Annotated in this window: 51 protein-coding genes, 1 pseudogene and 1 riboswitch (2 of these 53 running past the window's edge); of the genes and pseudogenes, 39 read left to right on the top strand and 13 right to left on the bottom strand. The window is 41.5% G+C overall.

Annotated elements, in window-relative coordinates; translation table 11 throughout:
• Nucleotides 1-839, bottom strand: partial view of an acetyl-CoA C-acetyltransferase gene (locus tag BK575_RS15685; RefSeq protein WP_078411400.1) — the 5' portion only. It extends 349 nt beyond the left edge of the window; the window shows 839 of its 1188 coding nt (coding positions 1-839); the start codon lies at nucleotides 837-839; its stop codon lies off the left edge, out of view.
• A 381-nt stretch (nucleotides 840-1220) separates the two neighbouring features.
• Between BK575_RS15685 and BK575_RS29655 the strand changes: the two genes are divergently transcribed.
• The 26 genes from BK575_RS29655 (at nucleotide 1221) to BK575_RS15560 (ending at nucleotide 29820) form a co-directional block, all read left to right on the top strand.
• On the top strand, nucleotides 1221-1403 hold the full coding sequence (locus BK575_RS29655; RefSeq protein ID WP_456238398.1) for a PaaD-like zinc ribbon domain-containing protein: 183 nt from the start codon (nucleotides 1221-1223) through the stop codon (nucleotides 1401-1403).
• A gap of 7 nt (nucleotides 1404-1410) precedes the next feature.
• Entirely contained in the window at nucleotides 1411-2268 is an 858-nt protein-coding gene (locus BK575_RS15680) for a 3-hydroxyacyl-CoA dehydrogenase NAD-binding domain-containing protein (RefSeq protein ID WP_078411398.1), read from the top strand.
• The gene (locus tag BK575_RS15675) at nucleotides 2258-2992 is read left to right on the top strand and encodes a 3-hydroxyacyl-CoA dehydrogenase family protein (protein ID WP_078414821.1); all 735 of its coding nucleotides are present in this window, start codon (nucleotides 2258-2260) and stop codon (nucleotides 2990-2992) included. The genes BK575_RS15680 and BK575_RS15675 overlap by 11 nt, the downstream gene beginning before the upstream one ends.
• Before the next feature lie 13 nt (nucleotides 2993-3005).
• Nucleotides 3006-4205, top strand: coding sequence for a thiolase family protein (locus BK575_RS15670; RefSeq protein WP_078411396.1), 1200 nt, complete (start codon nucleotides 3006-3008; stop codon nucleotides 4203-4205).
• A 14-nt stretch (nucleotides 4206-4219) separates the two neighbouring features.
• The gene (locus BK575_RS15665; protein ID WP_078411394.1) at nucleotides 4220-5695 is read left to right on the top strand and encodes an aldehyde dehydrogenase family protein; all 1476 of its coding nucleotides are present in this window, start codon (nucleotides 4220-4222) and stop codon (nucleotides 5693-5695) included.
• Nucleotides 5696-5826: 131 nt separating this feature from the next.
• Nucleotides 5827-6624 (top strand): enoyl-CoA hydratase/isomerase family protein, encoded by a 798-nt coding sequence (locus BK575_RS15660; protein ID WP_078414820.1) that lies wholly within the window; start codon nucleotides 5827-5829, stop codon nucleotides 6622-6624.
• Between the two features lie 558 nt (nucleotides 6625-7182).
• Nucleotides 7183-8058 carry a PaaX family transcriptional regulator gene (locus BK575_RS15655; protein WP_078411392.1) on the top strand — a complete coding sequence of 292 codons (876 nt, stop codon included), beginning with the start codon at nucleotides 7183-7185 and terminating at the stop codon, nucleotides 8056-8058.
• An 82-nt stretch (nucleotides 8059-8140) separates the two neighbouring features.
• Complete coding sequence (locus BK575_RS15650) at nucleotides 8141-8914, top strand: enoyl-CoA hydratase/isomerase family protein (RefSeq protein WP_078411390.1); 774 nt, start codon at nucleotides 8141-8143, stop codon at nucleotides 8912-8914.
• A 10-nt stretch (nucleotides 8915-8924) separates the two neighbouring features.
• Nucleotides 8925-9911 carry an MBL fold metallo-hydrolase gene (locus tag BK575_RS15645; protein ID WP_235867492.1) on the top strand — a complete coding sequence of 329 codons (987 nt, stop codon included), beginning with the start codon at nucleotides 8925-8927 and terminating at the stop codon, nucleotides 9909-9911.
• Between the two features lie 540 nt (nucleotides 9912-10451).
• Entirely contained in the window at nucleotides 10452-11387 is a 936-nt protein-coding gene (locus BK575_RS15640) for a Phenylacetic acid catabolic protein (RefSeq protein WP_078411388.1), read from the top strand.
• Nucleotides 11387-11713, top strand: a complete 327-nt coding sequence (locus BK575_RS15635) for a metal-sulfur cluster assembly factor (RefSeq protein WP_078411386.1) — start codon at nucleotides 11387-11389, stop codon at nucleotides 11711-11713. Before BK575_RS15640 ends, BK575_RS15635 begins: the two co-directional genes overlap by 1 nt.
• Nucleotides 11710-11940: a hypothetical protein gene (locus BK575_RS15630; RefSeq protein WP_078411384.1), complete on the top strand. Its 231-nt coding sequence runs from the start codon at nucleotides 11710-11712 to the stop codon at nucleotides 11938-11940. Before BK575_RS15635 ends, BK575_RS15630 begins: the two co-directional genes overlap by 4 nt.
• Before the next feature lie 5 nt (nucleotides 11941-11945).
• Nucleotides 11946-12590: a Phenylacetic acid catabolic protein gene (locus BK575_RS15625; RefSeq protein ID WP_078414818.1), complete on the top strand. Its 645-nt coding sequence runs from the start codon at nucleotides 11946-11948 to the stop codon at nucleotides 12588-12590.
• 9 nt (nucleotides 12591-12599) lie between these two features.
• The gene (locus BK575_RS15620; protein ID WP_078411382.1) at nucleotides 12600-13376 is read left to right on the top strand and encodes an enoyl-CoA hydratase-related protein; all 777 of its coding nucleotides are present in this window, start codon (nucleotides 12600-12602) and stop codon (nucleotides 13374-13376) included.
• Between the two features lie 265 nt (nucleotides 13377-13641).
• The gene (locus BK575_RS15615) at nucleotides 13642-14442 is read left to right on the top strand and encodes an enoyl-CoA hydratase/isomerase family protein (RefSeq protein ID WP_078411380.1); all 801 of its coding nucleotides are present in this window, start codon (nucleotides 13642-13644) and stop codon (nucleotides 14440-14442) included.
• A 209-nt stretch (nucleotides 14443-14651) separates the two neighbouring features.
• Complete coding sequence (locus BK575_RS15610) at nucleotides 14652-15452, top strand: enoyl-CoA hydratase/isomerase family protein (RefSeq protein WP_078411378.1); 801 nt, start codon at nucleotides 14652-14654, stop codon at nucleotides 15450-15452.
• A gap of 313 nt (nucleotides 15453-15765) precedes the next feature.
• Nucleotides 15766-17355 carry a benzoate-CoA ligase family protein gene (locus tag BK575_RS15605; RefSeq protein ID WP_078411376.1) on the top strand — a complete coding sequence of 530 codons (1590 nt, stop codon included), beginning with the start codon at nucleotides 15766-15768 and terminating at the stop codon, nucleotides 17353-17355.
• A 120-nt stretch (nucleotides 17356-17475) separates the two neighbouring features.
• Nucleotides 17476-17925: an acyl-CoA thioesterase gene (locus BK575_RS15600; protein ID WP_078411374.1), complete on the top strand. Its 450-nt coding sequence runs from the start codon at nucleotides 17476-17478 to the stop codon at nucleotides 17923-17925.
• Nucleotides 17926-18653: 728 nt separating this feature from the next.
• Entirely contained in the window at nucleotides 18654-20441 is a 1788-nt protein-coding gene (locus BK575_RS15595) for an adenine deaminase C-terminal domain-containing protein (protein ID WP_078411372.1), read from the top strand.
• Nucleotides 20442-20775: 334 nt separating this feature from the next.
• Nucleotides 20776-21666 (top strand): phenylacetic acid degradation operon negative regulatory protein PaaX, encoded by an 891-nt coding sequence (gene paaX, locus BK575_RS15590; protein ID WP_169907839.1) that lies wholly within the window; start codon nucleotides 20776-20778, stop codon nucleotides 21664-21666.
• Between the two features lie 607 nt (nucleotides 21667-22273).
• Nucleotides 22274-22669 carry a thioesterase family protein gene (locus BK575_RS15585; protein ID WP_078411370.1) on the top strand — a complete coding sequence of 132 codons (396 nt, stop codon included), beginning with the start codon at nucleotides 22274-22276 and terminating at the stop codon, nucleotides 22667-22669.
• A gap of 67 nt (nucleotides 22670-22736) precedes the next feature.
• Complete coding sequence (locus BK575_RS15580) at nucleotides 22737-23876, top strand: Leu/Phe/Val dehydrogenase (protein WP_078411368.1); 1140 nt, start codon at nucleotides 22737-22739, stop codon at nucleotides 23874-23876.
• A gap of 508 nt (nucleotides 23877-24384) precedes the next feature.
• Nucleotides 24385-25452 carry a pyruvate dehydrogenase (acetyl-transferring) E1 component subunit alpha gene (gene pdhA, locus BK575_RS15575; RefSeq protein WP_078414816.1) on the top strand — a complete coding sequence of 356 codons (1068 nt, stop codon included), beginning with the start codon at nucleotides 24385-24387 and terminating at the stop codon, nucleotides 25450-25452.
• Nucleotides 25452-26474 carry an alpha-ketoacid dehydrogenase subunit beta gene (locus tag BK575_RS15570; protein ID WP_407984349.1) on the top strand — a complete coding sequence of 341 codons (1023 nt, stop codon included), beginning with the start codon at nucleotides 25452-25454 and terminating at the stop codon, nucleotides 26472-26474. Before pdhA ends, BK575_RS15570 begins: the two co-directional genes overlap by 1 nt.
• Before the next feature lie 11 nt (nucleotides 26475-26485).
• Nucleotides 26486-27790: a dihydrolipoamide acetyltransferase family protein gene (locus BK575_RS15565; protein WP_078411366.1), complete on the top strand. Its 1305-nt coding sequence runs from the start codon at nucleotides 26486-26488 to the stop codon at nucleotides 27788-27790.
• 653 nt (nucleotides 27791-28443) lie between these two features.
• A complete protein-coding gene (locus BK575_RS15560; RefSeq protein ID WP_078411364.1) occupies nucleotides 28444-29820 on the top strand; it encodes an amino acid permease in 1377 nt (458 codons plus the stop codon).
• Between the two features lie 100 nt (nucleotides 29821-29920).
• Here the strand turns inward: BK575_RS15560 and BK575_RS15555 are convergent, their stop codons facing one another.
• Nucleotides 29921-32227, bottom strand: a complete 2307-nt coding sequence (locus BK575_RS15555) for a glycoside hydrolase family 2 protein (RefSeq protein WP_078411362.1) — start codon at nucleotides 32225-32227, stop codon at nucleotides 29921-29923.
• A gap of 251 nt (nucleotides 32228-32478) precedes the next feature.
• Here BK575_RS15555 and BK575_RS15550 point away from each other — a divergent pair, with 251 nt between their 5' ends.
• The 6 genes and pseudogenes from BK575_RS15550 to BK575_RS15525 all read left to right on the top strand — a co-directional run bounded on the left by BK575_RS15550 (nucleotide 32479) and on the right by BK575_RS15525 (nucleotide 38557).
• Nucleotides 32479-33711: a helix-turn-helix domain-containing protein gene (locus BK575_RS15550; RefSeq protein ID WP_078411360.1), complete on the top strand. Its 1233-nt coding sequence runs from the start codon at nucleotides 32479-32481 to the stop codon at nucleotides 33709-33711.
• Nucleotides 33712-33830: 119 nt separating this feature from the next.
• Nucleotides 33831-34394 (top strand): helix-turn-helix domain-containing protein, encoded by a 564-nt coding sequence (locus tag BK575_RS15545; RefSeq protein WP_078411358.1) that lies wholly within the window; start codon nucleotides 33831-33833, stop codon nucleotides 34392-34394.
• Between the two features lie 31 nt (nucleotides 34395-34425).
• A pseudogene (locus tag BK575_RS15540) lies at nucleotides 34426-34881 on the top strand (IS630 family transposase); the annotation flags it as partial.
• Between the two features lie 85 nt (nucleotides 34882-34966).
• On the top strand, nucleotides 34967-35407 hold the full coding sequence (locus BK575_RS15535) for a MarR family winged helix-turn-helix transcriptional regulator (RefSeq protein WP_078411356.1): 441 nt from the start codon (nucleotides 34967-34969) through the stop codon (nucleotides 35405-35407).
• 91 nt (nucleotides 35408-35498) lie between these two features.
• Nucleotides 35499-36533, top strand: coding sequence for a DUF3231 family protein (locus tag BK575_RS15530; RefSeq protein WP_078414814.1), 1035 nt, complete (start codon nucleotides 35499-35501; stop codon nucleotides 36531-36533).
• Nucleotides 36534-37153: 620 nt separating this feature from the next.
• Entirely contained in the window at nucleotides 37154-38557 is a 1404-nt protein-coding gene (locus BK575_RS15525) for an MFS transporter (RefSeq protein ID WP_078411354.1), read from the top strand.
• 138 nt (nucleotides 38558-38695) lie between these two features.
• Here the strand turns inward: BK575_RS15525 and BK575_RS15520 are convergent, their stop codons facing one another.
• From BK575_RS15520 to BK575_RS15495, 6 genes are all read right to left on the bottom strand, one after another.
• Nucleotides 38696-40498 (bottom strand): carbon starvation CstA family protein, encoded by a 1803-nt coding sequence (locus BK575_RS15520; RefSeq protein WP_078411352.1) that lies wholly within the window; start codon nucleotides 40496-40498, stop codon nucleotides 38696-38698.
• 224 nt (nucleotides 40499-40722) lie between these two features.
• Nucleotides 40723-41469: a LytR/AlgR family response regulator transcription factor gene (locus BK575_RS15515; RefSeq protein WP_078411350.1), complete on the bottom strand. Its 747-nt coding sequence runs from the start codon at nucleotides 41467-41469 to the stop codon at nucleotides 40723-40725.
• Nucleotides 41444-43225 (bottom strand): sensor histidine kinase, encoded by a 1782-nt coding sequence (locus tag BK575_RS15510; RefSeq protein WP_078411348.1) that lies wholly within the window; start codon nucleotides 43223-43225, stop codon nucleotides 41444-41446. Before BK575_RS15510 ends, BK575_RS15515 begins: the two co-directional genes overlap by 26 nt.
• Nucleotides 43226-43586: 361 nt before the next feature.
• Nucleotides 43587-44039, bottom strand: coding sequence for a hypothetical protein (locus BK575_RS15505; RefSeq protein ID WP_078411346.1), 453 nt, complete (start codon nucleotides 44037-44039; stop codon nucleotides 43587-43589).
• 313 nt (nucleotides 44040-44352) lie between these two features.
• Nucleotides 44353-44487: a hypothetical protein gene (locus BK575_RS29405; protein ID WP_268877739.1), complete on the bottom strand. Its 135-nt coding sequence runs from the start codon at nucleotides 44485-44487 to the stop codon at nucleotides 44353-44355.
• A gap of 98 nt (nucleotides 44488-44585) precedes the next feature.
• Entirely contained in the window at nucleotides 44586-45143 is a 558-nt protein-coding gene (locus tag BK575_RS15495) for a DUF3231 family protein (protein ID WP_078411342.1), read from the bottom strand.
• 184 nt (nucleotides 45144-45327) lie between these two features.
• Nucleotides 45328-45537: riboswitch (cobalamin riboswitch) on the top strand.
• Between the two features lie 291 nt (nucleotides 45538-45828).
• Between BK575_RS15495 and BK575_RS15490 the strand changes: the two genes are divergently transcribed.
• Nucleotides 45829-46689, top strand: a complete 861-nt coding sequence (locus tag BK575_RS15490) for a class I SAM-dependent methyltransferase (RefSeq protein WP_235867395.1) — start codon at nucleotides 45829-45831, stop codon at nucleotides 46687-46689.
• A gap of 67 nt (nucleotides 46690-46756) precedes the next feature.
• Here the strand turns inward: BK575_RS15490 and BK575_RS15485 are convergent, their stop codons facing one another.
• Together BK575_RS15485 and BK575_RS15480 are read right to left on the bottom strand one after the other, a co-directional pair.
• Nucleotides 46757-47767, bottom strand: coding sequence for a DUF3231 family protein (locus BK575_RS15485; protein ID WP_078411340.1), 1011 nt, complete (start codon nucleotides 47765-47767; stop codon nucleotides 46757-46759).
• Between the two features lie 313 nt (nucleotides 47768-48080).
• Nucleotides 48081-48983 (bottom strand): aldo/keto reductase, encoded by a 903-nt coding sequence (locus BK575_RS15480; RefSeq protein WP_078411338.1) that lies wholly within the window; start codon nucleotides 48981-48983, stop codon nucleotides 48081-48083.
• A 238-nt stretch (nucleotides 48984-49221) separates the two neighbouring features.
• Here BK575_RS15480 and nagA point away from each other — a divergent pair, with 238 nt between their 5' ends.
• The 5 genes from nagA to nagE are packed head-to-tail and all read left to right on the top strand — an operon-like array spanning nucleotide 49222 to nucleotide 54185.
• The gene (nagA, locus tag BK575_RS15475; protein ID WP_078411336.1) at nucleotides 49222-50403 is read left to right on the top strand and encodes an N-acetylglucosamine-6-phosphate deacetylase; all 1182 of its coding nucleotides are present in this window, start codon (nucleotides 49222-49224) and stop codon (nucleotides 50401-50403) included.
• Nucleotides 50404-50405: 2 nt separating this feature from the next.
• Nucleotides 50406-51164: a glucosamine-6-phosphate deaminase gene (gene nagB / locus BK575_RS15470; RefSeq protein WP_078411334.1), complete on the top strand. Its 759-nt coding sequence runs from the start codon at nucleotides 50406-50408 to the stop codon at nucleotides 51162-51164.
• Nucleotides 51157-51888 (top strand): GntR family transcriptional regulator, encoded by a 732-nt coding sequence (locus BK575_RS15465; RefSeq protein WP_328589513.1) that lies wholly within the window; start codon nucleotides 51157-51159, stop codon nucleotides 51886-51888. The genes nagB and BK575_RS15465 overlap by 8 nt, the downstream gene beginning before the upstream one ends.
• Complete coding sequence (murQ, locus tag BK575_RS15460) at nucleotides 51888-52796, top strand: N-acetylmuramic acid 6-phosphate etherase (RefSeq protein WP_078411332.1); 909 nt, start codon at nucleotides 51888-51890, stop codon at nucleotides 52794-52796. The genes BK575_RS15465 and murQ overlap by 1 nt, the downstream gene beginning before the upstream one ends.
• Nucleotides 52797-52820: 24 nt before the next feature.
• A complete protein-coding gene (gene nagE / locus BK575_RS15455) occupies nucleotides 52821-54185 on the top strand; it encodes an N-acetylglucosamine-specific PTS transporter subunit IIBC (protein WP_078411330.1) in 1365 nt (454 codons plus the stop codon).
• Nucleotides 54186-54243: 58 nt separating this feature from the next.
• On the opposite strand, the gene BK575_RS15450 is transcribed toward nagE, so the two are convergent.
• Genes BK575_RS15450 through BK575_RS15440 form a run of 3 tightly spaced genes read right to left on the bottom strand, consistent with a single transcriptional unit; the run spans nucleotide 54244 to nucleotide 57259 of the window.
• Complete coding sequence (locus tag BK575_RS15450) at nucleotides 54244-55128, bottom strand: YitT family protein (RefSeq protein WP_078411328.1); 885 nt, start codon at nucleotides 55126-55128, stop codon at nucleotides 54244-54246.
• Between the two features lie 38 nt (nucleotides 55129-55166).
• Nucleotides 55167-56684, bottom strand: a complete 1518-nt coding sequence (locus BK575_RS15445) for a potassium/proton antiporter (protein ID WP_078411326.1) — start codon at nucleotides 56682-56684, stop codon at nucleotides 55167-55169.
• A 17-nt stretch (nucleotides 56685-56701) separates the two neighbouring features.
• Nucleotides 56702-57259: a tyrosine-type recombinase/integrase gene (locus tag BK575_RS15440; protein WP_078411324.1), complete on the bottom strand. Its 558-nt coding sequence runs from the start codon at nucleotides 57257-57259 to the stop codon at nucleotides 56702-56704.
• 198 nt (nucleotides 57260-57457) lie between these two features.
• Here BK575_RS15440 and BK575_RS15435 point away from each other — a divergent pair, with 198 nt between their 5' ends.
• Nucleotides 57458-57671: the 5' portion of a DinB family protein gene (locus BK575_RS15435; RefSeq protein ID WP_169907837.1), read on the top strand. Its footprint extends 200 nt past the window's final position; 214 of the gene's 414 nt are visible here — the first part of the coding sequence; the start codon lies at nucleotides 57458-57460; its stop codon lies off the right edge, out of view.

Below are 57671 nucleotides of genomic sequence, written 5' to 3'. Positions count from 1 at the left end.
GCTTTAATTACAGCTAGAGGTTTTAATCCCAATTCCTCTGCTTTTTCTCTGCTCATGATAAGTACACAAGCGGCACCATCGTTAATTCCGGAAGAGTTTGCAGCTGTGACAGAACCTTCCTTTTTGAAGGCTGGTTTTAGTTTACCTAGATTTTCCCATGTCACATCTTTCCTTGGGAATTCGTCTGTCGCGAATGACTCCGTTTTCCCTCCTCGTTTTTCAATAAGAACAGGGATGATCTCTTCAGCGAATTTTCCTTGTTCTATGGCTATTTGAGCTTTTTGATGGCTCCAGGCGGAAAACTTATCTAGTTCTTCACGGGAGATGTCGTATTTAGCGCATAAATTTTCTGCAGTAATCCCCATATGATAATCATTAAAAGCACACCATAAACCGTCATGAATCAATCCGTCTATTACTTTTTCATCTCCCATATGGAAACCGTTCCGGGCATTTTTAAGAATGTAAGGGGCTTGGCTCATATTTTCCATTCCGCCTGCCAGGATGATATCCGCTTCCTCTGTAAGAATTGATTGGGCAGCAAGGTGGACTGCTTTTAGTCCGGAACCACAAACCTTATTAATAGTCGTGGAAGGGACGAAATAGGGCAGACCAGCCTTTACGGCGGCTTGACGGGCTGGATTTTGTCCAACCCCAGCTTGGAGAACGTTTCCCATAATCACTTCATCTACTTGATCTGCTTCTAATCCGACTTTTTCCAATGCACCTTTTAATACAACTGCACCTAAATCGGGGGCTGGGATACCAGCCAGGGAACCATTGAAATTTCCAATGGCTGTACGAACTGCACTAACGATTACAGCCTCTCTTTTACTCACATTTCTTACCTCCTGTTTACTATTCCTTTTTAATAGTTTAGAACATTACTAAGATGTAATTGTATTATATAATAAATACGACCGATAAATAAACATAATTATTTAAAAAATACGTCCGTAAAAAATAAATGCTATAAAATTAAATCTTTATGAGTGGATGAAAAGAGTTGAAATGAGATAAACCTTTATATATCAAGGTTATTTTTAATTTTATAAAAAAATAAATCTTTAATTTTAATTTAAATATTCTGTTATTTATTATTTTTATTGTATTGACATGTTTGGTGATCACGAATTAATATTATGTTAAATTAACGATAATTAATAAAACGTAATAAATATTAAAAACTGAATTCTATACAGACCAAAACAGAAAGAGGGGTGTTCGGATTGAATAGCAAGCAATCGGCGATTCATTGTTCGTTTTGCGATTCAACAAATGTAAATCTCTTATCTCCATTCGGAACCGCACAGTTAGTTTCTCAACATTACTGCAACAGTTGTCACAGCGTGTTTGAGTATATTAGATGGCAAAATCCCGAGGATGAACAAAAGGAGGTGTAGCTAAGAAATGTCAATTACTACAGTAGGTGTGGTAGGTTCCGGCACAATGGGTGCCGGCATTGCACAGGTGGTTGCCCAAAGCGGTTTTCATGTTCTGCTATTTGATATGAATGAAGAAATTGTCAGTCGATCATTAAGCGGAATAATGGGCCGTCTTGAGAGATTGGTAGAAAAAGGAAAGTTATCAAAAAATGAATTAGAAGAAATCAGAAAACGAATTCAGACAAGTACTCACTTATGTGAGCTGAAAAGCTGTCACCTTGTTATTGAGGCGGCTTCAGAAAAAATAGGGATTAAAAAGGAGATTTTTCAGAAGCTTGACGAGCATTGTTCTGCGGAAACCATTTTAGTGACAAATACTTCTTCCTTTTCCATAACAGAAATTGCGAGTATTACACGCCGGCCGGAAAGAGTCGCTGGTATGCACTTCTTCAATCCCGTCCCTTTAATGCCGCTTGTCGAGGTGATTAGGGGAGTGGAAACCGCTGATGAAATCATTGAAAATCTTGTCCAATTTGCTTCTGGACTTCAGAAAGTACCCGTTACCTGTGAAGATACACCAGGATTTATTGTGAACAGGGTGGCCCGTCCTTATTATAATGAAGCATTAAAAATTTACGGCGAGCGTTTAGCGGCTTTTGACCAAATTGATCGCATCATGAAAAAGGCTGGTAAGTTCAAGATGGGTCCTTTCGAGCTGCAAGATTTAATTGGCATAGATATTAATTTCTCTACGACTGAATCCGTCTATCAAGGTTTCTTTGGAGAAGGCAGGTTTCGTCCTCACTTTTATCAACAGCGAATGATGCAGTCAGGAAAGTTAGGAAGAAAGGTTGGTGCAGGTTATTACCATTATGAAAACTAAAACGAAGCTAAAAGGAATGGTTGCAGGCCAAGGCACATTAAAGGAATCTATTGCGGCCGGGCTGCAGAAAAGCGGATTGGAGATTGTTCCGGTAGAACGAGTAGAAAACATCGATTTTGTCATAGAAACTACGAATCTTGATATTAATCAAAAAAAGAAGAATCTTCAGGAGATTGAACAGGTTATTGCCGATGATGTTCTCATTCTCAGTACATGTCTCGGGGTAACAGCAACTGAATGCGCTTCATGGCTAAAATGTCCGGAACGCTTAGTAGGATTTGCCTCGTTTGCTCCCTGGCAGGATGCAGAGTTAATTGAAATAGCGCCGGCTCTTCAGACAGATTCTCTTTATTTGGATCAGGCTCGGCAATTTCTTCAGCCGCTCGGTAAAGAAGTTGAAATCGTTGAAGATGGAGTGGGATTGGTTTATCCGAGGATTTTGTCATTGATTATTAATGAAGCCGTATTTTCCCTGACTGAAGGAGTAGCTAGTGCCGAAGACATTGACACGGCGATGATGAAAGGAACGAACTATCCGATGGGCCCTCTTGCCTGGGCGGATGAAGTTGGAATTGATGATGTGTATGCAGTTTTAGCGGGGCTTTACAAAGACTTTGGGGAAGAACGCTACCGGCCTGCTCCGAAATTGCGGAAGATGGTTTATGCCGGCTGGTTAGGAAGAAAATCCGGCAAGGGTTTTTATAACTACGAGATTGAGAAGTGAGGAGGAAGATAGAATGAGAGAAGCAGTCATTATCGACGCTGTTCGAACACCCATTGGAAAGTTCAATGGGGCTTTAAAAAATGTGCGTCCTGATGATTTAGGGGCACATGTCCTTCGGGAATTATTGAAAAGAAACCCGATAGATCCTTCTGTTGTAGAAGATGTCATTTTTGGTTGTGCAAATCAAGGCGGTGAGGATAACCGTAACGTAGCACGCATGTCCGTGTTATTGGCCGGTATGCCGGAAACGGTGCCCGGCGTCACGGTCAATCGTCTTTGTGCATCTGGATTGGAAGCGCTTATCCATGCGTATTCATCGATAAAAGCGGATATTGGAGACGTGTTTATTGCAGGGGGAACGGAAAGCATGACACGTGCACCTTATGTCATGATGAAGCCTCAGCTTGGTGGCATGCGTGAGAAGCCGGCTTTAGAGGATACGACTATTGGCTGGCGTTTAGTCAATCCTGCTTTGGCTAAGCAGTATCCGCCCATTAGTTTAGGAGAAACGGCTGAAAATGTTGCCGTTCGGTACGGAATTTCAAGGGAAGAACAAGATGAACTGGCACTGCTTAGTCAAAATAAAGCCCATCAAGCAATTGCAAGTGGCCGGTTTAAGGATGAACTGGTTCCTGTCAGCATCCCTCAGCGTAAAGGAGATGCAATTATGTTTGATACAGACGAGCATCCGCGTCCAGAAACAACGCTTGAAGTCCTTTCTAAGTTGAAGCCTGCTTTTGTTGAGGGAGGAACTGTAACGGCGGGGAATTCATCAGGGATTAATGATGGAGCATCGGCACTGTTAATTATGGAGAAGCACCAAGCCGAGGATTTGGGTTTAAAACCGATGGCCCGGATCGTCACTTCAGCTGTTTCCGGAGTTCATCCATCCTATATGGGGATTGGACCAATTCCAGCTGTGCAAAAAGCCTTGCAGAGGGCGGGATTATCTGTGGGTCAATTGGATTTAATTGAAATTAATGAAGCCTTTGCTTCTCAAGGGCTGGCCTGTATTAAAGAGCTTGGCTTTGACATGGACAAAGTGAATGTAAATGGTGGGGCAATCGCTTTAGGTCATCCATTAGGCTGCAGCGGTGCCCGTATTATGACCACGCTTGTTCATGAAATGAAACGAAGAGATTGCCGTTATGGACTTGCCACGATGTGTGTCGGAGTCGGACAAGGGATTGCCACAATCATTGAAAAATTATAAGGGGGATAAATACGATGAAAAATCATTATCAATTATTTATTAATGGTCAATATGTGGACAGCAGCAACGGAGAAGTTTTTGAAACACATAATCCTGCTACGGGCGAAGTGATCGCGACGATTGCAAAGGGAACGAAAGAAGATGTAGACAAAGCGGTAGAAGCAGCCCGTAATGCGTTTGAGTCAGGTAAATGGCCGAAGTATACAGGAGCTAGAAGAGCGCGTCTATTAAATAAAATTGCCGATATCATGAGAGCCCGATTTGAAGACTTGATTAAGGCAGAGGTGCTCAATAGCGGGAAGACTGTAGATGCCGCAAAGGGTCAAATCAATCAGGCAATTGAGGACTTTGAATTTTATGCTGCAGCTGCCGTTACATTAGGCGGGGAAACCAAACCTGTGCCGAATGGTTTCTTTAACTATACCGTCAAAGAGCCTGTTGGGGTATGCGGACAGATTATCCCGTGGAACTATCCTTTGATGATGGCGGCGTGGAAAATCGCTCCCGCTTTAGCCGCTGGATGTACGGTTGTATTAAAACCGGCCAGTTATACTCCAATCACTGCTTATATGTTGGCGGAGATTTGTCATGAGGCTGGTGTGCCTGAAGGGGTCGTTAACGTTATTACAGGAAGCGGCTCAGAAATTGGTCCTTATATGACAGAACACCCGGGAATTGATAAAGTCGCATTTACCGGGGAGACAGAGACCGGGAAAGATATTATGACACGCGCTTCTGGCACTTTAAAGCGGATCACATTAGAGCTGGGCGGAAAATCACCGAACATCGTATTTGATGATTGCGATATAGATGGTGCGGTAGATGGTTCCCTTTATGGGATCTTCTATAATACAGGGCAGTCATGTGAAGCTCGCTCACGTTTATTTGTTCATGAACAAATTTACGATGTGTTTATGGAGAAATTCCTTGAAAAAGCCTCACGTATACGTGTAGGGGATCCGTTCGAAAAAGGCGTTCATATGGGAGCTGTCATTTCTGAAAGCCATGAACAGGTCATTGACGGCTATGTAAAAGTAGCGGTTGAAGAAGGGGCTGAAATTCTTTATGGCGGTAAGCGTCCTGAAGGTCCGGAGTTTGAAAAAGGGCATTGGTATATGCCGACGGTGATCGGGAATGTAACGAATGATATGAGGGTTGCCCAGGAGGAAATTTTCGGTCCCGTTGTAGTAGTGATGAAATTTAATGACGAAAAAGATGTCATTCGCCAGGCTAATGATACCATTTTCGGTTTAGGTTCTGCCGTTTGGACGAACGATCATGGAAAGGCGCATCGTGTCGCTGCTGCCATCCGTGCAGGTATTGTCATGGTCAACTCACCGATTTCAGCATTTCCCGGCACGCCGTTTGGGGGATATAAGCAATCCGGATTTGGGCGGGAATTATCACTTGAAACACTCGATCTTTACACAGAAACAAAAAGTGTCGTTTCTTATATTGGCAGCCGTCCGTTAAATTTACTCGGATTATAATATTATGTTTTTTAAAATATCGTCAAAAAAATATATAAAAAACTATTGCTAATAGAAAGAAAATTATGTATATTATGAAATATAAACGATAAACAAAAAAACATATTAGGAATAGGGAGGAATTACCAATGATTGAAGCTGTAGCTGCTAAAAAGGAAAATTTAACGATTGTGAAGGATAATGGGGTGGCTGAAATCCATCTTCATGTTAACAAAACCAACTCTTACAGCCTTGCATTTTATCAAGATTTGAATGCGGCCATCGATGAAATTCGTTTCGATCCAGAAATTAAAGTAGTCGTGTTAGTGAGTGATATGCCGAAATTCTTCTCAGCGGGTGCGGATATTAACTTCTTAAAAGCAGCAGAGCCGCGCTTTAAAACCCAGTTCTGCCTATTCTGCAACGAAACATTGGACAAGATGGCCCGTTCACCGCAAATTTACATCGCTTGCTTGGAAGGACATACAGTGGGCGGCGGATTGGAAATGGCCCTTGGCTGTGATCTTCGCTTCATGGGAGACGAGGCAGGAAAAATCGGGCTTCCGGAAGTATCGCTTGGTGTGTTAGCCGGGACAGGCGGAACGCAGCGTTTGGCGCGTCTTGTAGGATTCTCTCGCGCATTGGACATGAACATCACAGGGGACACACTATTACCGCAGGAAGCATTAGAAATCGGTCTTGTAAACAAAGTGTACCCGCAAGCAGAAACAAGAGCGAAAACGTTAGAATATGCCAGAAAGATTGCAAATAGCGCAACTTACGCCACATCAAATATTAAGTTGTCCATCATGAACGGAAAAGAAATGCCATTAAATGTAGCGATCCGCTACGAAGGCGAGTTGCAAAATCTATTATTCCGTTCGGAAGATGCGAAAGAAGGGCTGAGCTCTTTCTTAGAAAAACGCCCTGCTGATTGGAAAGGCCTGTAAGGGAAAGTAGCGTTCGATTTTGTGAATAAGGGGATGATCTAAAAGGTAGAAAACCATATCTTTTAAGTCGTCCCCCTGAAGGGACCCGGTGCAAGAAATCCAACTATATAAATCGATTTAGAAAATTGGACATGACCAAAGAACGGCCATGTCCAATTTTCTAGACCTAAGCGGATGGCACCCCCCTTGCGGGGTTGGCGCCATCCGCTTAGGTAAACCCTTGAGGGCGAATTCAAGTTGTATGGATCCCCGATTGTGATGCCTCTTGATTGAATGAAGATGTGTCGAGTTATTAAGTGAAATAGATAGATGAAGGATTTCCTGCCGGGTCCTTTAAATCGAGAAAACGTTTATCTTTAGGGGGCTTATTTGCCTGGTTAATGCAGGATAAAGACGATTCTAGCTGTCTATCTCGAACTTATGGGATCACTCGCAATTTTTGATTAGACATATTGAATTTCTGTTCTCTCCATATGTGTGAAAGAGAAAAAGCTTGTAAAGTTTTATTCCAATCGGTGATAATAGGAGAAAACTTGGAAAGTAAGATAGGTGGAAAAAATGAAACCAAGATCACTGATGTTTACACTTTATGGCGAGTATATTCAACATTATGGTGAGGAGGTGTGGATTGGGAGTTTAATTCGGATGATGTCCCATTTTGGGATTTCGGAATCCTCCATTAGAGGGGCCACCCTTCGGATGGTGCAGCAAGACTTTCTTAAAGTGAGGAAAATTGGAAATAAGAGCTATTACTCTCTAACTAATAAAGGGAAAAGAAGCATGCTGGATGGGGTCTCAAGGGTATACTCTATTCGGAATTTTAAATGGGATGGCTATTGGCGAATTTTGACTTATTCGGTTCCGGAGGAGAAGCGGGAATTGAGGAATCAAATTCGTAAGGAATTAAGCTGGACAGGATTTGGCATGATTTCCAACAGTACATGGGCAAGCCCCAACCCGATGGAAAAACAGATTATGGAATTAATAAAAGAGTATCATTTAGAAGATTATATTATTCTCTTTACATCCAGTTCCATTGTCTCGCATGATAATCAATCCATTATTGAAAAAGGATGGAATTTGCCTGAGATAGCAAAAGAATACGATGTTTTTATTGAAGATTATCGTAAAAAGTTTGAAGATTTAAAGGAACGGGCCTGGAATAATACTTTGACAGACGAAGAGTGCTTTATAGAACGGACAATTCTTGTTCATGAATATCGGAAATTTTTATTCTTAGACCCTGATTTTCCTACAGATCTCCTTCCGGCGGATTGGAGCGGATCGAAAGCAAGAGAATTATTTTTCAATGTTCATCAGCTATTAGCTGTGCCAGCCATCAGGTATTTTGAAACATTGTTTGAACAAGCCCCTGACAGTGAGTATGTTTCCAATAGAGATCGGGCCATTAATCCTTTTATCTCCATTGTTTAAACGTTAGGTCCGATGCTTGTTGAAGGGGAGAAGAACGTAGTGGAGTGAAAAAAGAAAAAGAGTAGGGAGAAAGGGGAAACATATGAACAGCAACTATGAAACCATAAATTTTTATGTGGAAGAAGGAATTGCTCATCTTACTTTAAACCGTCCTCCAGTGAATGTTATGAATATTCAAATGATGGAGGAGATTTCAGATGCCCTTTTTAGTATCCGCAGTCATAGAAATTTGCATGCTTTAGTGATTCGTGCTGAAGGAAAAGCGTTTTCTGCGGGGGCTTCTGTAGAAGATCATATGGGAGATAAAGCAGAACCCATGCTCCATGCTTTTCATAAAATGTTTCACCTTCTGATCGAAATTCCTTGTCCGACTATTGCGGTTGTTGAAGGAGCGGCTCTTGGCGGCGGGTGTGAATTGGCGACTTTCTGTGATATCGTGTATGCAACGGAAAAGGCTAAATTTGGGCAGCCTGAAATCAATCTAGGGCTTTTCCCTCCTGTTTCGATTGTGACGTTCCCTTGGTTGACCGGCTTTAATAGAACGATGGAATTACTCCTAACAGGAGAAACGATTGACGCCCGAAAAGCGTATGAATGGGGTTTTGTCAATCGCGTCGTTTCGCCGGAAGACTTGGAATCAGTTCTCCAACAGTTAGTAAGCAATTTGAAAAATAAAAGCGCTTTAGCACTTTCTTTAACAAGGAAAGCTGTCCGTGAAGCGATGGCTTCCAGCTTTGCTTCCTCAATTGGAAAAGTGGAGCAGATTTATTTTCGGGATTTGATTCCGTCTAATGACGCTCAAGAAGGTCTCCATTCCTTTGTAGAAAAAAGAGAACCGGTCTGGAAAAATTCGTAGGAGGGCGGTTATTTTGGATATTCAGCATATAGAGGAGAACATTTATCGGGTTCCTATACCGGTCCCTTTTCCAATGAAATATGTTTACTGTTATCTTTTTAAAGAAAAGGACGGTTGGAGCGTGGTGGATGCAGGTTTCCATTATCCGGAGGCAGTAGAAGCGTGGAATCAGGCGTTTTCTTATTTATCATTGGACCCGAAGGAGATTCGTTCTATTTATATAACCCACTTTCACCCTGATCATTTCGGATTGGCCGGGTGGATGCAAGAGGTAACGGGTGCCCCAGTATTTATTAGTGCTGAAGATTTTGCAATGGTTAACCGTGTTTGGGGAGATGACGACAGTAAGCAGGCCAGTCACATTGCTGTCATGTGCAAACAAAATGGAGTGCCGGAAGATTTGGCGGATCAAATCGAGGAGCACATGGAGAAATTAAAGAAACATGTTCTTCCTTTGCCCAGTCTAACTGTATTAAATGATCAGGAAGTCACGTTAGGTGGGTGGGTATGGAAGGTTATTCCAACACCGGGGCATAGTGATGGATTAATCTGTTTTTATCAACCGGAAAAACAGCTTTTATTAGCGGCAGATCATGTTTTAGATAAGATTACCCCTAATATTAGTTTATGGCCCGGATGCCGTTCAAATCCGCTGCGAGACTATTTCGATTCCTTAAATAAAGTGGGTTCCCTCGATGTACATATGACTCTTCCGGCCCACGGAGGCATCATTCGTTACCTTTCTAAAAGAATTGATGACATTATTCTTCATCACGAAAATAGATTGGACCAAATGTTTGCCCTTGTCAAAGAAGGTCAAACGGCTTATCAAGTTGCCGAGGGGGTTTTTGGCCATAAAAACTTAACTCCTCATCAATGGAGATTTGCCATGGCTGAAACTTTAGCTCATTTAGAATTTCTTGTCTCAACCGAAAAACTTGTAAAGATAACGAATGGGGAAATTATACAATACCAGCCTAACTTATGCATGGTCTAGCTTAAAAAGAGAGCCGCAGTTAGCTTCGAGCAGTTATCCCTCACTTAACTTTTTTGATTGCGCTAAGTGTTGAAGCGGGAGCCTTACTGTCTGTTAATGAGGGGAAAAATAATAATTCACACGAGCGTATAGCGTTTGCTATACGCTCTTTTATTTTATGCAATTATTACGACCGTTTTGAATACGTTTATATTTTTTGGTGGTATTAAGGGTGGTTTATCTATCTCATAAAGATGTTAATGATCGTTTTTTAATGTTGCTGCATATTTTTTTCATATTCAAGAATAAGGTGAAATGAGATTCGAATTTCTAAATGAATTCTGAAGAATCCTTGATTTTACAGTGTTTTTAGTTATCTCGGATATATATTCAGATCTCATGTGGTTATCTGTAATTTTATCCTGGGAGAGGATTTGTAAAAATTGTTTGAATTTTTATTATTTAAATATTGACAGCGATAATGCAGTCATTTAATATTATGTTATAGAAACGATGATTTAAAAAACATAATACAAATACAATGGAAAAAGAGGTGGAAAGATGGAAAGTTCAACACTTTTAAAAGAAAAGGTGAATAAAGGTTTTATGGTTGAAGGTTTAGAGGATATGAATGAAGAGTATCTCAAAGCGCTGAAACAGACGCTGGTGATTGTTGGGGATACGGAACTGCTAAGTGTTCCCCCATTATTGACGGTTTATGATCAAGCTCCTACATTAAACAACAAGATTACAGCTTTAGCGATCATGCAAGATGAAATCGGGCACGCTCATATTGCCTATCGTTTATTAAAAGACTTAGGAGAAGATACAGAGGAGTTGTTATATAACCGTGCTCCAAACCGCTGGAAAAACCCTTATGCATTTGATTTTGAATTATCAAACTGGATTGAATTAGGTGTTTTCAATGCTTTATTTGACCGGGCTGGATATACGTTGTTAGGAGATGCCGGTGAGCATACTTCATACGGTCCTTGGAGAAGGGCATTGCTTAAAGTAGACAAGGAAGAGTTGTTTCACCTGCGAAATGGTGAAATCATCATGAAATCTGCGATGGAAAAACCGGAGTTGAGAGAGGAAGTTCAACGCGCTGTTGATTGGATGTTTCTAATGGCATTGGAGTTCTTCGGTGTAGAGGATAATCTAAAGAGCCGTTCCCAGCAGTTGGAATATAAATTAAAAGGCAGAACGAATGACGAACTTCGTCAGAAATGGCTTTCTACAGCCGTACCTTTCTGTGAAACCATCGGAGTAAAAGTACCAGCACATTACGATGAAAAATTAGAAAGATTCGTCATTAATGTTCCTTTCCCATGTAAATTTGATATCGAAAATAAAAAATGGCTATTTGATCAACCAGATACTTGGGAAAATGTCATTCAACGCTTCAAAAAACGCGGTCCTCAAAACAAGCAGTTTGTTGAGAGAATACAAAAAGGAGCTTTACAACTAGAAGAATTACGAAAAGAGGTGGGATGATGGAAACAGTTATTTCAAGCGTACAAAAGTACTGGGATGCTTTAAGAGAGGTTATGGATCCAGAGTTTCCGATCAGTGTTGTCGATATGGGACTTATCTATGAGATTCAAGAAAATAAAGGCGTTATCAATGTTACGATGACTTTTACGGCAGTTGGTTGTGCCTGTGTGGAATGGATTCAAGGCGATATTGAAAACCGGCTGCTGCAAGAGCCGGAGGTGACAGCAGTTAATATTCAAGTCGTCTGGGATCCGCCATGGACAGTGGAACGTCTAAGTCCGGAGGCCCGCGAGAAAATGAAGCATTGGGGGGTAAGTTCACGATGAGTGTACAAAATGAAAAACGATTGACCTTTGATATTTTTACCCGCATTAAACGCGGAGATAATTTAACGCATATCGGTACAGTCGAAGCGGAGACAGAGGAGTTAGCAACAGTATATGCAACATTCACTTACGATGAAGAAGACTGGGTTGAAATGTGTGTTGTTCAAAGGAATCACTTAAATTGGGTAAGAAAGCCTGAAGGGTTATTTGCAAAGGAAGGAGCTTGATGAAGATGGGGGGACAGACAGCGGGTGTAAAGTCATTTATTGAACTTGTTGAAACGATTGCAGATAACAAATATGTACTTGGCGATCGTTTAGTTGAAATTGGAGTTAGCGGGCCGAATCTGGAAGCAACTCTTGCTGCCATTGCCATGGCTCAAGGAGAATTGGGTCATGCAAGATTACTCTATAACTGGGTTTTTGATTTGAAAGAGTTGACAGGAAAAAAGCCGGAAATCGGGAGCCAGACTGGAAAAGCTTTTCAAGGTGCAGTAGATGTTCATGATTGGATTTCACTTATCGCTGCTGCATATACAGTGAATACCGCTGTAGATGCAGTGTTAAAATCCATACTTGATTCCAGCCATTCCAAAGTAGCAGCACGTGTTCACAAGCTGATCAGAGAACAGAAAGAGCACATTGTTTATTCCAGGCATTGGGCGCAGCAGCTGCTGAAAGATCAAGGTGCGGTTCCGAGGAAGTTTAGAGAATCTTTAGATCAAGTCATTCCTCAAGCGGAAGCGTGGCTAAAGTCTGTTGAACAAACAGCGGAGCTTATGGACGAAGGTTATATTTTAAGAGATTCACAACTATCCAGTAAATTTCACGAGCGATTAAGAGAGTTGAATATTCAAAATCTTGTTAGTGTGGAGTGAGTCATTAGCATGTCTTCTAAAGGAGTTATTGTTGAAATTCAGGATCATATTGGGATTGTAAAGCTTAACAATCCTGCTCGCGCCAACGCGCTGAGCGAATTTTTGGTTCGAGATTTAGCTGATGAGGTAAAGCGCTTACAACACGATCAGAATCTCAGTGCAGTCATTTTTACGGCGGGTGAAAGCAAAGCATTTTGTGCAGGGGCAGATTTAAAAGAAAGGCAAACGATGAATGAGCAGGAAATTGTATCATATGTAGGATTGTTAAGGGAAACATTTAATGAAATTGCCGCTTTACCTATGCCGACCATCGCTGCAATAAAAGGACTAGCTTTAGGAGGAGGATGTGAACTTGCACTCTCTTGTGACCTAAGGGTGATGGAAGAGGATGCACTTATCGGCTTGACGGAAGTTTCGTGGGGAATTATTCCGGGGGCGGGCGGTACCCAGCGACTTCCCCAACTAATTGGAATAGGAAAAGCCAAAAAAATGATTTATACAGCAGCCAAATTAAACGCAAAGGAAGCACTTGAAGCAGGGTTAGTTGAAGAAATTTGTCCGATGGGTAAATCAGAAATGAAAGCGCTTAAAATAGCGGAGGACATTGCAAAAAATTCTTCAAACTCTATACGATTAGCGAAACAGGCAGTTGACAGCTTTGCCCAAAATCAATTGAAGCAAGGACTGGAAAAGGAATGGGAAGCTTATAAGAAAACCATCACACATTCTGATCGATTGGAAGGTTTGGCTGCATTTGGAGAAAAGCGGCAACCTAACTACTCATAATATATATCCATCTAGAAAATTCAATATGGTCAAAGAGCAACCATGTCAAATTTTCTAGACCTAAGCGGCTGACACCCCCCTTGCGGGGTTGGCGCCATCCGCATAGGTGAACCCTTGAGGGCGAATTCAAGTTGTCTGGATCACCCATTGTAAATGCTTCTTAATGGAATGAAGATGTGTCGAGTTATTAAGTGGAATTTATATAGTTAACATTATTGAGGCGGTTATAACAATTATTATAAAGATAATAGAGGAGGAATTTTTAATGACAACTGCAACGACAACTAAAAAACAAAACTTAAGCATCGTAAAGGATAATGGGGTGGCTGAAATCCATCTTCATGTTAACAAAACCAACTCTTACAGCCTTGCATTCTATCAAGATTTGAATGCAGCCATCGATGAAATTCGTTTCGACCCGGAAATCAAAGTCGTCGTGCTAGTAAGTGATATGCCGAAATTCTTCTCAGCGGGTGCGGATATTAACTTCTTAAAAGCAGCAGAGCCGCGCTTTAAAACCCAGTTCTGCTTATTCTGCAACGAAACATTGGACAAGATGGCCCGTTCACCGCAAATTTACATCGCTTGCTTGGAAGGGCATACAGTGGGCGGCGGATTGGAAATGGCCCTTGGGTGTGATCTTCGCTTCATGGGAGACGAAGCAGGAAAAATCGGGCTTCCTGAAGTATCCCTTGGTGTGTTAGCCGGGACAGGCGGAACGCAGCGTTTGGCGCGTCTTGTAGGATTCTCTCGCGCATTGGACATGAACATCACAGGGGACACACTATTACCGCAGGAAGCATTAGAAATCGGTCTTGTAAACAAAGTGTACCCGCAAGCAGAAACAAGAGCGAAAACGTTAGAATATGCCAGAAAGATTGCAAATAGCGCAACTTACGCCACATCAAACATCAAGTTGTCCATCATGAATGGAAAAGAAATGCCATTAAATGTAGCGATCCGCTACGAAGGCGAGTTGCAAAATTTATTATTCCGTTCGGAAGATGCGAAAGAAGGGTTGAGCTCTTTCTTAGAAAAACGCCCTGCGGATTGGAAAGGTTTGTAATTAATCAATAAAAAAATAGAAAGTGAAAAAAGAATCCATGAAGCGGTAGATGGAAACAGCCCTTTCCATTCTACCTCCATGGATTGTCAAAATAAAGAAAAATATTATTGAGATTCTATTATAAATATTCATATAGTCAATTGCAACGAATTAACACTATTAATACAGTTATTACATTCATTATCAAGATAATAGAGGAGGAATTTTTAATGACAACTGCAATGACAACTAAAAAAGAAAATTTAAGTATTGTAAAGGATAATGGGATTGCTGAAATCCATCTTCACGTTAATAAAACCAACTCTTACAGCCTTGAATTCTATCAAGATTTAAATGCAGCAATTGATGAAATTCGTTTCGATCCAGAAATTAAAGTAGTCGTGTTAGTGAGTGATATGCCAAAATTCTTCTCAGCGGGTGCGGATATTAACTTCTTAAAGTCAGCAGAGCCGCGCTTTAAAACACAATTCTGTTTACTATGTAATGAAACATTGGACAAGATCGCCCGTTCACCGCAAATTTACATCGCTTGCTTGGAAGGGCATACAGTGGGCGGCGGATTGGAAATGGCCCTTGGGTGTGATCTTCGCTTCATGGGAGACGAGGCAGGAAAAATCGGGCTTCCTGAAGTATCCCTTGGTGTGTTAGCCGGGACAGGCGGAACGCAGCGTTTGGCGCGTCTTGTAGGATTCTCTCGCGCATTGGACATGAACATCACAGGGGACACAATGTCTCCACAGGAAGCCTTAAAAATTGGTCTTGTAAACAAAGTGTTGCCGCAAGCAGAAACAAGAGCAAAAACGTTAGAATATGCCAGAAAGATTGCAAATAGCGCAACTTACGCCACATCAAATATTAAGTTGTCCATCATGAACGGAAAAGAAATGCCATTAAATGCAGCGATTCGTTATGAAGGCGAATTGCAAAACTTATTATTCCGTTCCGAAGATGCAAAAGAAGGATTAAGCTCTTTCTTAGAAAAACGCCCTGCTAACTGGAAAGGCCTTTAATCTATAAGAAAGCGGAGGCGACTTAATAGATTAGTCACTGATGCTGGACATGACAAAGTGGAACGAAATATAAATTCAAGTAGAAAACGATAATAATAACGAAAGCCTTTACACTGTCTTGTACTGAGTTTTGTTAATTGTAAGTTTTAGTAGAAGTCTTTGCTTTGTCCGAAGCCGCCCAAAAGGAATGGAAAAGAGAAAGATATTTTCATTCGGGGGTGGCTTGTTTTTGAAATCACATATATAATCTTAATAGTCTGAAAATTTATGTATGTCTTTGTCGAAATTAAAAAATAAATAAGGGTGATGATGGGTGGATTTACGCGGTATAGGCATGCCTTATAATACTTCGTATCAATTTATCGATGAAAATATGATTCGTGGTTTGGGAGATAAAGTTGCAATCTATTTTCAGGATGAACAAATCACTTATAAGAAATTGAAAGACAGAGTAAATCAAGTAGGCAATATGCTAAAAGAAATCGGTTTAAGGATGGAAGATCGTATTTTAATTAATTGCTATGATACACCGGAATTTGTTTATTCATTTTTTGGAGCGATTAGGATGGGAGCCGTTCCTATTCCTGTCAATACGTCCATGCCGGCGTCTGACTATGAATATTACTTAAACAATAGCCGTGCTAGAGTTTTGATTGTTCATCAAGACCTTTGGGCGAATATGTGTCACTTAAGAGAACGCTTCATTTTCCTTGAACATATTATTGTGATTTGTGAAAACGCTGTCAATGAATTTGATCGAGCCTTTAATTTTCATCAAATGATGAATCAAGCAAGCATTGAACTCGATCCACCTTGTACCAACTATGATGATTCGGCCTTTTGGCTGTTTAGTTCAGGCAGTACAGGAAATCCAAAAGGGGTTATCCATCTGCAGCATGATATGGAATTTGCTTTAAATACTTATGCCAAAAATATTTTGCAAATGACTGAAGATGATCGATGTCTTTCCGCTTCTAAACTTTACTTTGCTTACGGATTAGGAGGGGGAATGTATTTTTCGCTTGGTACAGGCGGCTCAATAGTTTTAGTAAAAGAACGCCCATTGCCCGAAACGATGTTTTCGGCAATAGAGGAATACAGGCCTACCATATTCTTTGGAGTTCCCACACTTTATGGAGCGATGATTGACTTTACTGAGAGAACAGGAAAACGTTTTGATCTCTCCTCCCTTCGGGTTTGTGTGTCGGCTGGAGAGGCTCTTCCGCCGGCATTCGCGAAGAAATGGAAGGAATTATACGGTTTGGATATACTGGACGGCATTGGATCGACGGAAGCTCTCCATATTTTTCTTTCAAATCGAATAGGAGATGTCAAGGAAGGAAGCTCTGGGAAGGTCGTCCCGGGATTTGAGGCGAAAATTGTCAACGAGCAAGGAGTTCCGCTGCCGCCGAATGAAATCGGTGATTTAGTCATTCGCGGAGACAGTATTGCACATGGATATTGGAACCTGCATGAGCAAAACAAGCAAAAGTTCGTCGGGGGATGGCTTCATACAGGAGATAAATATTATATGGATGAAGACGGATATTTTTGGTATTGCGGGCGTTCTGACGATATGTTAAAGGTGGGGGGGATTTGGGTTTCGCCTATTGAAATCGAAAATTGTTTACTACAGCACGATGCTGTGCTGGAGACAGCCGTTGTCGGCGAAACAACCGAAAACAATCTGGTTGTTCCCAAAGCCTATATTGTTTTAAAAGAGGATATGAAGCCATCGATGGAAATGGAAAATGAATTGAAAGAATTTGTCAAACAGCATTTAGCGCGTTACAAATATCCACGTGTTATTCAATTTATTGATGAACTTCCTAAAACGGCGACCGGCAAAATTCAGCGCTTTAAACTTAGGAAACTTCTGCAAAGCGGTGCGCTTCAGTTATGACGGAAATGCGAATAATTGACTTAATGAATTGAGATAAAAAAGATAAATATAGCGAAGCAGCTGTTCTACGGACTATTGGTCTAAATGGTTTTAGACAGGACAGAAAAAGGGGGAGAGAAGATGAGAACGAATGAATTCCAGATTCGGGTTAATTTTGGAGATACAGATGCGGCTGGAATCGTCTATTATCCAAACTATTTTAAATGGTTTGATATCGCCGGACATCAATTTTTCAGAAGCATAGGGTTGGCGCCTTCCAGGCTTACTGTGGAACGAAACATTATTCTTCCTCTTCTTGATGTGCGTTGTACGTTTGAAAATCCATTATATTATGATGATATTATTACCATTAAAACAGTTGTCGCAGAAATCAATAATAAAACCATTAAGCTTAATCACGAGGTATATCGAGGAGATACAAGAATGGGTTATGGCTTTGAGCTTCGCGGTTGGGTCAAAGAGGAGAACGGGAAAATCTTTGCAGTTCCAATTCCCGAAGATATAAAGAACATTCTTCAAAAAGAGGGCCCAGGTGAATATAGCCAAATTAATCCGTGGCTAAATGCTTAAAGGGTGTTTATAGGGAGAAGGCGGCAGCTGAGACTTCTTCAATCACGCAAAATGAGCAGTATTAGAGCAAGATGAGAAGGGTTTTTAATGGACTTTACTCTATCAAGAGCCTTGTACGGATATATAAAGAACCTTTGAAAAGTAGCTGTCCCATAAGTTTTAAACGTGCTGAAACAATGATTTTTTACTGAAAGGACTCGTCGCTGAATCCCTGATTTTACTGGATTTTTATGACGGGTCCTTTCAGGAGAATGACTCGAAAGGTATGCTTTTCATACCTTTTGAGTCATTCTCTTTTTGAAAAGTATAGGTATTTTAAGTGCTCGTGTATAAACTTTTTAGAACAGCTTCACATTCTCAAAGTTTAACTAGAATAAATGAATAGCTCTACGTTTCTAGTAAATGTTCTTTTGCTGGAACGGGCAGCAAAAAATCTTATCTATTCGTTTATCTGGTATTAGAGAAATTCATTAATCATAATAATGAAAGCTAATCTCTGTTTATGTGTGTAGGGGATTGGCTTTTTACATTAGTGCACGGGCTTTCAAAAATAGATGTAGATAAGACCTAATTCGCTTTGTGCTAACGATCGACTTGCCATATTGCTTTTAGTGCATAAAAATTTGAAATTTTATAATATTTTTATATATTATGTATATGTGACGGTCGTTTATAATTGATGATAAATATTGGTTTGCAAATCTATGATAAGAATGGAGAGGTGGAAAATGGAATCAAAGGCTACAAGAATGGAATTGATTGAAGTGGCCCAGGGGCGCCGATCTGCTGATTTATTTATTAAAGGCGGAACAGTGATTAATGTGTATTCTGGGGAATTTTTGCAACATAATGTGGCGGTGTATAAAGATTGTATTGCATATGTCGGTGAAAGTGAGGCACCGATTGGGGAGAATACAAAGGTCATTGATGCAGAGGGAATGTATGTTTCACCAGGATTTATTGAGGCCCATGCCCATCCATGGGTAATGTATAATCCGGTAAGCGTAACGGAGAAAGTACTATCTCTTGGCACGACAACGACCGTAAATGATAACTTATTTTTTTATTTGCACATGGGGGCCGAGGGGTTTAAAGAAATGCTTAAGGATTTGAAACAACTGCCCGGTAACTTTTTTTGGTTGGCTCGTCTTGTTTCGCAGGCTGATTACCCGGGGGAAAGGGAATGGTTCAATCAAAAGGATGTACAGAGTCTCCTTGAACTTGATGAAGTATTGGGAACCGCTGAAGTGACCCGTTGGCCATTATTATATAATGCGGATCCTTTTTTACTTGATACAATGGATGTTGTAAAAACGCTGGGAAAAGTGTCAGATGGACATACAGCCGGATGCTCCTACGATAAATTGAATTCTGTAGTAGCATCTGGGGTGAGCGCCTGCCACGAAGCAATCACGGCAAAAGAAGCATTCGACCGTCTTAGACTGGGCATGTGGACAACGCTTCGCAACAGCTCGCTGCGTCCTGATTTGCCGGAAATTATTAAACTGATTACAGAAGGAAACGTCAATACAAGCCGGGTTATTATGACGACAGACGGTCCGCACCCTGGCTTTATTGAAAAGGAAGGATTTGTGGATGGGCTTGTAAGAAAGGCTGTAGAGCTTGGAGTACCAGTCATGAAGGCGATACAGATGGTAACGATCAATGCTGCGACATACCTGCGCCTGGACGACTACATTGGCGGAATTGCCCCTGGCAGACGTGCTGATATTTTATTATTGCCTAATCTTGTTGATTTTCGCCCCGATTTGGTTATTGCCGGCGGAGAAGTGGCGGCTGAACATGGTCAGCTGAAGGTTGCACTGCCAAGTATTGAGTGGAGCAAATATGTTGTCAGGGAACCATTTGCTTTTACTAAGTCCGTTCTGGAAAATCCGGATCTCTATCGCTATCCGCATACATCTTCAAATGAGCTGGTTCCGGTTGTTCATTTTCGCAGTAATGTTATTACGCAAAGAAAAGACATGGAACTCCCTTCAGTAAATGGTTATGCCGATCTTTCCGGTCATGAGGGTCTTGTATATGCTGCATTGATTGACAGAAATGGCGAATGGGCAGCAAAAGGAATATTGGAGAGGTTTGCTGTCAATTTAGATGGAATGGCCTCTACCTATAATACAACGACTGAACTGCTTGCAGTCGGAAAAAGTCCTGAAGCAATGGCAAAGGCTGCAGCAAGAGTTCATGAAATGGGCGGTGGCGTTGTAATTGTAGATGGTAATGAAGTGATACTGGAAATCCCGTTACCATTTACAGGAATGATGACAACTGATTCTTCTTTTGATATAGCGGTCCAGTATCATGATCAGTTGCTATCAGCGGTGCAGGAACGAGGTTTTCCATTCCATGATATTCTGTATACCTTACTATTCTTAACGTGTGATTTTCTGCCAGGTCTGCGTTTGGTTCCTTTTGGATTGTATGATGTTAAGACCGACGAGATTGTACTGCGGTCAATGCCGTTAACCGAGCTGCGCTATGGAGTGAAAAACTGATGAAAAAGGCTGTAATCCTGACTGAATAGCTTGTTATATGACCATCTTAACGCTCGCCAAAGAGGAGCCTCTTGTCCTTCAAGGTGAGTGTTTATCCTGCAGTAACGGGCAGTCAAATTTATAGAATATTAATTAACATAATTATATTATTATTAACTATATATTTTGGGGGCAGTCCTTCCTTTCATAAGCTGTGATTGAAAATGTTACCTTCCCATGTTAAAATATTCAGACTAATAACCGCAGTATCCATCACCTTCTCGGATGAAAGATAACAAGATGGTTGAATGATACGACATAAAGAACGGTGAAGCATAAGAAGAGGATGGGAGAAATGGAAAACAGTTTAAACACGAGATCGATGATTTTTACCCTTTATGGTGACTATATTCGGCATTATGGAAATGAAATTTGGATTGGGAGCTTGATTAGACTGTTAAAAGAGTTCGGCCATAACGAACAATCGGTACGTGCCGCAATCTCAAGAATGAACAAGCAAGGATGGGTAACGGCCCGCAAAGAAAAAAACAAGAGCTATTATTACTTGACCGAGCAAGGAATTAATCGGATGGAAGAGGCGGCAGAACGAATCTTTAAACTTCAGCCGCAAAAATGGGACGGAAAATGGCGAATTCTTATGTATAACATACCGGAAGAGAAACGCTCTCTTCGGGATGAAATGCGCCAGGAGCTCGTTTGGAGCGGGTTTGGCTCCATGGCGAACAGCTGCTGGGTGTCTCCCAATATTCTAGAAAAACAAGTGTATGCAATCATAGAAAAATATAATATTAAACCATATGTTCATTTTTTTGTAGCTTCATACGACGGTCCCCATCAAAATGCGAAGTTGGTGGAAGAGTGCTGGAACATTAACGAGATCAATAGCAAATATGAAGAATTTATTACCACATACACCGAGAAATTTATGACGGCAAAAAGCAAAATCAAGAGCGGAATGATGGCAGATGCAGAATGCTTCGTCGAAAGAACAAAGCTGGTGCATGAATATCGGAAATTTTTGTTCATAGATCCGGGGCTTTCGGAAGAACTTCTTCCTGATAACTGGCTTGGTTCTCAAGCCGCTGCATTGTTTGAGAACTTTTATAAAGCGCTCGCAGAACCTGCAAGCCGCTTTTTTGAATCTGTATTCCAAGAGGGAAATGAGTTGGGAAAAAAAGATGAAGAGTATGATGTGCTGACACACCCGCTCATGATTCAAAATTAAGATCAAGAAAAGGATATCGAATTTCCGATATTCTTTTTTTTTGACCTTCTTCGAAAGAGGGTGATTAGGAGTTTTTTTATTCAATCTTTTGAAATAGCTCTTTTGGGAGATTGAATGTTCTCTTTTCGTTTATGCGCTGCCAATCTATTCTCAAAATAATTATATTTCTGATAATTGTATTGACTAACTACATGACGCATTGATAAAATTACGTTTGTAAAACGTTATATACATATGTGTTTTAAAAAGTGGAATTTTCTGAAAATTTGAAAGCGCTTTCTAAATCTGATTATTGAACTGGGATTACTCGAAATTCATTGGAATTGCGCCATTCATGCAGAAATTCCTTGTGTTTTGTTAATTAAATATGACACTCAGTCAATTTTTTGAGTTGAGATTTTTTCGTGTGCACCCGTTTAGGGCTGATATACCAAGATCATGAACCTATTAGGCGCAATAAAGTTATGGAATAAAAGAATAATGGGAAAATTTAGCGATTTCATTGACAATTATATGACTATATATTAACATAACGTTGTAATATCGTTATATAATTTGAGTGTTATAGTTTTGTAACTTCCATTTTATTTTCTGAAGGGGGAAGAAAATGAAAACAGGGATGCAAGTCGGAGATTCTGCCTTTGTAACAGCGCAGGTCACTCCTGAAATGTTTGCCCAGTTTGACGGGGAAGTTGTCCATCCGGCTTATTCAACCGTATCAATGGTTTACCACATGGAATGGGCCGCACGAAAAATCATTTTACCGTATTTGGAAGATGATGAAGAAGGAATGGGTGCAGCGGTTTCTGTCAAGCACATTGCCCCGACAACTGAAGGTTCTACTGTAACGGTTGTGGCAACGGTAACAAACATTCAAAACAATATCATTGTAACAAAAGTAGAGGCGCGTAACGAAGAGATGGTTATAGGGATAGGGGAAGTCAAACAAGTTATTTTACCGAAAAAAGAGATTCAAAGAAAGATAGGTCAGTCTATCACTTGAAGATGAATTCAACATCTCATTTGTAAGCGTTTACTAATATGGTCATAGTCATAATGGGGGTATATTGATGAATGTGATGAAACAACCAGTGCAAATGCAGGAAACAGTTTTGGAAAAAATGCATGAACATGAGCAAATTGTCTTTTGTAATGATCCGGCAACGGGGTTAAAGGCAATCATTGCCATTCATAATACAACGCTTGGTCCGGCCTTGGGCGGCTGTCGTATGCACCCGTACCGGACAATGGATGAAGCATTGGAAGATGTGCTTCGTTTATCAAAGGGCATGACATATAAATGTGCGGCTGCTGATGTAGACTTTGGAGGGGGGAAGTCGGTTATCATTGGTGATCCGACGAAGGATAAAACTCCTGCCATGTTTAGAGCATTCGGTCAGTTCGTCGATTCGTTAAACGGCCGCTTTTATACAGGAACAGACATGGGAACATCAACAGATGACTTTATCCATGCATCAAAGGAAACGAACTGTATCGTAGGAATTCCCGAAGCGTACGGCGGAGGAGGAGATTCCTCTGTCCCGACAGCCCTTGGCGTCATATACGGGATAAAAGCAACGAATAAAGTGGCGTTTGGCACGGATGATTTATCTGGAAAAGCATATGCCATTCAAGGTCTTGGAAAGGTAGGATTTAAAGTTGCAGAACAGCTTCTTGAATCCGGAGGAGACCTTTACGTAACGGATATTAATGAAAAAGCGATTGAAGCGATTCAGGAGCGCGCGAAACAATTGGGCGGCAACGTCCGTGTTGTGAACGGAAACGACATCTACTCAGCAGATGCGGATGTGTTCGTTCCATGTGCGTTCGGCGGAATCATCAATGATGACACGCTGGATATGTTAAAGGTGAAAGCGATAGCTGGATCGGCTAACAATCAGCTTTTAACGGAAAAACACGGAGAAATACTGAAAAATAAAGGTATTTTATATGCTCCGGATTATATCGTGAACGGCGGCGGCCTCATTCAAGTAGCCGATGAGTTATACGGCTACAACAAAGAACGCGTATTAACGAAAACAAAGTCCATTTATACATCATTATTGGAAGTGTATGAACAATCGGACTTGGATGACATCACAACGATTCAAGCGGCCAATCGCCTGTGCGAAAAACGCATGGAAGACCGCAAAAAACAGAACAGCTTTTTCTCACACACAAAACGTCCAAAATGGGACATTCGGAAATAAAGAAAAGCGGAGGCGACTTGGTTGAGGAAGGCCGACTAAGATCGCCACGTCCTGTGGCAACGTCGGCATGACTCACATACTGTGAGCCTAAGAAAATAGGGATTGACCCATAAGGCGCTTTTTGCCTTATGAGGGCAAGCATCTTTTTCCGTGCTGAGCTAGGAGCCGCAGCTGGACAGAAGAAAAGCGGAACGAGCCCGTTTAGCTCCGACAAGCGCTGGCAGCTTTCATAGCGAAGACGCTTTTTGTCTTCGAAATGAAAGCAGAAGCGACTCGAGGAGCTGGCTCGTGCAGCTGGACAATAAAGGAACGAAGCCTAAGAACGCAACGTTAATCGCCACGGCTTTATTTGCACATCCATGTGCTTCAAGCTCCGGCGACTGTTCAGCTCGACGTTCGCTGGCACTGAACAACAAAAAAACAGCATCAGCGGGAAATCTAATTCCCCGCTGACGGCTGGATGAACGAACCGCCCAGGGGAGCGGGATCATTGAATGAGGTGATGAAGATGACAACTGATTTTTCAATCTTTCAAATCGTTGATGAAAACGGACAATTAATTAATGAGAAATATAAAGAACAAATCACGGAAGAGCTTGTCAAAACATTTTATTACAATATGATTCGCATTCGTACATTTGACCGCAAGGCAATCAGCTTGCAGCGTCAAGGAAGACTTGGGACTTACGCACCGTTTGAAGGCCAGGAAGCCTCCCAAGTGGGAAGTGCATTAGCGCTCGAAAAAGATGACTGGGTATTTCCTACATATCGTGATCACGGCGCGACATTGACATTTGGAGCCGACATGGTTCGCACATACTTATATTGGAACGGCCGTGTTGAGGGGTGTGTGCCGCAGAACGGCAAGAAAATTTTCCCGCCTGCCGTTCCAATCGCTACTCAAATCCCGCATGCGGCAGGGGCTGCCATGGCGGAAAAAAGAAAGGGAACGAAAAATGCCGCCATTGCTTATTTCGGTGACGGGGCCACTTCAGAAGGGGATTTCCACGAAGGTTTGAACTTTGCGAGCGTATTCCAGGCGCCGGCTGTTTTCTTTAACCAAAACAATGGCTTTGCGATTTCAGTTCCAATTGAAAAGCAAATGAATTCTAAAACAATTGCCCAAAAATCGGTTGCTTATGACATGCCGGGTATCCGTGTCGATGGAAACGATATTTTTGCAGTGTACTTCCAGACGAAAGAAGCCCTTGACCGCGGTCGTAATGGAGAAGGCCCAACTTTAATCGAAGCCATTACATGGAGATATGGTGCCCATACGACGGCAGATGACCCAACTAAATATCGTGACCAATCAGACAGTGACAAAATCCGTGAAATTCGGGATCCTCTTCTTCGCGTTGAACGTTACATGAAGCTAAACGGCTTCTGGGACGAAGAATGGGTGGAGAAAATCAAAGAAGAAACGATGAATGAAGTGGAAGAGGCTGTCAAGGGCATGGAAAGCTTCCCGAAACCGAATGTAAATGACTTATTTGATCATGTTTTTGAAACACCGACTTGGACGATTGCAAAACAAAAAGAAGAGTATCTTCAATTAATCGGAGGTGAGGGGTGATGGTCATGAGTGCAGAGAAAGCAAAAACAGGCGCTGAAACGAAAACGAATCAATTAACCCTTGTACAGGCGGTTACAGATGGATTGCGAACAATGCTGCAGGAAAATGAAAACGTTCTCGTACTAGGAGAGGATGTTGGAAAAAACGGCGGCGTATTCCGTGCGACAGATGGTTTGCAGGAGCAGTTCGGTGAAGACCGCGTTATTGACACACCGCTGAGTGAAGCGGGAATTATCGGTACTTCAATCGGAATGGCAGTCAATGGATTTAAACCGGTAACGGAAATGCAGTTCCTTGGATTCATTTATCCCGCTTATGAGCAAATCATGACACATGTATCGCGTATCCGTATGCGGACGATGGGACACTTTACGGTTCCGATGGTCATCCGCGCTCCATACGGGGCAGGTATCCGCGCACCAGAAGTTCACTCAGACAGTGTAGAAGCGTTATTTACTCATATGCCAGGGATTAAAGTAGTCTGTCCGTCTTCTCCATATGACGCAAAAGGCCTCCTGATTGCGGCGATTGAAGATCCAGATCCAGTTTTATTCATGGAATCGATGAGAATTTACCGTGCCCACCGCGAAGAAGTGCCGGAAGGGAAATATACGGTTGAAATCGGCAAAGGGAAAAAGCTTAAAGATGGAAACGATGTTACGGTTATTACATGGGGAGCGATGGTACCGGTGGCTATGAAAGCGGCCGAACAGGCAGAAAAACAAGGTATTACATGCGATGTCATCGATTTGCGCACCCTTTACCCGATTGATAAGGACATCATTGCTGAATCTGTTCAAAAAACAGGGCGTGCGGTTATTGTTCACGAAGCACATGAAACAGGTGGAGTAGGGAATGACGTGATTTCCATCATTAATGATACATCGTTTTTGTATTTGAAATCGCCAATTGAGCGTGCGACAGGCTTTGATGTTCCGGTTCCGCTTTTCGCGCTGGAGGAACACTATTTGCCGACACCGCAGCGAGTTTTTAAAGCAATCGAAAAAGTTGTACATTTCTAGGAGGGGAAGACATGGTTGAAGTAAAACTTCATGATATCGGAGAAGGAATGACCGAGGGAGAAATTATACACTATTTCGTTAAAGTTGGGGATACGGTCAAGGTAGACCAGCCTCTTGTAGAAGTACAAACAGATAAAATGGTTGCGGAGCTACCGTCTCCAGCGGCAGGAAAAGTAAAAGATATTGTCATCGACCGGGGAACGACGGTTTCTGTCGGAACCACTCTTATCGTATTGGAAGCGGGAGGAAGTGCAGCGGCTGAAACACCTGCGGCACCAAAAGCAGAAGTGCCTGCTCCAGTGAAAACAGAAGCAGCGCCTGCACCGGCTCAAACGGCAACAGCCACAGCGCCTAAAGCAAGTACGGAAAAGAAAGTCATCATCGCTGCACCTTATACACGAAAAATTGCCCGCGAGTTTGGCGTTGATATTAATGACATCACCGGAACGGGAACATTGGGCCGTATTACGGTAGAAGACATCTATAAATTCGTGAAACAGCGTGACGGCATGCAGCAATCCGAAGAAACGCAAGCCGTTGCGGTTGAGACGCCTGTACAAAAAGAAGCAATCAAACAGGGTGTTCAAAAGCAAGAAGCAAAAGAAATCGCAGCACCGGCAGCGGATGCAGAAATTATTCCGTTCAGAGGGCGCCGCAAGCAAATCGCGAAAAAGATGACGCAATCTCTTTACACGATTCCTCATGTGACTCATTTTGAAGAAATCGATATGACGGAATTGCTGAACTATCGAAAAGACTTAAAAGAAATAGATATTAATGTTTCCGCTGTTGCATTCTTTATTAAAGCCATTACGGTTGCATTAAAGCAATTCCCTGTATTCAACGCAAAGCTGGATGAAGAAAACGAAGTCATCCGTCTTGAAAAAGAATACAACATTGGGATTGCGACAGATACAGAAGACGGTTTGATCGTTCCGGTCATTCATCATGCCGATCGACTTTCTGTTCGCCAAATCCATGACAAATTAAAAGAGTTGACGAAGAAAGCGCAAGAGGGCAAATTGGCTCCGGCTGATATGAAAGGCGGTACATTTACGATCAGTAATGTCGGGCCGTTAGGAAGCATTGGGGCTACACCAATTATCAATCATCCGGAAACAGGTTTAATCGCCTTCCATAAAACGAAGAAAATGGCGGTTGTGACAGACAATGACGAAATCGTCGTTCGATCCATCATGAACCTGTCCATGGCGTTTGACCACAGGGTGGCAGACGGTGCAACAGCTGTGGCCTTTACGAACCGCTTTAAGCAGTTGATTGAAAACCCGAAATTATGGCCGATTGAATTAGCATAACCATCTATCCATCCAGCATAAGCAGTGAACAAGATTCTTAAGATACTCTTGTCCACTGCTTATGCAAAAATTTTCTCAGTTTATTCCGGATATGAGAAAAGAAGGGCTATAGACAGGGGAATATAATTTTCCACACTAAAAAATCAGAAAATTTTAGTAATTTGGGTAATTTTGTAAATTAGATTTCTTTTTACATAATGTGCCCCTTCAGATTAATTTGTTAATCATCGTTAGATGGTTGATGTAAAAGCTCATGAGTTCAACTTACCATCAGTCGGGCGAAGGAATGAAGACGAAGAACGTGACATCATTGTTGCGCGTCCTGTGCATCGAAAATTCCCGTAGATGGAAGTTTTACTTTATAAGAATAAACAAGAGGGAGGAATTGAAAACGCTTACTTAAATAGATGAGTTTCTCCTGTTGAACAATGTTCGTTATGGTACGAGAAAGCAGATAAGTATTCATGTATATCTCGTCATTCTCGTGTATAATAGTGCAGAGTTGGCAACAGATTGTATCAAGCGTGAGTGAAAGCAAAAACAAACAGCTGCTTAGCGGCTGAAAATGGGGCAACAAGAATTCGGCAGATACAAACGTTTAAATCCATGCATGATGAAATTGTTTCAATGAATAGGGTAGGGAGGAATCAGTAATGGGATCAAATAATGCATCACTTCAAAAGAACCTGTTGCCTCGGCATATCAGTTTGATGGCAATGGGCGGTGCGATCGGTACCGGTATTTTTAAGGGAAGTGCTGAAACTGTATCGTTAGCGGGACCGGGAGTTATTTTCACTTATATATTCGCAGGGTTATTGCTTCTTGTCGTCATGGGGGCCATCGCAGAAATGGCGATTGTCTATCCGAACACAAACATGAAAGGCTTTGTCCAAAAAGCATTTGGCAGCCGCGTTTCCTTTGTTGTGGGTTGGATGTATTGCTTCATGTGGCTTGCTGTGTGTATTATCGAAGTAGTCGTGGCAGGATTCTTCTTGCAATACTGGCTTCCAAATATTCCGCTTTGGGTATTGAGTTTAAGCTGTGCCGCTTTAGTTATCGGAATTAACATGATGAATGTTAAAAACTACGGGGAATTTGAATTTTGGTTTGCCGGTATTAAAATCGCGATGATCATGGTATTTATCGTCTTGGGAGCAGCTATTCTTTTTGGAATTATCCCTAGCGGTCAAGGCAACTACCTGCAAAATTTTACAGCTCATGGAGGATTTTTCCCGAATGGCTGGATGTCCATTTTCTCTGCATTGTTGATTGTTATGTTTTCGTACGGAGGTTCTGAATTAATAGGAGTGACTGTAACAGAAGCAAAAGATGCAGAACGTATATTACCAAAGGTTATTAAAAGCTTTATCGGGAGAATTATCCTATTTTATACGCTGCCAATCCTTATTATTTGCGGTTTGATTCCTTGGAATGAACTAAGCGACCAGTCAAGTCCGTTCGTGCAAGTGTTATCAATGGCCGGCCTGCAAGGAGCAGCACACATCATGAACTTCATTTTAATTACAGCCGTCTTATCTGCAGCCAACTCTGGTATATACGGTTGTACGCGCATGCTGCATTCTTTGGCTACAGGAGGGGAAGCTCCAAAGTCTTTCTCTTACGTATCAAAAAGCGGTGTACCAATTTACAGTTTAATGTTTAGTGCCGTAATATTATTCGGGGGATCTATGTTTGCCCTGATTGACCAGAATAAAGTATTCACATTATTGATGGCGTTTCCTGGCTTTGTTGTATCATTGGTATGGATCAGTATCTGTTTAGCGCAGATCAAACTTCGCAAATCCTATCCGAAAGAGCCGAGCTTTAAAGTATGGGGCTTCCCGTATATAACGGGATTAACAGCTGTTGCGTTAGGCATTATTTCTATCATTTTCGTGTTGAACGAACAAAATCGAGTGAGTATCATTGCTTGTCTTGTTGTTGTAGCGGTGTTAACTACGATTTCCATTTTTAAATTTAAAAGTGGAGATGGACAGGCTGTTGATATAAAAGAAGAGAAAATCGGCTAATCATATTTTGTTAATGAAGAAGAGATATAATCAAAAAGACTTGGATAATGTTCAATCCAAGTCTTTTTTTGATAGAGAATGGGTCAGCATACCTTTTGAATCAGCTTGATGATTTTTTAATGTTTGTTAACTCTTTATTTAGTGAATACATTATTTTTTCATCAAATAGGTCTTCTGCCATTGAAGCGACCATATCAATGGTCATGCCTTGTGCCATACCGAACATAGGATGGTCGGCAAAGTTCCCTAAATATTTTTCAAGTACTGCTTTCGCTTCTTCATTTTCCATTAGTTGTCCAAATGTGCAGCGTGTTGAATAAACATCATCGGTAAAATGGATTTCTTCTATTTCAACATCACCGAGGTCAGGCATTTGGAACCAGTTCGCAACGACTCCGCCTTTATCTTCTTCAGGAGCTTCATAGCTTGGATTAGGTTCAGCCACCTTATTAAATCTGGCAGTATCTTTGAGTTCAACACCATCTTGGTTCGATATTACTTTAATCTCATTGATGCCATCCTGTAATTCCACATTTTCAAACGTAAAGGTTCTATGACCAGTCTTTGTTTCTAACTCTTTTCCATTCACATAAAGTGTCAGCTCTTTACAGTTCGAATACACTTTCACGGAGATTGTACGATCCGCACGATCGACGAAACGTTTGCTTGTAATATGCACAAATTTTTCATCAGACCAATTTGCTTTGTACATATAGAAAGCGTCTTTTTTTATTTTTCGATCGTAAGTGATCAGTCCTTTATTATTTCTTCCTTTTACGCCGCCTTCATCGCGGATATTTGCACCAAAATCAAACATATTCCATACATATGTTGCCCAAAGGAAAGGGCGTTTTGAGAAGATATTCCAGACTTTTTCATGATACAATGCATGGTATTCTTCCGTGTAATCTTTCACTTTTGGATTATTCGTATGGTATTGAATAATTCCTTCTGCGCCGTATTCTGAAATACATAAGCTTACGTTAGGATTTGTTTTATGGAATCCGTCAAGCCATCCTGCAAAATCTTCGGCTTTCCCTTGATACCAGCCATAGTATTTATTGTATCCAATGATATCAGTCGTGTAATTGTATTCGTCATCATCTGGCACGAACATAACATTTGCCATTGTTGTTAGTCTAGTAGGGTCTTCTTTTTTCGTTAGTCCATTTAATTCTTTCACAAGTTTTCTAAGCGCTGGTGTATCGCCGCCGATTTGAATTTCATTCTGAATACCCCAGAACATAATCGATGGATGGTTATAGTTTTGTCGGATGAGTTCAATCATCTGTTGCTTTGCGTTTATACCTTCCAACTCTGTTTTTGACATGACCGATATAAATGGTATTTCAGCCCAGACAACCATACCTTCTTTATCGCATAAATCATAGAAATATTGATCATGTTGATAGTGTGCTAATCTGATGGAAGTTGCTCCTACCTCTTTAATTAATTCCATATCCTCTTTATGTTCTTTTTTCGTGATGGCCCAGCCCATATCTTTTCGATCTTGATGTCTTGAAACGCCATGTAAGGCAAGATGTTCATCGTTTAAGAAGAACCCTTTTTCAGGATCAACTGTAAAGTACCTAACGCCAAATGGAATGGAAAGTTCATCGACTGTGTCGTTAAAGCTTACCATGGACATTTTCGCTTCATACATATAAGCATTTTTTCTGCCATTCCATAATATTGGGTTTTCGATAACCACCGGCATCTCCATCTCTTTCGTTTCCCCTGCAGCCAGCACCACCTCTTTTGCCGCATACGCTGCATGGTTTCCTTCCGCATCTAATAGATCTGCCCAAAGTCTTACTTTCTTCTCCTCAGCGTTATCATTCACTAACCTTGACTTAATGGTTAACTTAGCTGTTTCATTTGAAACATCTTCTTGAACGATATAGACTCCTTGGGAACCATAGTCCATTAAATCAAAGTGAACATGATTAGCAATGACAAGATTGACATCACGATAAATACCGCCGTAGAATGTAAAATCAGCCATTTGAGGATATACATCATCCACAACGGTATTGTCCACTTTTACTGCTAACGTGTTTTTAACGCCAAACTCAACTGCATTTGTAATATCAAATCGAAAAGTAGAATAGCCGCCTTTATGCTGCCCCATATGCTGGCCATTCACATATACATCCGTAATGCTGTTCGATCCGTTGAACTCAATAAATACTTTGTTTCCTTGTGCCAAACTCTCCAGAACAAACTCTTTTCTATACCAGCAAGCACCTTTATAAAAATCAAATCCATTTGCCCCGTCAATTGCGTTCCATGTGTGGGGGACATGAACGTCTTCCCAATTCTCATCGTTATAAGTTTTATCCATTGCTTTTTCTTCATCTTGCTTGATAAATTTCCATCCATGATTTATATTAATCATTTTTCTCATCGCATTTCCTCCTGGTTTTATGTTTTTGTTGCCGGAATGTTTGTCGGTTAAGCGTTTTCAAAATTCGGTTAATCACGAACCGCTTTAAGAAATCTTTATACTTATTTTTTCATGACTTGAACGCCTGAATTCAGTATATGATATCGTCCATTTTAATTATCGTATTATTTTGCTTGAATTAGCACATATATGACTTTTTTGGATTTTTAATTATACTTAGAGATATGAATAAACGAAAAGGTGATAACATAGTGGAAAAATCAGAGCGTGTTTTTCATGATTTCTATAAAATATGTAATCTAATCAACACGATTACGAAAATGGATGTTAGGTTAATTGGTGAGGAAGGGGATGCTGTTTTACAACTCATTAATCATAGCATCCCGGCAGTACTGCAAAACTTTGACGATGAGTACCTTACGATTCATAAGATATTAAGAAAAAACGCATCGAACAGCTATTATTACTATATAAATTCCTATGGTCTTGAGTATATTGCAGCGGGCATATCGAAAAATAGGGCGTCTCATGGGTTCGTGTTAGTAGGCCCGTTTCTATCTACTATACCTGGTATGGAATTTATTAGTGATATTATCTCTAAAAACAAGCTGCCAGTTAGTGAACGAAAACAGCTTCAAGAATTCTATACGTCATTATCGGTTATAAGTAGTCGTGATTCGAATAGCATTGGAGATTTACTTGTTAATATGTGTACACATAAACATATTGATTCGCAACTAATCACTTCTGATGCCAGTAAACCATCCTTAAACAAAGAGCAGCTAAAAATGAATATTGCTGAAAGTAAACATATTATTGAGGTTAGATATAAATATGAGAAGAAACTAATGGATGCAATCGCAAAAGGGGATAAACAGGAAATAGCCCGCATTTTAACAGAAAGTAACAGTCTCTTAAATATGGCCGATCGAATACCTGAAAGTCCCATTAGATCTGCTAAAAATTTATCATTGGTTTTGAACACATTGTGCAGGATAGCAGCCGAAAGAGGAGGAATCCATCCCATTCATGTCCATAATATTTCGGAAAAATTTGCGGTTTTAATTGAAAGAGCTCCCAATTTACCTCATTTGAAAAAAATGGAGGTGGTCATGATTAATGAATATTGTGATGCTGTCAAACTGTTTTCTACAAATCATTATAGTTCCATTGTGAAAAAGGCGGTGGATTATATTGAATTAAATTTAGAAAGTCCTTTAACACTTAACGATATTGCGGCTGCCATACATGTGAGCCCGTCACATCTTTCACGCAAGTTTAAGAATGAAACCACTATGAATATAATTGATTATATTAATCAAAAGAGGGTGGAAGAAGCCAAGTTATACCTGCAAAGCGGAAATATATCGATTACAGAAATAGCCTTTTTGGTAGGCTTTAATGACCTCAATTATTTTAGCAGGGTTTTTAAAAAAGTTACATCATTAACGCCATCTCAATATGTTAAGACCGATAACTACTAAAAGTCAACCAAATTGACATCTATATAAAACTGATTAGCTTCTTCAACCCAAGTTGTTTGTTTCCTTCGGTTCCTGTCTATACTGATTGACAGGACAAAAAATGAAGGAGCGATTGGAAAATGGCACGGCTTGCAGTTACGAATACACATGGGTTGACTCCAACTGACTTAAAGAGATTGGAGAAAAAACAAACAGATGTTCATCTGCGTGTACGTATCATGGCTGTTCGTCTCGTCATGGAAGGCCGGATGGGCAAGGAGACGGCTCAGCTATGCAATCTTCATCGTCAATCGGTTTCTACTTATGTGAAGAAATTCAATGAGGGTGGTATAGACGCATTACTGGATCGGAAATATGGACCAGGACGGGCCTGTTTTCTAACAGAAGACCAACAAGACGAGTTGAAAAAAATGATGTTAACGAGTTCACCTTCCGATCATGGATTAGGTTGTGGTGTATCATGGACTACTCCTATCATTCGTGAATACCTAAAAAACACGTACCATATCCAGATGAGTTTAACAGGGATTCTTCGCATGCTTTGGCGTTTGGGATTGAGTTATACACGTCCAACCTATGTCTTGGCAAAAGCCGATCCAGAGAAACAACGAGTGTTTCGCCAAGAAATGAATCTGATAAAAAAAACTTCTCCACGACGATACCGTACTTCTTTACCAAGATGAAACCCATGTCCGGGCGTATCAAAGTCTTCACGCCACATGGTCAGAAATCGGCAAACAGAAACAAGTACCGACTTATGGCCATCATGCCAAAGTGACGTTATTCGGTACGTTGAATGCCCAAACGGGAGAGGTGCTTTATCAAACGGCGGACTCATGTAAACAAGAAGCCTTCGTGTCGTTTCTCGAACACGTGGTTCAACGGTACCCGGAAAAGCTCATTGTCATGGTGGTCGACAATGCCCGCATTCATCGTTCACAGCTGGTAAAAGATTTTTTGATTCAACATGATCGTCTTCTATTGATTTATTTACCACCCTATTCACCCAATTTGAATCCGATTGAACGTTTATGGAACTGGTTAAAGAAAACGGTCATTGTCAATCGGTTTCATCCAACCAAGGCTTCCATTGAAGAAGCGATGAATGCCTTTTTGGAAGAAATCAGCCATCGCCCAGAAGAAGTGTTATGTCGGCTTGGCGTAGCCTAAGCTACATGTCGAAATAGTAAATCAGTTTTATATAATAGCAGTTTTTGTATATTAAGTAGCAAAGATTAAGATTGGAGTGAATGGTTTGATTCCAAACTCCGAATTGCAAAATTTGGATCTTATAGATTTATTAAGTGAGCGTCATAGTTTGGTCCGAAAAATCTCAGAGAAAGCATGGAACGATCAAAGTGAGATTTATATTTCAAATTCAGAATGGTATATCATGGCCAGGATTTATAAAAAACGACCTACCATTTCGTATGTTACAAAAAATGTAGAAATTTCTCGACAGGCAATCCATAAGTTTATCAAAAATCTTTCTGTAAAAGGGTTAGTGGAAATCCATGATGTCGAAAACAACAAGAAAGAGAAGTGTATCCAGTTAACAGCTTTAGGAGAAGAATGCTACGAAAAAAATGAGGTTCTTAAAGCTCGGCTTGAGAACAAAATTGCAGAAAAAATAGGTGTTGAGCAAGTAAATATTCTGAAAGATATATTAAAGTTAGAGTGGGGAATAGAATTTTAATACTGCTCATTTATTGAGGTTAAATTCGAGTTCAGAATATGATTTAAAAAGGAGGAAAATACTAATAAAAAAAGGAATGAAGGAAGTTACCATGCGAACGATTAAACCAATTAAATTAAGTTCAAATAAAACAAACACTACAGAAAAATTAACCTCAGCAGAAATGGGTAAACTTTGGGCTGCCTATATGGGAAACAGCATGGGAAAATGCATTTTAAGTTATTATCTTCAGCACGTCGAGGATGAGGATATTAAAACTTTATTAGAAAATGCAGTAAAATTAAGCGAAGAGTTTATGAAAACAATTAAAGAAGTTTTTACGAAAGAAAATTTCCCTATTCCTAAAGGGTTTTCACAAGAGGATGTAAATTTAGATGTTCCTCGTCTATTCGAAGATGAATTCTATGTCCATTATCTAAAATATATTGCAAAAGCAGGCATGAGTATTTATAACATAGCTATACCTCTTGTATATAGAAAGGATGTAAAAGAATTTTTTAGATATTGTATGGATTCTACAATGGATTTAATGGACCAAATCAAAGAAATATTAATGAATAAAGGGCTCATCATCAAGCCACCTGTAATTCCAGTTCCTGAAAAGGTCGAATTTGTTCACCAGGATTTTTTAAATGGTTTCTTTGGTCATGTAAGACCAATGCACGCATTAGAAATTGCCCATTTGTACGATGTTATTGAAAATAATATGACGAGTAAGGCACTAATTATGGCGTTTGCACAAGTAGCAGAGGATGAAAAGATTCGAAAATTGTTTGAAAGAGGAAAAGACCTTACAAAAACAAATACTGAAAACTATATAAAAAAGCTACATGATGAAGATCTTCCTGCACCATCTTTTCTGGATGATTTAGTGACAACATCAACTATTTCTCCTTTTTCTGATAAGTTAATGCTATTTCATAAGATGGATATGTTTACAATGAAAATAAGATCTTTTGGAAATTCAGTAGCAGTTAACGGAAGGCACGATTTAGGACTGCTTTATGCTAAATCGATGATAAGAAATGCAGATTTTGTTCAAGATGCAGTAAAAATTATGATTGAGAAAGGCTGGTTTGAACAAGCACCACAAGCAGCAGTAAGAGACAAATTAACTTCCGATTAGTTGCTGTCATCTCCCTTAATATTAGCTTTTATCAAAGAAAGCAAGATTGTGAAGAAGTGCACTTAAAGTAACGAGGGCTTTAACACATTAAGGAATTAAATTAAAGAGTCTAAAATATGCAAGTTTTTATGCATTACTTGCGCATTTTGGCTCTTTTACATTCAAAAAACATACTGCCATTTTCTATTGTTCAACACAAAGGAATATTGACAGTCAGATAATAAAAATTAGAAGCAAGACAGAAGGTTTAATAAAATGAACCTCTGTCTTGTTTTTTAAAACGCTTACAAAATTTTCGTTGACGAAACGAATGGAGGGTGATATTCTACTAACAACCAAATTAATTAGTTTATTAAACTAATTAATGAGCTATCTCGAGATGCGATAAAGAATCATTTTGTGTATTTTTGAAAAGGGTTTCAAAAAGTAGTTAATAATAAATTTCAAGAGGAGAAGCAAATTCGTTTACGGTTACTCGCCCTAATTAAGCTTATCAAAGCGTTTTTTCTTATGACATGTAGAAAAAGATTTACAGGTGCATTGATAACTATCTGAATATTAAAACTTGTATTAAGGGAGATTTGCTAAATTAGGATTTTAAAGAAATGGAGGGGGAAAAAATGAGTCGAAATGCTCTAAAAGCTACAGACACAACAGCTGCAAATACGGAAGTCAGAAAATTTGGGATGAGGGATAAACTTGGTTATTTGTTTGGTGATTTCGGCAATGATTTCTTCTTTATTCTAGTCAGTTCGTTCTTAATGGTTTACTACACAGATATTTTCAATATTAGTGCAGCTACTGTAGGGTTACTTTTTTTGATTGCCCGATTATGGGATGCGGTTGCGGATGTGACATGGGGGCGTTTCATTGATACGAGAAAACCGAGCAAGCATGGGAAATTTAAACCGTGGATTTTTAGAATGTCCTTCCCGCTCGTTCTTTCAGGTGTATTAATGTTCGTAAAAATTCCAGGTATGTCAGATGGGTTTTATATGGCCTATGCTTTTGTCACATATATTGTATGGGGGACCTTATATAGTACAGTAAATATTCCTTACGGTTCCATGGCATCTGTCATTACGAGTGATCCTGTGGAACGTACCACTTTATCCACTTTCAGAACGATGGGGGCTATGTTGGCAAGTTTAATCATTAATGTAGTTGGACCATTGATTTTATTTGTAGACAATAAGGCAGATGCGGACCGTTTTCTATTGGCAGCCATTATTTTTGGTCTTCTTTCTATCTCTTGTTACATGGCGTGTTATAAATTATCGACTGAACGTGTTGTGATGCCTGAAAGTAAAGAACAAAAAAATAATTTAGGTAAAACGTTAAAAGGTTTGGTGAAAAATAGACCATTACTTTCTATATTAGCGGCATCTTTAATTTTTATGGTATGTACGATGCTGATTGGTGCAGTTAACGTATATTTGTTTAAAGATTATTTTCGTAATGCAGCAGCATTAAGCTTAATAGGCCTTATCCAAGCCGGGGCTGTATTTATTGCCATTCCATTAGCAAAACCATGTGTAGCGAAATTCGGTAAAAAGGAAACAGCAGCAGCAGGTATGTTGCTCGCAGCCGTTGTCTATACTCTTTTATACTTCTTGCCAGACTTAACTGCCATCCAATTTGTTGCCGTTGCGGCTGTCGGTATGTTTGGATTTGCCTTCTTCAATTTAGTAGTTTGGGCATTCGTAACAGATGTCATTGATTATCATGAATATTTAACTGGATTACGAGAAGATGCAACTGTTTACTCTGTCTATTCGATGGCTCGTAAAGTGGGGCAAGCAATTGCTGGAGGCATCGGTGGTTTTGCGATTGCAGCAGTTGGATACGATGCAACTCGCGAGGTGCAAACGCAAGAAGCGCTTGACGGTATTCATACACTAGGCACTTTAGTCCCTGCAGGAATCTATCTCTTGATTTTCTTGATTTTAGTATTCCTATATCCATTGAACAAGCAACGTACAAACCAGCTTGCGGTTGATTTAGAAGAAAAGAGAAAAGGCTGAAATTGAATTATTTAAATGATAAAAAACATATTTGTGCAGGCAACATGATGTTGTGATGGTTTATTAAAAGAGATAGGCCACCATGAGGAGTTTAGAAAAAAAGCAGGAGGGGATGATTCATCCACCTCCTGCTTTACTTTATGCTATTTTAGCTTCTAATTCCGTGTGAGGATTTCTCCAAAGCTGTCCCCATTTCTTGATGGATGTTACCATAATGATCACACCTAAAATTAACATAATGATCGATAGTGATGCATTCAAGATGCTGAAACCGGCTGCATCTGGATTTAAATACACGTTTTTCACCATCCAGTAGCCCGCGTAGTTGACAGTAGCGTACAAATACGTGAGCGGAACGAGACAAGTCAATACGTACCAGCGTTTATCAGCCACTTTAAGAATAACGGTAGCTCCGATGATTAACCCGATAGAGGCCATCAACTGATTGGAAACCCCGAATAGCGCCCAAACAGAGCCGATGTCTCCTGAGAAGAGGAGATATCCCCATAGGAAGCAGGCTAAAGCGCTTGCGAAAATATTGCCGGGAACCCAGTCTACACGTTTTAGCGGTTTGTAGAATGCGCCGCCAAAATCTTGAATCAAGTAACGAGCCACACGTGTACCAGAATCGATGGCCGTTAAAATGAATAATGCTTCAAACATGATGACAAACTGGAAGAAGAAAGAAGCCAGCTTGCTGAACCAAGGAATTTCAGTGAAGATGTACGTCATTCCTACTGCAAGAGTAACGGCCCCGCCTGTACGTCCTTCCAGGTTCAATCCGATTTCCTCGCTGAGCTGCGGAAGGTTGACTGTTTGCATACCTAATGTTTTGAACACTTCAGGCGTTGAGTTGATAGCAAAATAATCTGCAGGATGAAGGGCAGTAGCCGCAACAAGTGCCATAATCGCAACCACACATTCTACCAGCATTGCACCAAAGCCAACTGCTTTAATATCGTTCCAGCGATCAAGCATTTTTGGTGTTGTACCTGAACCAACGAATGCGTGGAATCCTGAAATCGCTCCACAAGCAATCGTGATTGAAATAAACGGCCATACTGGACCTGCCAAAATTGGGCCGCCGCCGTGAATGAACTCTGTTACAGCAGGGAATTGGATGTCAGGATTTACAACGAAAACCCCGGCAATCAATGCAACGAAAACTCCGATTTTCATAAAACTGCTTAAATAATCACGCGGTGCAAGCAATAACCATACCGGCAGTGCCGCCGCAAAGAATGCATAGATTGGAAGAATGATGGATAATGTTTTTACATCAAGAGTAAGCAGATCACCCAAGAATGTACCTTGAATATAAGGGCCGAAAAACACTGCGAGCATGATGAGAGCGAAACCGACGATAGAAGCTCCTTTTAGGTTACCTGTCTTTCGGTGGTACAAGCCTACCCCCATCGCGATAGGGATCGTGCTGCCGACCGCAAATGTTCCCCATGGATTATGTTCTAACGCGTGAAGTACAACCATGGATAGACCAGCCATTGTAATCGTAATAATAAACAGCATGGCCAAACCTGTACAGAAACCGGCAACCGGGCCTAATTCTTTTTTAGCCACTTCCGCTAATGATTCTCCGTTTTGACGCATGGATGCGAATAAGACGACCGCATCATGAACCGCTCCTCCAATCACCGCACCGATTAACAGCCAAAGCAGTCCAGGCAGATAACCGAACTGTGCTGCTAGAATAGGGCCCACAAGCGGACCGGCTGCAGCGATGGCTGCAAAGTGGTGTCCGAACGCCACCCATTTATTAGTTGGAACATAATCTTTTCCGTCCTCCATGGCGTTAGCCGGAGTTTGTTTAGCATCATCTAAAGCTTTTAATTTCATGACTTTAACCGCCATGAACGTGCCGTATAGACGATAGGCAATCATTAAAATACAGATGGCACCAATGACCATTGTAATCGCATTCATTTGTATGACCTCCCATAACCATTTGCTTTATGAGACAATCATACAAAATGAAAACGCAATCATCGGACTTTCAAGATAAAATGCATCATCCAGGGTCTGAGTTGCAAAAACAGCAGGATGAAATACAGAGATGTGTCTATATACATTCCACTTAATAAATCGACACAGCTTCATTTGATTGAGGGACATTTACAATCGGTTATTCAGGCCACTTGAATTTACCCCTAAAAGCCAAGAAGCTGTTTTAACTCTTTTACATATGTACGGCTTACAGGCACTTTGGATCCGTCTGTCATGATTAAATTATACGTCGAATTAAACCATGGCTGGATTTCTGAAATGTGATTCACATTGACGAGGAAACTGCGATGAACTCTCATAAAAGAAGCGTTATGCAGCTTTTTTTCGATCATGACAAGAGATTCTCCGATTTTATATTCTTTGTCTCTCGTCTTAATCATCGTTTTCCCCTCCGCAGACCCTACGAAAACAATGGATGGTATGTCCACTAGCACAATCCGCTCTTCGACCATCACCGCCATTTTTCCGGTTTGTTCAAGTGGGGCTCTGACAGACACAGGGGCAGAGGGAATTTCTTTTTCCCCAATCGTTTGCAGCTTCGCGATTTTCTCTAATGTTTGCTGGATGCGCGTTTCATCAAACGGCTTTAATATATAATCTACAGCATTCAACTCAAATGCCTGGAGAGCGTATTCATCATATGCCGTAGCAAAAATGACTGCCGGCGTATGTTCGAAAGACAGCAACTGTTCTGCCAGCTGCAGACCGCTGGCATCTGCAAGTTCGATATCCAAAAACAGAAGGTCGGGATGTAAAGTCCGAATATGTTCAAGTGCATCTTCAATACAATCCGCTTCTCCCACAACTTCCACTTGTTTCGTTCTAAGCAAAAGATATTTCAATTCATCTCTTGCCAGCGGTTCATCATCCACTATAAAAGCCTTTAACATGATTTTCCAATGCTCCATTTCTATTTAAAGGTATGATAATTTGTATATTTGTTCCTTCACCTTGCTCACTTTTTATACGAAAGTCGGCTTTATCTCCATAAATGCCTTCCAATCGTTCACGTATATTATAGAGAGCCGTTCCTGTCCCTTCTTTTGACTTTACTGTTTGTTTTCCCAGGGACTCAAGTTTTTCGCTTGAAATACCGTTCCCATTATCTTTGACTTCTATATACATCTTTTCTTCACTTTCATATGCGCTCACCGTTACTTCTCCACATTTTTTAACACGTGAAAAAGCATGGCGAATGGCATTTTCCACTAACGGCTGCAAAGTGAACGGAGGAATAGGTACCATTTCAAGTCCTGGTTCGATATTGAACACGACATGATATTTGTTCGGAAAACGCGCTTGCTCGAGTGATAAATAGGCCTTAACGTGTTCCAGCTCTTTCTCAAGCGGAATGAGCATTTGACGGGCACCTTGCAAATTGCTTCGGAAAAACACACTAAGCTCTAATAAAAGTTTTCTTGCTTTTTCAGCATCTGTGCGGCATAAAGCCGAAATGGTGTTAATGGCATTAAACAAAAAGTGCGGATGGACTTGTGCCTGCAAAGCCTTGATTTCGGCATCCTTCAGCAGTTTACTTTGTGTTTCTGCCTCGGCCAATTCCAATTGTGTAGAAAACAGTTTGGCCAGACCTTCAGCCAGTTCTTGTTCCACTTCGCTCAATTGGCTTGGATGCGTGAAGTAAAGCTTCAATGTTCCCACCGTCTTTTGATGCACTTGCAGCGGCAGGACAACCGCAGCTTGTAGCGGACAATTCTCATGAAAGCAAAAAATCTCATCTCTTGATTTAGCGATAATAATTTTTCCTTGTTCGAGCACCCTTTTTGTGAGTCCTGTCGCCAGTCCGTGCATGGGAACATGGTGATCAGACGCGGCGCCGACATGTGCCAATACGCCGTGGTCATTTGTAATCGCTACGGCATCGGCTTCTGTGAGCCTTAACATAATTTTGGATACTTCTTTGCAGGAATCTGGATTCAGCCCTTGCCGGAAAAAGGGGAGAGTTTGATCGGCAATGCGAAACGCCTGATGCGTTTGTATAGCACGAGTGCGTTCTTCTTCACGCAAAATCGATTGAATGATAAACATAAATAACAGTGTTCCAAAACCATTGATAACAATCATTGGGATACCGATTAACTGGACAAGCTCCCATGCTATTTCAAATGGTTTCGTCACTAACAGAATGATCCCCATTTGGACGATTTCCATTGTTACACCGACCATAACAGCAAATGCCGGCGTAATGGCCCGCCGCTTTCTATACCATCTTCCAATATATCCGGCTGCTACACCGGCCAAAATAGACGAAATGGCGCACGAACCAGCTGTAAAGCCTCCAAGTGTGTAACGGTGCAAACCTGCAATCATTCCCACTCCCAGTCCGACAAACGGGCCGCCAATTAATCCGCCAATGCCCACTCCCATAACTCTTGTATTGGCAATCGCACTGTCCGGACCGACCGCTGTCTGCCATGCTTGCGCGGAAATCGAGCTGTGTTGAATTTCAATTCCGGTGTAATTGCTGATGATGCCAAATATCCCAAAAACCGCAACAAGCAATGCTTTTCCGGTTAATCCACGCTCATGCTGGAAGATTTGGCGAAATGATTTCAGCTGTGAAAGCAGGAAGGCTACAATGACGAGAATTCCCACTCTTTCTAACATTAACGGCAATAATGTAATCACCCAAGTTCACCCTTTGTTTTTCGTAATCATTCATCCCATCATACTATATGTCAAAAAAGACTGTCGACTCTATTTGTTATTATGGTCCACATTGGATGAATAATGAAAGCAAACCGCCCTCCGTTACTCATCGAAACGATGAAAGGGAGGGCGGTCGTTTTAATATGCAGCACATGGGCGGATGTGCAAATGAAGTCGTAGAGATTGACGTTGCTTAGGCTTCGTTCCGCTTTTCTTATTGTCCAGCTGCGGCTCTTAGACCCTCGAGTCGCTTCAGCCTTCATCCCAAAGGCGAAAAGCGCCTTTGGGATGAAAACCTCCAGCGCTTGTCGGGGCTAAACAGTTGCCTCCGCCTCTCCTGCTACATCGACCGCGAGCGGCGTCGGCTTGGCTCGTCGTCTTCTGTTGGAACATGTTTTTTCCGTTTAAACAAACTTTTAATAAAAAGAAATAGAGCGGCAAAGCAAGCATATACAGCGAAGAACACAATAAATCCCCACAATCCGATGACTGCGTCGGAAAATTCCATATGACCACGGTCCGTGATGGCTTGCTGTATTTCAATTGCAAACACCAATACCGTCATGACAGTAAAAGTATACACAAAGGAAATGGCGGTAATGCTCCAGCGCCATTTCGATAACATTTTAAAGAAAAGGTAAACGGGGAAAAACGTGAAAATCCCGATGATGCCGATGATCCAAAAGTGTAAATCTTTATCTGTCAGCTGTAGCCCAAACGCTTCAGCAACATTGATGAGTACATCGTGAATGTTATTGACCACTTCAGTGAGAAACAAGATAATATCCTTCATTTTGAACAACCTCTCTCATAGGTTATTTATTCGATAATAGGCAAACTAGTTGCGGCTCCTTCTTTACAGGCCGTACCTACCATTATAATCAGCGGCGGCATAACAAGGCTATCTCCAATTTTTTGCATGGAATAACAGCATCAATTTTCCAGGTTATGTTTCATTATAAAGGATATTCATCGGAAAAGGGAGAGGAAGGTCATGTACAGATGAATTACTATAATATTATTATGTAAACTTTTTTGTGAGGTAAAGCTTCAGTTGGCAGGAGGGGGCAGTGTCCATTTAATGGCTGCCCCGTTATATGTAAACATTATTGCAAATATTTTGGCGGTTCCGGAACGTTGCGGTTTTCCTGCACTTCCGAAAACAAGTCGGTGGACTGGTTTTGCTGGTGAACGACACCGGCTGCGATAATCAATACCGCTTTCCAAATCCATATATTCACCTCTATTGTTTCATATACCTCCATTTATTAGGATAGGCCGTGTTAAAACGCCTATTCTGTTTAAAAAGACGTCATCAAGATTTCACTTGCTTTTGGCTTCATTCTTGTCTTTTATGAGGTGTTCCCGGAGGCAAGTAGCTTGGAGGAGTTTTGAGCCACCCTCTATTTTTCATTAGATTTTTAAGCACGGATGCGTATTTCATTAATTCCACTTGTATTTGGAAAAAGGTCAGGCCTACATCGGTACGAGTGGATTGGGATGAGGCCTGGGCACAAAACGTAATGGAAGCAGCCACCTTTACGCCGATCAAGTTAGCGATCTCATCATCCGTTAGTTTGACGCCTTCCGGTACATCAATCGGGTTGGATTTCGGTTTATCTTCATTGATGGAAGGAAGAGGGACACCTTCTTGGATTAAGATTTCTTTCAAGCGGTTATAGTCCCTCGTCGAGCCTTCCAGGGCATTTTCCAATGCGTGCTTCAAATCAGCATCGGTTGTAGTATTAAGCGCGGCCTGATACAAGGCGCGGGACTCTTGAAAGGCTGTCAAAGCTGTCCATAGGCTCATCACTTCTCCCACATGAAGAGGAGGCACCGGGTTGTCCTCTATAAAGTTTTTCAACAATGAAGCAATGGATTCCAATGCATTTGTCAAAATGACCCCTTCTTCCATAACGGTTTTATTACTATTATCTCAAAAATGGTGAAGTGTATGCGCCGCATTCCTTTTTACAAAGCTTCTGTTGACAATGAGATGAATTAAAACTAACATTAGAGTTGATTTCAGTTATTAAGGCTACATCCTTTCGCCATTCTAATAGATTAAGTCTGAAAAAATTGTATATTGCTAGGAAATAGGTGCGAGATAAAGTGTTGTAATGCTTTATCTGCTTAAAAGGGAAATCGGTTAAATTCCGACACGGACCCGCCACTGTAATGGGTATCAGTATGAAATGCTGATGACTTTCAGAAAAACCACTGGGTTATACCTGGGAAGGTCTGAAAGTGATGCCCTAAGTCAGGAGACCTGCCTGTTTTAACATCGCTGTTAGACCTACGGGATTTTAGGGAGGTGGTTAGGATGCTGATAACCGATTGGCTGAATCCATCTCTATATCTATTTGATGATATCAAGATATCCAGTCATTCCCTTTATTTATCAACAGAAGCATTTCTGACCTCTTGACTCGGTCGGAAATGCTTTTTTATTTTATCTTGCATCGTGCGGGTCTAATGAACGATTAGTGGAGGATGAGGGAAAACCTCCACTGATGGAAGTTTTCTTTATAAATTCAAGGATTGTTTTTAGTATAGAGAGTATAAAAGAGAAGGAGTGTTAGATGAAGATGAAAATTTCCGGTGTACCATTGGGGTGCAACTACATGGATTTGTGGAAAGAAAATATGAAGGAATGGGATGGAACTCTTTCTAACCGAATGATTCATGATGAACATGAAGAAGATTTTTGGCATTCTTTTTTAGAAAAAAAGAAACAAAATGGTGAGGGTTATATCAATTCTTATGCTTATAGAATTCAAGAAGAGCTGCTGACGTTGCTAAACATAAATGATCGTGTAGTGGAAATTGGCCCTGGATGGGGGAATTATACGTTCTGTACGGCTGAGAAGGTTAAGCATCTGACATGTGTAGACAGCTCTCAAAGTGTCATCCGCTTTTTAAGAGATGAAACAGAAAAGCAACAATTAAACAATGTGAGCTTTATACATGGGAAATGGGAACAGCTTAATCTGGAACAACGTTATGATGTTGTTTTTGGAATAAACTGCTATTATCGTGTCAGTGATATAGGAGAAGCGTTACTTAAAATGAATGATGCTGCGTCACGGCTTGCGGTAGCGGGAATGACAAGCGGGCCGGAAAAACCTCACTATTTAGATTTGCATCGAGAAAGAGGATATTCGATCAAATTCAGGCGCAGAGACTATATTCATTTACAAAATATTTTGTATCAGCTCGGGATTATGGCTAATTGCAAAATGATCGAAATCCCCAAGACTTCTACATATAGTTCTTATGAATCTCTTATAAAGGATAATGTAAGCAAAATTTTAACAAAGGATTACAAGGAACAGGAAGTGGAACAAGCTCTCAGTCCGTATGTGACAGAGAAGGATGGCAGGTACGAATATTCATATACTTTTCATGCGGCGCTGCTTTATTGGAAACCGATAAAAATTTAATTGAACGGGATCACTTATTATCTGTATAAGCCATTGATGGAATGGATGTCATCCGGTGAGCCTCTCATCAACTTTTATTGACTGAAGCCAAATAGTCACGGTCTGTCACCATAGGAGGAGTTTCCATCCACCCATGTTTGATCATCATTTTGGCTCCCTCTTCTGCCAGGGTTGCCAATTCGGTCATCAATAAGGCGTACATCATTCCCAAATCTTTTCTGATGCTTCCAGCTAATGATGCGCCGTAATCACCTAAACTAACGGCTAACGTCGCATTCATATGAAACATTAACAGCTTTTCAGAAAAAGGAGATTCGATGGAATCTGTAACGGCATCGTTCCATGTCATGGGCACTTTTAAGTGACTTTCACGCAGTTTATGACCTAGTGTTGCCATATGTTTGCTCATGAGGTCTCTGCATTTCATGATGAATTTCGTCACGTCTTTGGAGGTCGCTGCTTGACTGAAACCAATCGCGATGGCCTGAGTTAAAGACGCCGTACGAATATTGCCATAAAGGTGTGTGACTTCAACAGCTAAAAGCGGGCGGTGTACACCGAATATCCCATCAAGAAAATTACTGTCTTGAACGAATGTAATTTCTTTTAATCCATTAAGATACGGTGAGCGTATAAATATCCCTTTGGCAAGAAGTACTTTGCTCACTTGTTGATCCAGTGCTGTGCTTTCTTTTAGTGCAAGGTCAAAAAATTGGACTATGTCATCTCGAACGGAAAGGGTGAGGGCTAATCCGTAAGCGTTAATGCCTACACGCCCCATTTGTTTAATGTAGTGCAAATAGAGAGAGTCAAAAAAGAGAGGAGCCGCTTGCAGATTTAAGTCTTGATCTGTAAACCCCTGCGGGATCGCATATCCTTCTTGGATAAAGATTTGGGAGATCGTTTGGAGATGTCTTTGTGAAATCATAAGAGACTGCTCTAAAATAGGTTTAATATCAGGGTCCTTGACCTTAGCGATAAAGTACTTTAATACACAAACGGCCATGCTGTCGCTCATATATGTCGACCAAAGATTCGAGATTTCAGTTGCGGTTAGATGGATGTTAGAATGCTGCATCAGGCTGATTCTCCTTTGCTGTTAATCTGTTGCTGTCTATATTTTAATCATCATTTCACCAAAAAATCTTCTCACGTCCTTGTCTTTATTCTTTGAAAGAACCAGGATTTGTATTCAATTAACAAAGAGAAAGGATCAGCCGGGGCTGATCCTTTCTCTTTGTTTTTATCCCGCATTAACGGGCAGTAAGACCCCCACTTCAAAGCTTAGAGTCATCGAAGAAGCTTAAGTGAGGGATAACTGCCCGTAAAAGCCCGATAAGATCAACTAACTACTAATAGGGGAAAGAACCCCCCGCTGATGGAAGTTTCTTTTATGGAACCTCATGACCCATGGAGCTATGTAAAATTTCAAACCATTGATCAAGTGTCAGTTTGTATTGTAATGCATCAATCGCTGCGTCAATGCGTTCTGTTTTACCGGAACCGACGATCGGCATGATTTTGGCTGGATGATTCAGCAGCCATGCGTATAATACCGCGTCAATGCCCGGTGCACCGATTTCTGCCGCCACTTTCTCAAGGGTAGAACGGAGTCTTGCCGCTTTTTCATTATCAGCGGAGAAAATATCGCCGCCTGCAAGAGGTGACCATGCCATCGGGGCAATACGCTTTTCAAGACATAAATTGAGTGTGCCGTCTTCAAAGTTTTCCAGGTTGTAGGCGGAAAGTTCGATTTGGTTCGTAACGAGCGGGAAGTCTAAATAAGACTGCAGCATATTATATTGATGATGTTTAAAGTTTGATACACCAAAGTATCTCACTTTTCCTTCTTCTTTTAACTGGGTGAACGCTTCCGCCACTTGAACAGGATCCAGAAATAAGTCCGGACGGTGTATGAGCAGGACATCAATATAGTCCGTCTGCAAGTTTTCCAGTGATTGATTCACCGATTTTAAAATATGTTCTTTGCTCGTGTTGTAATGGTGAGACTGATGCTCTGGACGATTTGGTGATTCGAGTACGATGCCGCATTTTGTGACGATTTCCATTTTGGCACGAAGCTCGGGCTTCACTGCGAGGGCTTCCCCAAATAGTTTTTCGCACATGTAACTGCCGTAAATGTCGGCATGATCAAACGTGGTTATTCCTTTTTCCAAGCAATGTTCCATTAATGCAAGCGTTTGCTCCTTGGGTTGATTCCAATCTGCCAAACGCCATAATCCGTGAACGATTCGTGAAAAGGACAAATCATCCGTCAGTTGAATTCTTTCCATATATATCACCTCACGTTTAGTTGTAGCAATGCTAGGAAAGTTTGTCAACAAAAACGCTTTCATAAAGAAGTGGCAGAAATGAAGAGAAGTCGGGAACGCAGTTTTCTTGTTTGAATGTTTTCCATAGAGGGGGGAAATAGTAAAAGGGATTGGTAAAAAAATAATAACAAGTGGTATAGACAACTAGTTTTCTATATGTTAAGATAATCGTGAAGTCAAGAAAGGATGAGATTTCACCATGAAAACACTTTTGAAAAATGTACAAGTGTATATGGATAATCAGTGGATTGAGAATGGTTATCTTTTAATTGAAAATGATGTGATTGACGGTGCAGGCAGCATGGAAACATGTCCTGAACCTGACGAACAATATATAACGATAGAGTTATCTAATGAATATAAGCTTATACCTGGATTTATCGATCTCCATATTCATGGAGCGGCCGGAGCGGATACGATGGATGGTACACAAGAAGCTTTGGGAACGATGGCAGCTGCTCTGCCGATGGAAGGCACGACAAGCTTTTTGGCGACGACGATGACCACCGCTCAAAGCGATATTGAACGAGCGCTGCAAAATGCAGCCACCTATATTAACCAACATGGTGTGACCGGTAAAGCGGAGGTTCTCGGCGTTCATTTGGAAGGGCCATTCATTTCGCCCAAACGAATAGGAGCCCAGCATCCGGATTATGTCATGATGCCGAGCATCGATTTATTCCGAAAGTGGCAGGAGCTTGCAGGAGGACATATTAAGCTTGTGACGATGGCGCCAGAACAGCCGAACGGCTTGGAACTGGTCCGTTATTTAAAGGAACAAGGAGTCGTGGCCTCCATCGGCCACTCGGATGCAACGTATGAGGAAGTTGTCAAAAGCATGGAAGCGGGTGTCAATCATGCTACTCATTTGTACAACCAAATGAGACCCATCCACCATCGAGAGCCAGGGGTTGTCGGAGCAGTTTTGCTGCATGATGAAATCAAATGTGAAATCATTGCAGACGGCATTCATTCACGTCCGGAAATGGTTCGCTTCGCTTACAACAATAAGGGGCAGGAAGGTCTCATTTTAATTACAGACGCGATGAGAGCGAAATGCCTCGGTGAAGGAACGTATGATTTGGGCGGGCAGGATGTGACGGTGAAAGACGGACAGGCAACGCTCGCAGATGGAACATTGGCAGGCAGCATTCTTACATTGAAAGATGCAGCCAAAAATGTACAGCAGTATACAAAATGCGGGTTGGAAGCAGTCATTCAAATGGCAAGCGTTAATCCGGCCAAGCAATTAAATGTGTATGATCGAAAGGGAAGCATTGAAACGGGGAAAGACGCGGACCTGGTCATTTTAGATCAAAACGATGAAATCTACATGACGTTTTGCAGAGGGCAAATCGCCTATACAACACGGGAGGGATAATAGTGAACATCATTGAAGTGAAAAATTACGAAGAAATGAGTCAAAAAGCAGCGGGGTTCATTCGTGAAACGGTAAGAAAAAAACCAAATGCCGTGTTAGGAATGGCAACGGGCGGAACGGCGGTAGGAACGTACAAATACCTTATTCAAGATTTCAATGAACATGGCACGAGTTATAATCAGGCTTACACCGTCAACTTAGATGAATATGTCGGCATGGATCCAACCCATGAACAAAGCTACCACACATACATGGACAGCCACTTATTCCAGCATATTGATATGCCGAAGGAGCATCAGTACCTTCCAAATGGAAAAGCGGCTCACCTTGAAGCCGAATGCAAGCGCTATGAAGAAGCAATTGAAGCGTTGGGCGGCGTGGACTTGCAAATACTAGGCATCGGCCATAACGGCCATATCGGATTCAATGAACCAGGGACGTCATTTGATTCGAAGACACAGGTCGTGAAGCTGGCTGAATCAACGAGAAACGCCAATGCGCGCTACTTCGATCAGATGGATGAAGTGCCGACACATGCGATTACAATGGGAATCGCAACGATTTTAAAAAGCAAAAACATTCTCTTATTGGTGTCCGGCAAAGGAAAGGCCGAGATTTTGCATAAGCTGCTGACATCTGATGTAACAGAAGAGATTCCGGCGACTGCGTTAAAGACACATCCGAACGTTACTATCATTGCCGACAAGGAGGCGCTAAGCTGCTGGAACAATCGAGAAACGGAGATGAAGCTCGGTGTTTAAAGTAGACAAAGATTCTCTTTTACCCATTTATTATCAAATCGAAGAAGGGATGAAAGAGCTGATTGCAAGGGAAGAGCTGAAGCCAGGGGATCTCGTGCCATCAGAGCGGGAATTGGCGGAACGATACGATGTTAGCCGCATGACAGTCCGTCAGGCAATCAATAATCTTGTGAACGACGGGTACTTGGTGAGACAGCGCGGAAAAGGAACGTTTGTCGCGCACAGTAAAATCGAACAAGGGCTGCAAGGGTTAACGAGCTTCTCGGAAGACATGAGGGCAAGAGGCATGTCTCCAAGCTCGAAACTGCTTGAATTCAATCGTATAAAAGCGTCCATGACGATTGCAGCGAAGCTGAAAATCGGTGAAGGTGAATCAGTATATGAAATCAAACGGGTACGACTTGCGGATGATATTCCGATGGCTTATGAAATGCTGTATATCTCCGAAGAGCTTGTGCCTGACTTGACGGAAGAAGCGCTCGGTTCATCCATTTATGAATATATGGAAAATACATTAAATATCCGTATCGCGAAAGGGGAACAAGTGCTGGAAGCATCCCTTGCCAGAAAAAATGAAGCGGCGATTCTGCAAATTAAGGAAGGTGCATCCGTGCTGCTGATTGAGAGAACAAGCTATATGGAAAACGAAAAGCCGGTGGAGTTTGTTCAATCCATTTACCGCGGAGACCGCTATAAATTCAAAATCGAGATGGAGCGACATTGATGATGGCGAAAAAAACGGAAGAAAGAAATATGCGAAGTTTGAATTTAGATGAAATGTCGGCACAGGAAATCGTATCTCTAATGCAGGAGGAAGACCGTGAAATCCATTTCGGCATTTCTCCTGCCACCCCTCACATTGCTAAAGCTGTAGAAGAAATCGTGAAAAGATGGCAAGAAGGGGGACGGGTATTTGTCATCGGTGCAGGCACAAGCGGACGAATTGGCATGTTAGATGCTGTGGAGCTCGGACCTACCTTTTCAGTCGAGAGCGATCGGTGGACGGCCATTGTAGCGGGAGGCAATGAAGCAATGTGGCAGCCGCTTGAAGAAAACGAAGATGATGAAGCGGTGATTCAAGCCGAGTTGAAAAGCAGAAACCTCAATGAAAAAGATACCATCATTGGGATAGCGGCAAGCGGAAGTACCCCGTTCGTCGTGTCAGGTTTGCTGTATGGCAAAAAGCAAGGGGCGTTAACGATTGCCATATCCAATAATGAACAGACAAAAGTGTCTGCGATCAGTGATATCGGGATCGAAGCGGTGGCAGGACCGGAAGTGATTAGAGGTTCGACCCGGCTAAAGGCAGGAACCACCCAGAAAATGATTATCAACATGATTTCAACAGCCGTCATGGTCCGATTGGGGAAAGTGTACGGCAATGAAATGGTAGACATGAAGCTCATCAACCAAAAGCTTGTTCAGCGGGCGGCGGGTATCATCCAAACGGTTGCCGATATTCCTGAAGAAGAAGCGTTCACCCTGCTAAAAAAAAGTCAATTTCAGTTGAAAGAAGCTTTATTCATGGCCTTGACGGATGCTTCACAAGAAGAAGCCGTCCGCTTTCTGCAAGAAACTGATGGGCATATAAAGAAAGCGGTTACTTTATTTTTCGGGAAGAATACTAAATAAAACGAATAAGGGGGAGTCCTTACGATGTTAGGGTTTCTACAACGAATTGGGAAAGCGTTAATGCTGCCAATCGCCGTATTGCCGGCGGCGGCATTATTGCTTCGATTAGGTCAAAAAGATTTATTGAATATACCTTTTATGGCAGCTGCGGGAGATGCAGTGTTTGCCAACTTGGCGTTACTGTTTGCTCTTGGTATTGCTGTTGGATTAGCGAAAGATGGAAATGGTGCAGCCGCTCTGGCCGGAGCGGTGGGATATTTTGTTCTGACAAAAGGTACCGCTGCCATTAATGAGGATATTAATATGGCGATTTTGGGCGGAATTATCTCAGGGGTCGTTGCCGGTCTTTTATATAACCGTTTTCATAACATTAAAATGCCGGAATGGCTCGGTTTCTTTGCCGGAAAGCGTTTCGTTCCAATTGTCACAGCTGTTGTCATGTTAATTTTGGCGGGACTGTTCGGAGTGATTTGGCCTCCGATCCAATCGGGCATCAACGCCGTTGGTGACTGGATTACGGGTGCCGGCGCATTAGGGGCAGGGGTTTTTGGATTGTTGAACCGACTGCTGATTCCAATTGGGTTACACCACGTATTAAACAGTTTAGTATGGTTCGTATTCGGTGAGTACAATGGCGCAACAGGCGACTTAAATCGTTTCTTTGCAGGCGATCCGACAGCGGGAGTGTTCATGTCAGGTTTCTTCCCGGTTATGATGTTTGGGCTGCCGGCAGCGGCATTTGCGATGATTGCAGCGGCGAAAAAAGAAAGACGAAAAGCCGTAACGGGTATGCTGATTGGCTTGGCGTTCACTTCCTTTTTAACAGGGATTACAGAACCGATTGAATTCTTGTTCATGTTCATTGCACCGGTATTATACGGAATTCACGCAGTTTTAACCGGTATTTCGATGGGACTTGCTGTAGCGCTGGACATCCATCACGGTTTCGGTTTCTCAGCGGGCGCGATTGATTACTTCTTAAACTTCGGGATTGCGCAAAAGCCTCTTCTGCTGGCGTTCATTGGAATCATTTATGCGGTTATCTATTTTGTTCTTTTCTATTTCTTAATTGTAAAGCTGGACATTAAAACGCCTGGACGAGAAGATGTTGTTGTCGGCTTTGAAGGGGATGCGGGCACAAACGGAAGCGTTCAGCATATGGAATTGGCCAAGCAATATTTAACGGCGCTTGGCGGAAAAGAGAACCTTGCCAACCTGGACAATTGTGTCACTCGTTTACGTCTCCAAGTAAAAGATATGAACGCAATTGATGAAGCGGCCTTAAAACAGCTGGGGGCAAAGGGTGTCATCAAATTAAATAAAACCGATCTTCAAGTGATTATCGGGACAGATGTAGAATTTATCGCAAATGAAATGAAGGTTTTATAGTCATTAAACGAAAAGGATGGGAGTAATATTACTCCCATCCTTTTCGTTTATAAGTGAATTAGTGGATATCTCTCTTTTTAAATCGTCCTCCGCGTACTTCCGTAATATCTGCTACGGCTAAAAAGGCAGAGGGGTCTAAATCTTCGACGATTCCTTTAAGTTTTGCTTCTTCCAGTCGGGTGATGATACAGAAAACAACCTTTTTATCGTCCCCTGTATAGGCGCCTTCACCGTGAAGATAGGTAACACCGCGACCTAACCGGGCATTGATGGCATCCCCGATTTCTTTGTGCTGATCACTAATGATCCAGGCCGATTTCGATTCTTCCATTCCTTTCACAACGGCATCAATCGATTTTGAGGCAATCACGTAAGCTAAAATAGAGTACATGGCACGATCCCAACTGAATACGAATCCTGCAGCGCTCAAAATAAACAGGTTAAAGAACATGACAATTTCACCTACAGAAAAAGGCACTTTTTTGTTAATGAGAATGGCGAGAATTTCCGTGCCATCCAATGCTCCGCCGTAGCGAATGACCAGTCCAATCCCGATTCCAAGAACCATTCCTCCAAAGAAAGTCGCAAGGAGGATATCATCGGTAAAAGCAGGAATCGGGTGGAACAAAGTGGTAAAAACCGATAACAGTAAAATGCCAAAGACAGTAGAAATGGCAAACGTTTTACCAATCTGTTTATATCCAAGGAAAACGAATGGAAGGTTTAAGATAAATAGAAAGATTCCAAGTTTTATTCCGGTAAGATGGGAAAGCATGATGGAAATCCCTGTAATCCCGCCATCAATAACTTGGTTCGGGACCAGGAAGATTTCAAGTCCTGTCGCCATAAGCAATGCCCCAATGGTGATTGCTATAGCACGCTTGACGATTTTAGCGATGGATAATTTTCGGTGTTGAATGTTGGCATTTGCAAGTTCGGTCATTTCTTTCTCTCTTTTCTTAAAATATTTTTATTTCTCTCTTATACGGATGAAGACTGAGTCTCGATGGTCTCATCTGTCCTATGCTCTTTTTTCTTCTGCAACAACTGTTTTAATGGCTGTTTACTCTTTTTTGAAGCGAGAATATAAAGGAAATCCCCCGGGCAAATGACGGTATTCCCATCAGGTGTAATGAGCCGGTCGTTCCGGATGATGGCGTTGACTAAGGCGCCGTCAGGGAATGGGATATCGAGCAGTTTTTTGCCGATGATTTCCGCGTCTGCCTCCATTTCGTATTCAATCATTTCCGCCTGAGCTTTTCCGAGTGAAACGAGCTCAAGCGAATGCATCGGAGTGGCCTTTTGAGGACCGGTCAATCCGAGCTTATCCGCTAGATTCGTAATGGTCGCCCCTTGGATTAAGCAGCTCGTCAGTACAACGAAAAAGACGACATTGAAGATTAATTGACTGTCTTCAACATGTGCGAGCATCGGGAAGGTGGCAAGAACGATCGGCACGGCACCTTTTAAGCCTGCCCAAGAAAGAAATAATTTTTCCTTCTTCGTATAATTCATGCTGATGGTAGACAGGAACACAGCGATTGGCCTGGCGATGAGCATTAAAATCAATGAAATAAGGATGCCTTTTGAGAAAACGTCCCACGTAAAGAGTTCGGATGGAAAAATAAGAAGGCCTAAAATAACAAACATTAAGATTTGCATCATCCAGGCAAACCCCTCTGAAAATCGGAAAATCGAATGGCGGTACGCAATTTCGGCATTGCCGATCATGATGGCCAATACATATACCGCAAGAAGCCCGCTTCCTTTCATAAAAGCCGTGATTCCATATGTGAGTAAAGCGAAGGCGATGGCGAAAATAGGATAAAGCCCGCTTGAATCCAAATTGATGCGGTTTAATGCGGCAACCGCTAATTTACCGAACAGAAAGCCGAGCAGCAGCCCAAGGCCCATTTGAACGAAGAAAGAGCCAATCAATTTCAGGACATTGGCATCAGGAACGGTAATCAGTTCAATCATTGCGATAGTTAAAAAAACAGCCATCGGATCATTGGAACCCGACTCTGCTTCCAGCGTCGTCCCGATCCGTTCTTTAATATTTTGCCCTTTTAAGACGGCAAATACGGCAGCGGCATCTGTGGATCCTACAATGGCCCCAAATAGTACAGCAACGAGCCAATCGACATCAAGAATGAGTTTTGCCGCAACAGCGACGATGCCTGATGTTAACACAACGCCGATGGTGGCGAGAGAAAGGGAGGGAAGAATAACGGGACGAAGCGTGCTCCATTTTGTTTGAAGCCCGCCTTCAAACAAAATGATCACAAGGGCAAATACCCCGATCATTTGGGCGGTGCTGGCGCTGTCGAAATAAATAATGCCTAATACATCGCTTCCCATCAGCATTCCGACCATCATAAAAAGAACGAGGGCAGGGACACCCAATCGGGCAGAGAATTTCGTCGTCAAGACACCCATAATGAAGAGAATAGCTGTCAGTAAAACAAATGTGTCCGTGTGTAAAATATCCGCAAACATGGTGATCAACTCACTTTCTATAAATTGACATCAAGCTTGATATGAAAGGATGGTTGATTGGCTGCCCCGATATATTGACGTGTTTCTGAAGGGGTGGAGTGCTGCAGCCTTTTTTGAATGAGCGAAATCGCGATTCCCTTTGTATACGCATGGTAGCCGAATGTTTTTCGAAGCGTGTGGGTCCCGATTGGGCCGCTGATTCCTGATTGTTTGGCTGCTTCATTGATAATTCGGTAAGCTTGCTGGCGCGTAATGGACTCATTCGTTTTTCTTGATTTAAAAAGAAAATCATCATATTGGAGTAGCCCTTCTTGAATACATGATCGTAAAGAGTCACGAACATGATCGTTAAAGTAAACAGGAGGATTTGTATAAATAGAGGATTGCAGATAGTGAAGAATGTCCCCGGATTCGCTCATCACATCTTTGACATGTAAATGCAGTAAGTCATGGATGCGGATACCTGTATTAATTCCAAGCAATAATAAACAATAGTCCCTTGATGAGCGGCTCTTTAAAAATGCTTTCATGGATAGAAGTTGTTGTTCATCTTTAATGGCTTCGACGGTTTTCATTGTAGTTCCTCCTATGTAACATAACCCGATTATAACATAGTATTATGTTACATTAAAAATGATATGCTCGCACGGTTTATCATCGAAAGCGGCCTATGGTAAACTTGAAGTGCCAGAATTTACCTCAAGTAGCTGGAGCAAGTGATCTTATAAGGAGAGCGAAGTTGTTAAAGTGCATATGGATTTGGAATGAATTTGATGGAGCTTCCCCCAACAGATTATCAAACAGAAATACAAAGCGTGTTTCCGACGATTGCCGATACCATTCAACACATATACGATGTGGATTTTCTGTGGCTGTCGAGATGCATGGGGGGTGAGGCGTTGGAACGGCTGTCCATTCATACACCGGAAGAAGCCCAAAAAGCTTTTGACACATTACATACTGCCATTGATGAATTGATCAATGGCA

The organism is Priestia abyssalis (genome assembly GCF_002019595.1).
GTDB classification, from domain to species: Bacteria; Bacillota; Bacilli; order Bacillales; family Bacillaceae_H; genus Bacillus_BA; species Bacillus_BA abyssalis.
Note: the sequence above shows the minus strand (reverse complement) of the source record. Positions and strands in the feature narration are given on the sequence as shown.

Coding starts and splice junctions, on each gene's coding strand:
- pdhA (WP_078414816.1), top strand. CDS start 24,385: ATGACAACTGATTTTTCAATCTTTCAAATCGTTGATGAAAACGGACAA.
- murQ (WP_078411332.1), top strand. CDS start 51,888: ATGATGGCGAAAAAAACGGAAGAAAGAAATATGCGAAGTTTGAATTTA.
- BK575_RS15570 (WP_407984349.1), top strand. CDS start 25,452: ATGGTCATGAGTGCAGAGAAAGCAAAAACAGGCGCTGAAACGAAAACG.
- BK575_RS15675 (WP_078414821.1), top strand. CDS start 2,258: ATGAAAACTAAAACGAAGCTAAAAGGAATGGTTGCAGGCCAAGGCACA.
- BK575_RS15555 (WP_078411362.1), bottom strand. CDS start 32,227: ATGAGAAAAATGATTAATATAAATCATGGATGGAAATTTATCAAGCAA.
- BK575_RS15640 (WP_078411388.1), top strand. CDS start 10,452: ATGGAAAGTTCAACACTTTTAAAAGAAAAGGTGAATAAAGGTTTTATG.
- BK575_RS15665 (WP_078411394.1), top strand. CDS start 4,220: ATGAAAAATCATTATCAATTATTTATTAATGGTCAATATGTGGACAGC.
- BK575_RS15600 (WP_078411374.1), top strand. CDS start 17,476: ATGAGAACGAATGAATTCCAGATTCGGGTTAATTTTGGAGATACAGAT.
- BK575_RS15480 (WP_078411338.1), bottom strand. CDS start 48,983: ATGGAAAGAATTCAACTGACGGATGATTTGTCCTTTTCACGAATCGTT.
- BK575_RS15620 (WP_078411382.1), top strand. CDS start 12,600: ATGTCTTCTAAAGGAGTTATTGTTGAAATTCAGGATCATATTGGGATT.
- BK575_RS15520 (WP_078411352.1), bottom strand. CDS start 40,498: ATGAATGCGATTACAATGGTCATTGGTGCCATCTGTATTTTAATGATT.
- BK575_RS15530 (WP_078414814.1), top strand. CDS start 35,499: ATGCGAACGATTAAACCAATTAAATTAAGTTCAAATAAAACAAACACT.
- BK575_RS15485 (WP_078411340.1), bottom strand. CDS start 47,767: ATGCAGCATTCTAACATCCATCTAACCGCAACTGAAATCTCGAATCTT.
- BK575_RS15670 (WP_078411396.1), top strand. CDS start 3,006: ATGAGAGAAGCAGTCATTATCGACGCTGTTCGAACACCCATTGGAAAG.
- BK575_RS15680 (WP_078411398.1), top strand. CDS start 1,411: ATGTCAATTACTACAGTAGGTGTGGTAGGTTCCGGCACAATGGGTGCC.
- BK575_RS15505 (WP_078411346.1), bottom strand. CDS start 44,039: ATGAAGGATATTATCTTGTTTCTCACTGAAGTGGTCAATAACATTCAC.
- BK575_RS15560 (WP_078411364.1), top strand. CDS start 28,444: ATGGGATCAAATAATGCATCACTTCAAAAGAACCTGTTGCCTCGGCAT.
- BK575_RS15490 (WP_235867395.1), top strand. CDS start 45,829: ATGAAGATGAAAATTTCCGGTGTACCATTGGGGTGCAACTACATGGAT.
- BK575_RS15545 (WP_078411358.1), top strand. CDS start 33,831: ATGGCACGGCTTGCAGTTACGAATACACATGGGTTGACTCCAACTGAC.
- BK575_RS15450 (WP_078411328.1), bottom strand. CDS start 55,128: ATGACCGAACTTGCAAATGCCAACATTCAACACCGAAAATTATCCATC.
- BK575_RS15615 (WP_078411380.1), top strand. CDS start 13,642: ATGACAACTGCAACGACAACTAAAAAACAAAACTTAAGCATCGTAAAG.
- BK575_RS15630 (WP_078411384.1), top strand. CDS start 11,710: ATGAGTGTACAAAATGAAAAACGATTGACCTTTGATATTTTTACCCGC.
- BK575_RS15440 (WP_078411324.1), bottom strand. CDS start 57,259: ATGAAAACCGTCGAAGCCATTAAAGATGAACAACAACTTCTATCCATG.
- nagA (WP_078411336.1), top strand. CDS start 49,222: ATGAAAACACTTTTGAAAAATGTACAAGTGTATATGGATAATCAGTGG.
- BK575_RS15445 (WP_078411326.1), bottom strand. CDS start 56,684: ATGTTTGCGGATATTTTACACACGGACACATTTGTTTTACTGACAGCT.
- BK575_RS15655 (WP_078411392.1), top strand. CDS start 7,183: ATGAAACCAAGATCACTGATGTTTACACTTTATGGCGAGTATATTCAA.
- BK575_RS15515 (WP_078411350.1), bottom strand. CDS start 41,469: ATGTTAAAGGCTTTTATAGTGGATGATGAACCGCTGGCAAGAGATGAA.
- BK575_RS15580 (WP_078411368.1), top strand. CDS start 22,737: ATGAATGTGATGAAACAACCAGTGCAAATGCAGGAAACAGTTTTGGAA.
- BK575_RS15595 (WP_078411372.1), top strand. CDS start 18,654: ATGGAATCAAAGGCTACAAGAATGGAATTGATTGAAGTGGCCCAGGGG.
- BK575_RS15650 (WP_078411390.1), top strand. CDS start 8,141: ATGAACAGCAACTATGAAACCATAAATTTTTATGTGGAAGAAGGAATT.
- BK575_RS15610 (WP_078411378.1), top strand. CDS start 14,652: ATGACAACTGCAATGACAACTAAAAAAGAAAATTTAAGTATTGTAAAG.
- BK575_RS15635 (WP_078411386.1), top strand. CDS start 11,387: ATGGAAACAGTTATTTCAAGCGTACAAAAGTACTGGGATGCTTTAAGA.
- BK575_RS15525 (WP_078411354.1), top strand. CDS start 37,154: ATGAGTCGAAATGCTCTAAAAGCTACAGACACAACAGCTGCAAATACG.
- BK575_RS15625 (WP_078414818.1), top strand. CDS start 11,946: ATGGGGGGACAGACAGCGGGTGTAAAGTCATTTATTGAACTTGTTGAA.
- BK575_RS15565 (WP_078411366.1), top strand. CDS start 26,486: ATGGTTGAAGTAAAACTTCATGATATCGGAGAAGGAATGACCGAGGGA.
- nagE (WP_078411330.1), top strand. CDS start 52,821: ATGTTAGGGTTTCTACAACGAATTGGGAAAGCGTTAATGCTGCCAATC.
- paaX (WP_169907839.1), top strand. CDS start 20,776: ATGGAAAACAGTTTAAACACGAGATCGATGATTTTTACCCTTTATGGT.
- BK575_RS15585 (WP_078411370.1), top strand. CDS start 22,274: ATGAAAACAGGGATGCAAGTCGGAGATTCTGCCTTTGTAACAGCGCAG.